This window comes from Vibrio sp. CJQ_6 (assembly GCF_043106745.1).
In the GTDB taxonomy this organism is placed as follows: domain Bacteria; phylum Pseudomonadota; class Gammaproteobacteria; order Enterobacterales; family Vibrionaceae; genus Vibrio; species Vibrio furnissii.
This window is the reverse complement of record NZ_JBICMV010000035.1, coordinates 114,423-172,093: the sequence shown is the minus strand read 5'-3', so window position 1 is coordinate 172,093 and position 57,671 is coordinate 114,423. Positions and strand designations below refer to the sequence as shown.

Below are 57,671 nucleotides of genomic sequence, written 5' to 3'. Positions count from 1 at the left end.
GGATGGTAATCCTGTCGACCTAATCGTCTGACAACAAGCTGGTTATCCATCATCAAAGTCCGTCAGTGATATATAAAGTGTTTGGATTATAAACGTCTTGAGCTATTTGAACTACTCATGGCGGTTAACTTTTTGTCCTTAAGTTTTGTGTCACTATTTTAACTTTTTGATAAATAAACAAAAAGCAGCACAAGGCTGCTTTCAAAAAATTTTGAATAAATCAAATATTTGTAGATAAACGAGACTTACAGCACCATGCGAACGATTTCGATATCGCCGAGTTCTTTGTAAAGGACTTCGACCTGGTCAATCGACGTTGCAGTAATGGTGATGGATACCGAGTGGTAGTTCCCTTTGCCACTAGGTTTCACGCGTGGGCTGTAGTCACCTGGAGCATGGCGCTGAATCACTTCCAACACAAGCTCTGGCAATTCCGGTTTCGCGTGGCCCATCACTTTGTAAGTGAACGAGCACGGGAACTCAAGCAGGTCTTTCAATTTTGCATCAGAGTTGATGGTTAACATATTGGAAACTCCAAGTTGGGCATTCGATCAAACGGTGACGAATAGTACAGTCAATCGAATGGGATCTCAAGTGAACAAAAAAGCCGCACAAGGCGGCTTTTTTTACTGATCGGATAGGGATCAGAATAAGCCTTTGAACAGTAGAACAATGTAGTCCCACAGACGGCTGAACATGCTGCCTTCTTCAACATCTTCTAATGCCATCAGCGGGTATTGAGCCACATCTTCGCCGTTCAGCTGGTAATACAGTTTACCAACCACATCACCTTTCTTAATTGGGGCTTTTAGCTCTTTTTCAAGGACAAAGCTTGCAGTTAGATCTTTGGCTTGGCCGCGAGGCAGTGTCACATAGGTGTCTTCGTCTACACCCAGAGCAACTGTTGACTTGTCGCCCATCCAGATTTTCTCATCAACGAAGGTTTCACCCGCTTTGTGTGGCGCCACGGTTTCAAAGAAACGGAAGCCGTAACTCAGCAGTTTTTTGCTTTCTGATTTACGCGCGTTCATGTCTTTGGTGCCCATCACAACCGCGATCAGACGCATCTTCCCTTCAGTGGCAGAGCTCACCAAGCTGTAACCAGCATTGCTGGTGTGACCGGTTTTGATGCCGTCCACGTTCATGCTTTTATCCCACAGCAGTCCGTTACGGTTGTATTGCGTAATGCCGTTGTAGGTGAATTTTTGTTGTGAGTAAATCTTATACTCGTCTGGCACGTCGCGGATCAGCGCTTGGCCCAGCAGTGCCATGTCGTATGGCGTTGAGTACAAGTTCGGGTCATCAAGCCCGTGGACGTTTGCAAAATGCGTTTCTTGCATGCCCAGCGTATCGGCCCATGCGTTCATTAGATCAACAAAGGCGTCTTCAGAACCGGCAATGTGTTCAGCCATGGCCACACACGCATCGTTACCGGATTGGACGATGATGCCTTGGTTCAGGTCACGCACTTTCACCGTGGTGCCCACTTCGATGAACATTTTTGAAGAATCAGGGAAGTTCTTCGCCCATGCGTTGCGGCTGATGGTCACGTCGTCATCGTTCGTGATGTTGCCGCGCTTCAGTTCTTGACCGATGACATAGCTGGTCATCATTTTGGTCAAGCTGGCTGGCGACAGTTTGGTGTGCATTTCTTTCTCGGCAAGAACTTTGCCTGAATGGTAGTCAATCAGTACAAAACCTTTCGCAGCGATCTGTGGCGCATCTGGAATTACGACAGGAGAAGCGAGGGCCGCGGTTGAGAAAGTAGCGGAAAGCGCAATGGAAGACGCTAAAACAGAATTTAGGATGCTTTTTTTCATGATGAATGCGAATAGTGTATTTAATTGTCCAATATCTTAACAGAAACGACTTCTCAAACCAGACCCGAATGCTTGGCTGGTCGGGTTTGAGTGGTCATCATTGCGTGACGGGGTGCTTTTTTATAAAAGCGGTGTCATATCCCATCGCTTTCACCTTTTCCAAGGTGTCCTGCGTCAGGGTGTAATCACTGAATGGCCCTAGAAAGAGCCGGTGACTACGGTTAACACTCTCAACAAAACTTTGCACCGATAAGCTTTGACCAAGGTTTTGCGCTAAAGTTCGAACTCTTTCTTCATGTTGCGAAGATGCCACCTGAATGATGTATTGAGGCGCGCCGGCTTTAGGCTTGACGTTGGTCGGTTGTGTGACCTGAATGGCTTCGATTTCAACGTTGGCCGTTCCGGTCTGAACGACGCCCAGTTTATACGCCGCTGCATAACTTAAATCAATGATACGCCCATCATGGAATGGCCCGCGGTCGTTAACGCGAACCACGGTTGATTTGCCATTATCCAAGTTGGTGACTTTGACGTAAGACGGCAGCGGCAATGTTTTGTGAGCGGCGGTCATCGAGTACATGTCGTAGATTTCGCCGTTAGACGTCTGATGGCCATGAAACTTCTTGCCATACCAAGACGCTTGACCACGCTCTTTGAAATCCGTGGTGTTTTTGACGATTTGGTAATTCTGGCCGCGTAACGTGTAATCTTTGTTTCCACCCAAACTATGAGGTTCGTACTGCGGATGCGCATCTTCAATGTGTTCGACCGAAATCGGAGCCTTCGGCGCCACATCATCTTTGATGTCATAGCGACCGGAAGACGAACTACACCCGGCCAGAATGGCAACGGTGCATACGCTGAATAGGAGCGTGGATTGCTTCATGAATTAGTTTGCCTTTGAAAACGCTTTTCTATGGGTGTGGATAGACATCAGAATGCCAAACCCGGCCATGAGGGTAACCATAGACGTACCGCCATAACTGATCAATGGAAGTGGCACACCCACTACCGGCAAAATACCGCTCACCATCCCAATGTTAACAAACACGTAAACAAAGAAACTCAGCACGATACTGCCCGCCATCATGCGGCCAAATGCAGTTTGTGCGTTGCTGGCGAGGTACAAGCCCCGGCCAATGATAAACAGATACACTGTCAGCAGTGCAAGAATGCCTATCATGCCCCATTCTTCCGCGATGACTGCAAAGATAAAGTCAGTATGTCGCTCTGGAAGAAATTCTAGGTTGGATTGCGTGCCGTGTAACCACCCTTTGCCGGCGATACCGCCTGAACCAATGGCAATTTTACTCTGAATGATGTGATACCCGGCGCCCAAGGGATCCGATTCCGGATTGAACAGGGTGCGCACACGCGTTTTTTGGTATTCGTGCATCAGGAAATACCACAGCACCGGAATAAAGGCGCCAACCGCCATGGCGGCGGCGATGATAATCTTCCAACTGATGCCGGCCAAGAAAATCACGAAAATCCCTGAGGCGGCAATCAGAATGGAGGTACCGAGGTCAGGCTGCTTGGCAATCAAAATAGTCGGGACGAACACCATCACCAAAGAAATAACCAAGGTTTGGAAACTCGGCGGCAGCGGGCGCTTACCAATGTAGCGTGCCACCATCAGCGGTACCGCCAGTTTCAACAGTTCCGATGGCTGAAAACGGACAAAGCCCAAGTTCAACCAGCGCTGCGCGCCTTTTGAGATTTCACCAAACAGCAGCACGCCCAGCAAAAGCGCGACACCGACGAAAAATAGGGCGGGCGCCAAGCGTTCATAAGTGCGTGGTGGTAACTGCGCCAAGCCAATCATGACCGCGAGCGCCAAAACCATGCGCATCGCTTGGCGATCCATCATCGCTAAACTTTGGCCACTGGCGCTGTACATCACCACCAGGCCAAAGCCCATCACAACCAATAAACCAAGCAGCAACGGCAGGTCGATGTGTAATCGTTCAAAGAACGCCCGGTTCTGACCGGTAGAGGGATCCATTTTCATTATTTGTCAGCCTCTTTTTTGCCCAGAATGACGCGGTCAAAGATTTGTCTGACCACGGGTGCGCCGTTGCTCGACCCACCACCGGCGTTTTCCAGCACGATGGTGACAATCGCTTGCGGATCATCCACCGGTGCAAACCCGGTAAACAGCGCGTGGTCACGTAGGTGTTCCGCCAGTTCTTCGGCGTTGTATTCCTGTCCTTCAGCCAAGCCAAACACCTGCGCTGTACCGGATTTACCGGCGCTTTTGTACTGCAGCCCTTGGAATGCGCGTCGCGCGGTGCCGCGTTTACCATGGTTCACCAGATACATCCCTTCGATCGCCATGTCCCAGTACTTGTCGGGCACGCCTGTGATCGGCGGGTACGTTACGTATTCGGTCTCTTTTTGGGTGGAGAATTCTTCACCGTTGTTAATGGTAGAGCGCAACAAGTGCGGCGCAATCACTTGGCCGTGATGCACCAGAACCGATGTTGCCTTGGCAAGCTGCATTGGCGTGGCCGTCCAGTACCCTTGGCCGATACCGACCGGAATGGTATCGCCCTGATACCAAGGGGTGCGGTGACGCGCCATTTTCCAGTCGCGGGTTGGCATGTTGGCTTTGCTCTCTTCCGAAATATCAATGCCGGTGTAATCTCCAAAGCCAAACTTCATCATCCATTCCGACAAGCGGTCGATGCCCATGTCATAAGCGATTTGATAGAAGAAGGTATCCACCGATTCTTCCAGCGCTTTGATGATGTCGACTCGGCCATGGCCCCAACGCAACCAGTCGCGGAATGGGCGGGTTTTGGAATTTGGAATGCGCCAGTAGCCCGGATCGTTACGCGTGGTATTGGGCGTAATGACGCCTTCTTCCAGTGCGGAAACCGCAATAAATGGTTTTACCGTTGAACCCGGAGGGTAAATACCCAGCGTGGTCCGGTTAACCAGTGGGCGATCTTTGTCGTTGAGCAGTGCATTGTAATCTTTGCCAGAAATACCGTGCACAAAGGCATTGGGATCGTAGCTTGGGCTCGATACCATCGCCAGTACGCCGTTATCTTTTGGATCGAGCACCACCGCCGAACCTCGGCGACCATTGAGTAGGTTGTGCACGTACAGCTGCAGGTTGATGTCGAGGTTGAGCACGATGTCTTTGCCCGGAGTAGGCGGCACATATTTCAGCGTACGGATCACGCGCCCGCGGCTGTTGACTTCCACTTCTTGGTAGCCAGCTTCACCGTGCAATAAATCTTCGTAGTAGCGTTCGATACCCAGTTTGCCGATGTCGCGTGTGGCTTGGTAATTGGCTTCTTTGCCTTCACGCACCAAGCGTTCGATATCGCGGTCATTGATGCGCGACACATAGCCGATCACGTGGGTCAACACCTCGCCATATGGGTAGTAGCGCTTGAGGTTGGCAGTGACCGATACGCCGGGAAACTTGTGTTGCTGAACGGAGAACTTGGCGACGTCTTCTTCATTCAACTGCGTGAGAATCGGCACAGAATTGAAGCGACGGGTTTGGCGGCGTTCTTTATCAAAGGCAGCAATTTGATCTGGCGTGATGGTTAAAATCTGTTGTAAACGGGCGATGGTCTCGTCCATGTTTTTAACTTTTTCTGGTGTGATTTCTAAGTTAAAAACCGGGCGGTTTTCGGCCAGAAGAATCCCGTTTCGATCATAGATGAGGCCGCGATTGGGCGCGATAGGGACGACTTTAATTCGGTTGTCGTTTGAACGAGTTTTGTAGTCTTGATACTGGTTCACCTGAATGTTGTACAGGTTGGCGAGCAGAATGCCCATCATCAAAACAATGGCGATAAAAGACACCACAGCGCGGTTACGGAATAACCGCGCTTCAGCCAAGTAGTCTCGAATGGGGCTACGCTTACGTAACATCAGGGTCTATTCTCGGTGATAAGGGTGATTGGCTGTAATGCTCCACGCTCGGTACAGGCTCTCTGCCATCACGACGCGCACCAACGGATGAGGCAGTGTCAGTGGTGACAGCGACCAGCTCTGTTCCGCGGCCGCTTTGCAAGCCGGTGCCAGACCTTCCGGTCCGCCAATCAAAATGGACACATCACGTGCATCCATTTTCCAGCTTTCCAGCTGTTCGGCAAGCTGTTCGGTATCCCAACGTTTGCCAGGAATATCGAGCGTCACAATTCGGTTGCCTTTGGGCACGGCAGCCAGCATGGCTTCGCCTTCTTTTTGCAGAATTCTTGCAATGTCGGCGTTTTTACCGCGTTTGCCGGCCGAAATTTCAATCAGCTCCAGTGGCATATCATGTGGAAAGCGGCGACGGTATTCCTGAAAACCTTCTTCCACCCACTTTGGCATTTTCGTGCCGACGGCAATCAGTTGAATTTTCACGCTTAGCCCCAGAGTTTTTCCAGCTGATACATCGCGCGATGTTCTTCCTGCATCACGTGCAGCATGGTGGTGCCGAGATCGACCACAACCCATTCACCTTCGTTTTCGCCATTCATGCCCAGTGGATCCACACCGGCTTTTTTCGCTTCACTCGCGACATGATCGGCAATCGATGAAACGTGTCGCTTGGACGTGCCAGTACAGATGATCATGTAATCGGTGACGCTGGATTTGCCTTGAACGTCTAGGGTGACGATGTCTACCGCTTTCATGTCGTCGGCTTTGTCTGCAAGAAAGTCTTTTAATTCTTCGCGTTGCAAGGGGATGTCCTCTGAGATATCTAATATAAAAATGATTGGGTCAAAGCGCGGCAGTATATCACGCTTTTAGGCTGGCAACGGTAAGTTTGCCTGTGCCACACAACATTCGAGGCTTAACTGCTGCAGCAATGGCCAAGGCGATTGCTCATACTGAGTTTTTGCCACAATTTCACTTTGAGCAAGCAATTGCACTAAGTGGTGTAAGCGCTGAATGGACAGGCGTTGTAACGCTGCGGAATAGAGTGGGCGTTTGTTCTGCCAGACGCGGTGTTTTTCAAAGATGGCGCCCAGCGGTTGATGATTCATTGCCACGCGCATATGTAGCAGTTGCACCAGCTCTTTTTGCGCGGTGCGCATCAGAATAATCGGTTCCACATCCTCGGCAGCCAGTTGACGTAAAATGCGTTGCGCGCGATTGGCTTTGCCTTCGAGTAGGGCATCGACCCAATGAAATGGCGTGTAGTGGTTGTTGCGACTCAGTGACTCTTCCAGTCGAATCAACGTCAGTTGACCATCGGGATAAAGCAGTGCGAGCTTTTCTAAGCTCTGGGCGAGGGCAAACAGGTTACCTTCATGCCACTGTGCCAGCATTTGAATCGCTTCGGCATCAGGGGAGAGTCCCAGCGCGCGGCAACGGGCGGCGACAAATTGTGGCAGGCGACTGATGTCGGGGGTTAAGCAGTTGACCAGACATCCTTCAGCCATCAGGGCTTTAAACCATGCGGTGTTTTCTTGCGCTTTGGTCAGTTTGGCACCAACGATCAGCAGCAAAATGTCCGGATTGAGGGTTTGCGCGAGCTTGGTCAGTTCTTTGCCGATAGCGGCATTGATGCCCGCTTCTGGAATTTCCAGCTCGATCACTTGGCGGCTGGAAAACAGGCTCATGGACTGGCAGCAGTCATAGACCTCATGCCAATCGAGGCTGGCATCCACATTGAAATGGTGTTTTTCTTCAAAGCCCTGTTCACGGGCTTTGCGCTCAATGGCGCTGCGTGATTCTTGGATCAGCAGGGGCTCATTACCAAACACCAGGTAAACGGGCAGCAGCGCTCGGTTGAGCGCTTCGACCAGTTTGTCAGCATAGAGTCTCATCGCAAGGCCTACTGCGTCTCGATACTGTTGGAGGAAGGTGCCACGCGCTCTTCAATGGTGTCGATTTTGTAGCCAGATTTCGTGTTGTTTGGCTGAAGAGCGTCGGCACTGTCCATGGTTCCTTCTTGAATGGAGGCTTTTAGACGGGCCATTTGACGAATGATTTGGCTTGCAGCCAGTTTGCGCATTTCGTCTTCAATCATGTCGCGTTCCACGGATTTTGCCAGTGCTGTCAGTGGGTTGTCCAAGTAACTGCGCGTCACGCTGGTGGAGAAAGTTTTATCGCCCAACTCGGGAATGGTCACTCGGTAAGACGCGCGGAATGTCAGTTCTTTTTCTGCGGCGCGCGCATTTTGATACAACGACAGGGTGCGTTCGCTGATACTTTCGCTCACCAGATGCAGGTTAGGTACATTTTCCGCAGGTTCAACCAATTTGATTTCGTTGAGGCGCAGTTGGCCTTTCACAAAACGGGTGAAGCTGCTGTATTGGTCGTAACTGGTGAGCGACATGGTGCTCAACTCTTCCGGGATATCATAATCACCACGGAGATGGAAACCGCAGGCACTAAGTAGGGTGGCGGTCAGGATAACCAGTGATAATTGGAACGTGGAAGGCAGTGTCAAACGCATGGGGCTCTGTTCTCATGAATTGGGTTTACTTATCTCAGTTCACCACAGCGATAAACTGAGATAAGTAAACAGGGCGCAAGGCCCTGTTTAATGACCGTAAAATACGGAATTAGTTCGCCACGATGTTAAGCAGTTTTCCTGGAACATAGATGACTTTGCGGATGGTGAGGCCATCGGTGAATTTCAGCACGTTTTCATCGTTCAGACCCAGCGCTTCAACCTGTTCTTTGGTTGCGTCCGCTGCGACAGTCAGTTTGCCACGTAGCTTGCCGTTCACTTGAAGGACGATCAGTTTCTCGTCTTCAACCAGTGCGGCTTCATCAAACATTGGCCAGCTTGCGCTGTCGATGTTGGCTTGACCCAGCGCGTTCCACATTTCAAAACAGATGTGTGGCGCGATTGGGTAGAGCATCACGGTGATCGCTTTCAGGGCTTCGTCCAAAATCGCACGATCTTGCGCATCGTCTTGTGGTGCTTTGCCCAGTTTGTTCATCAGTTCCATCACAGCCGCAATCGCGGTGTTGAAGGTTTGACGACGAGCAATGTCATCGGTCACTTTCGCGATGGTTTTGTGAACGTCACGACGTAGCGCTTTTTGATCACCAGTCAGTGCAGCAGTATCCACTGCAGTTGCTTCACCTTTTTCGGTATGTTCACGAACCAGTTTCCACACACGTTTCAGGAAGCGATTTGCTCCTTCCACGCCAGACTCTTGCCATTCCAGCGTCATATCGGCTGGTGATGCAAACATCATGAACAGACGGACGGTGTCGGCACCGTATTTGTCGACCATCTCTTGTGGGTCGATCCCGTTGTTTTTCGACTTAGACATTTTGATCATGCCTGAGTGTTCAACGCTGCGACCGTGTGAATCAACCGCTGTGGTGATACGGCCTTTACCGTCACGCTCAACTTTCACTTCGGTCGGAGATACCCACTCTTTCCCGCCTTTGTCGTTGGTGTAGTAGAAGGCGTCAGCCAGAACCATACCTTGACACAGCAGTTGTTTGAACGGTTCGTCAGACGTCACATAACCAGCATCACGCAGCAATTTGTGGAAGAAGCGTGAGTAAAGCAGGTGCATACACGCGTGCTCGATACCGCCGATGTATTGGTCTACGGGCAGCCAGTAGTTGGCTTTTTCTGGATCCAGAATGTCGTCTGCTTGTGGAGAACAGTAACGTGCGTAGTACCAAGACGATTCCATGAAGGTATCGAAAGTATCGGTTTCACGCAGTGCTGGTTCGCCATTAAAGGTGGTTTCTGCCCACGCTTTATCGGCTTTGATTGGGCTGGTCACGCCATCCATGACCACATCTTCTGGCAGAATCACTGGCAGTTGGTCGGCGGGTACTGGGTGCACAACGCCGTCTTCTGTGGTCACCATTGGAATTGGTGCGCCCCAGTAACGTTGACGAGACACGCCCCAGTCACGTAGACGGAAGTTGACGGTTTTCACGCCTTTGCCTTCGGCTTCCAGTTTCGCTGCAATGGCATCGAAAGCGGCTTGGAATTCCAGACCGTCGAATTCACCTGAATCGAACAGGACGCCTTTTTCGGTGTATGCCGCTTCTGAGATATCCAGTTCGCTGCCATCAAGTGGCTTGATGACCGGAATGATGTCGAGGTTGTATTTGGTGGCAAATTCGAAGTCACGTTGGTCGTGCGCAGGAACGGCCATCACCGCACCTGTGCCGTAATCCATCAGTACGAAGTTCGCGACAAAGATTGGCACTTCACGGCCATTCAATGGATGAATCGCGGTCAGGCCAGTGGCCATGCCTTTTTTCTCCATGGTCGCCAGTTCGGCTTCTGCCACTTTGGTGTTTTTACACTCGTCGATGAAAGCGGCCAGCGCAGGGTTTGATTTCGCGGCTTCGGTTGCCAGAGGGTGGCCTGCTGCGATCCCCACGTAAGTCACACCCATCAGGGTATCTGGACGTGTGGTGTACACTTCCAAGTCTTGCGCGTGGTCTTTCACGGCAAATTTCAGTTCCACACCTTCAGAACGGCCAATCCAGTTGCGCTGCATGGTTTTGACCATCTCAGGCCAGCCGTCAAGGCTGTCGAGGTCGTCGAGCAGTTCTTGTGCGTAAGCCGTGATCTTGATGAACCACTGCGGAATTTCTTTCTGCTCAACCGGCGTATCACAGCGCCAGCAGCAACCGTCTTCCACCTGTTCGTTGGCCAGAACGGTTTGGTCGTTCGGACACCAGTTCACAGAAGAGGTTTTCTTGTAAACCAGACCTTTCTCGTACAGTTTGGTGAAGAACTCTTGTTCCCAACGGTAGTATTCTGGACGGCAAGTTGCGAACTCACGATTCCAGTCGTAGCCAAAACCCAGCAGTTTCAGCTGGTTTTTCATGTATTCGATGTTTTCGTAAGTCCAAGGCGCCGGCGCGGTGTTATTTTTTACCGCGGCGTTTTCTGCCGGTAGACCGAATGCATCCCAGCCGATTGGCTGCATGACGTTTTTGCCTTGCAGACGCTGAAAGCGAGCAACCACATCACCGATGGTGTAGTTACGCACGTGACCCATGTGCAGTCGGCCGCTTGGGTACGGGAACATAGAAAGACAGTAGAATTTTTCTTTATTTGGGTCTTCACTTACAACGAAAGTCTTGTTGCTTTCCCAATGCTCTTGAACTTTTTGTTCAATGTCTTGCGGGTTGTATTGCTCTTGCATCGATATATCCGGTTATCTTGGAATTTGTGAGTTCAGTTTGAACAGATACTAATAGATCGTCATAGAATACCTAAAGCAAGGGAGCACAACAATAGCCAATCGGGTTTGAGAGAGGTGACTTATGCCAAAACAAAAAACGGGTTATGAAGCTTTACTCGAAGAGGTGGTCGAAACCCTCAAACAGAGTCCTGAAGAAGTGGACCATATTCTGGAAACATCGGGCAAGGTTGTGGCCGCTGCAAATGATCTGACCAAAGATGAACTGGCGCTGATTTCAGCTTACGTTAAATCGGATCTCAAAGAGTTTGCAGAGAGCTATGAAGAGGAAAAAAGCAGTCCGTTTTATGTGATGATTGCGAACTCCATTTGGCAAGGGCTGCTGGAGATCACGGACAAAACCAAAGTGGAGTGGGTGGAGCTGTTTCAGGATCTGGAACATCAAGGCTTGTACAAAGCGGGCGATATGATTGGTCTTGGAACGCTGGTGTGTGAAAACTGCGGCCATCGAGTCGATTACAACCATGCGACCGAAATTGTGCCGTGCATTCGTTGTGGCAAGACTGCTTTTAGTCGCTTACCGTTGAAACCGTAATGCTGAAACGGTAATCGAGGACCGGTTGAACAACCACAAAAAAAGAGTCCCAAGGGACTCTTTTTTCATCAGCATGGATGCGTTGACTCATGCCGATGCGGATTGACTCGGGGTGCGACGTTGAATCACCAGCGCGGCAACCAAACCAAACAGCGTCCAGAGATACAGCGGCCAACTGCCCAGTGTGTGATACGGCGTCTGACCTCGTGTTGGCACCATCTCGGCACGTAACACGCCGGTTTCAAACTGCGGTAACTGCGCGGTAATGCGGCCTTGGTAGTCGGTGACCGCCGTCAGGCCATTGTTGGTGGAACGAATCAGCGGTTTGCCTAACTCCAGCGCGCGCATCCGTGCGATTTCCATGTGTTGTAGCGGGCCAATCGAACGACCAAACCAAGCGTCATTTGACAAGGTGAGTAGAAAATCGGTTTCATCGGTGACGTTGGCGCGTACCTGTTCATTGAAGATGATTTCGTAGCACAGTGCCGGTGCCAATGCATGGCCGTTGGCCATGATGTTTGGCTGAACGTAATCCCCTTCGCTGAACGAAGACATGGGCAAGTTAAAGAACGGAGCCAATGGGCGCAGAATGCTTTCAAACGGCACAAATTCGCCAAACGGCAGCAGATGGTGCTTGTGGAAACGTTGCGCTAAATCGTAGTGATAATCGCCGTTTGGTGTTTCGCCGAGCGCCAAGATGCTGTTGAAGTAGCGTTTGTTGTCATCTTGATTGAGGATACCGGTCAGCAACGCGCTGTGGTTCATGCGCGCAGCGGAATCGAGATTACGTAAAAAGGCCGGAATTTCAAATTCAAACGCTGGAATCGCCGCTTCGGGCCAGATGACGATATCGGCATCCCAGTTTTCACGCGTTAGATCGGTGTACTTCATGATGGTGGGCCAGCGTTGGCTGGGTAACCACTTGAGCGCTTGATCGATGTTGCCTTGAATCAAGGCCACCTTGGTGGTGCGCTGTGGTTGAGGGGTCACCCATTGCGCGGCATTCAGGCCGTATCCCACTGCAAACAGCACCGCGGGAATCACCAGCAACAGCACGCTTTTTTTCTGCCACGCCAGCGCCAAACTGCCTGCGCACAGTAGGACGACCAGCGTCAGCAGTTCTACGCCACCAAGTGGTGCGAAGTTAGCCAGTGGGCTGTCGATTTGGCTGTAGCCCAGCCATAGCCACGGAAAGCCCGTCATGACCCAGCCGCGCAGCCAATCGCAAATCAGCCACAGCACCGGTGCCGCCAGCAACAGTTTGCTACGGTTTGAGGTGGGGAAAAATCGATTGAGTGACCAAGCAAACAGGGCTGAGTAAATGGCCAGATAACCAACCAGCAGCGCCATCAAAAACAGGCTGGCAATCTTGGGCATGCCGCCAAAAGTGTCGATGCTGACGTGGACCCAACTGATGCCAAACCCAAACTGACCCAAGCCCCAGGCATACCCGATCCAAGCCGACCGCTTGGCGGATTGACCATGTAACAACAGGAGTAACAGGCATGGGCTGAGAATGGCCAGTGGCCAGATCTGATAGGGAGCAAACGCTAGGGTGGTCAGCGCGCCAACAAAAGCGGCCGCAAGCGGCCGCATGAGGCGATGATTGAAAATATTCGTCATCTGCAACTTTTCTGATGCTCTTACGGCGTAAGAGGGGATTCGAACTACTCTTCGGCGATCTCCGGAAGAGCTTCCATATCGGGAATGGTGACTTGAAGTTGAACCACTCGACGGTTGTCCGCGGCAGTGACTTTAAAATTGTAACGATCAATTTCAACCACTTCACCCCGTGCTGGTAAGTGACCAAATGCGGTCATCACCAATCCGCCCACCGTATCCACTTCTTCATCACTAAAGCGTGTGCCGAAGGTGTTGTTAAACTCTTCGATGGTGGTCAGCGCTTTCACCGCGTAGGTGTGTTTGCTGAGTTTACGGATGTCGAGTTGTTCTTCGTCGTCGAATTCATCTTCGATATCGCCAACGATTTCTTCCAGAATGTCTTCAATGGTCACCAGACCAGAGACACCCCCGAACTCATCTACGACAATCGCCATGTGATATCGTTCCTCACGGAACTCTTTTAACAGGCGATCGACGCGTTTGCTTTCCGGAACCACCACGGCTGGGCGGATCACTTCTTCAATATCGAACGGGGAGCTGTTGGAACCCAAGTATTTAAGTAAGTCCTTCGCAAGCAGAATGCCTTCGACATGGTCTTTGTCTTCGCTGATCACCGGGTAGCGTGAATGCTGAGCATCGGTAATCAGTGCAACCAGCGCGTCCAGATTATCTGTACGTTCGATGGTGACCATCTGAGAGCGTGGGATCATGATATCCCGGACGCGCATCTCAGCAATTTCCATGACCCCTTCCAGCATGTCGCGGGTGTCGTGGTCAATCAGGTCATTGACTTCAGAGTCGCGGATCACATCAACCAGCTCTTGGCGATCCTTGGGTTCTCCCTGAAATAACTGACCTAGGCGTTCAAAGAAGGACTTTCTACTCGGACCGTCAGAATTCTGCGAATTATCTTCGTTCATTGTTTCTCTATTCAATAACGCTATCAGATGTGTGATAGCTCACATGTCAGTTCACGGCACGGTGGTGCGTGAACTAGATTTTCTCCGCTAAATAGGGGTCTTCAAACCCCATCGTTTGCATGATTTCGGTTTCGAGGGACTCCATTTCTTCAGCTTCGTCATCCTCGATATGGTCATAACCTAGCAGATGAAGACTACCATGTACAACCATATGCGCCCAGTGTGCTAGCAGCGGCTTATTTTGTTCAACGGCTTCTCGCTCAACCACTTGACGGCAAATTACCAAGTCGCCCAGCAGGTCCATCTCGATGCCCGGAGGCGCTTCAAATGGGAAAGACAGCACGTTGGTTGACTTGTCTTTGCCGCGATATTCGAGATTGAGTTGATGACTTTCTGGTTCATCAACAATGCGAATGGTCACTTCTGCCTGAGGCTGAAAAGGGACGATGGCCGTTTGCAGCCAAGTGGCAAATTGTTCGCGTGTTGGCAGACCGTCTTCGCTGGCGGCCGCCAGTTGTAAATCGAGTTCAATACTCATGATTCACCCGATTCCTCTAAGGCATTCGTTTGTGGTGCTGTGAATTCGGCTTTTTGCATTTCAAGCAGTTTGGATTCGCGTTCTTCACGGCGACGCTTCTCGTACTCTTTGCGCTCTTTCTGGTCTTGTGCTTCCCATTTTTCGTACGCATTGACGATGCGGGCAACCACAGGGTGGCGCACAACGTCGTCGGCTTGGAAGAAGTTGAAGCTGATTTCATCCACGTCGCTCAGCACTTCAATGGCATGACGCAGGCCTGATTTCGCGCCGCGTGGCAAGTCAATCTGAGTGACGTCACCCGTAATCACGGCACGCGAGTTAAAGCCAATACGCGTCAGGAACATTTTCATCTGTTCGACGGTGGTGTTTTGGCTTTCGTCGAGAATGATGAAAGCATCGTTTAACGTACGACCACGCATGTACGCCAGCGGAGCCACTTCAATCACGTTGCGCTCAATCAGTTTTTCCACACGTTCAAAACCGAGCATTTCAAACAGCGCGTCATACAACGGGCGCAAGTAAGGGTCCACTTTCTGGCTCAGATCTCCGGGCAGGAAGCCCAGTTTTTCACCGGCTTCGACCGCAGGACGAGTCAGCAGAATGCGGCGAATTTCTTGACGCTCCAATGCATCAACAGCTGCGGCAACGGCCAGATACGTTTTACCGGTCCCCGCAGGGCCAATCCCAAAGGTGATGTCGTGCGTCACCATGTTCACCAGGTATTGTGCTTGGTTCGGTGTCCGCGGTTTGATCACGCCTTTTTTGGTTTTGACGAATACTTCTTTGCCATGTGCGATGGCTGATTCGGTGTTCTGTTCCAGTACGCCCGTTTCTTTGATCGCCAAATGAATTTGATCGGGTTCAATATCCGGGATTTGACCGCGCACGGGCGCCGTATCGACGTACAGAGTTTTGATGATCTCAAGCGCAGCGGCGGCAGTATGGGCTTTGCCGACGATGGTAAAATAGTTGCTGCGATGGTTGATTTCAACGCCTAAACGACGTTCTAAATGCTTGATGTTGTCATCGAATGGGCCGCACAGACTGGCTAGACGGCGGTTATCTGAAGGTTCGAGATTGATCTCTAAAGTAACGATTTTATTGCTCAAATTAGCCTCTCAGTGTGTCATCCAGATGCCCGATTTCGACCGGGCATCCATGACAGTTTATACGAGCTTATGGAGTAAAAGTAGCGACTCCCAGCTCATCTTCGCGTCGCGTTTTGGCCATCATTTCCGTTGGGGAAGTGACCACACGTAGGTTCATCTCTTGTTCTGTTCGTACGAGTTCACCACGCAAAGAGTTCGGGAATACATCAACAATGTTCACATCGACGAACTGACCGATGAGTTCGGCCGGTCCTTCAAAGTTTACTACACGGTTGTTTTCTGTACGACCACGAAGTTCCATCAGGTTTTTCTTCGAAGGGCCTTCCACCAAAATACGTTGCTCGGTTCCCATCATCAAGCGCGAGAAACGCATCGCTTGAGCGTTGATTTGCTGTTGCAGTTCGTACAGGCGCTCTTTCTTGGTTTCCTCGGTCAGATCACATGGGTAATCAGCCGCCGGTGTTCCCGGGCGAGGAGAGAAGATAAAGCTAAAGCTCATGTCGAAATCCACATCGCGGATCAGCTTCATGGTGTCTTGGAAGTCTTTATCCGACTCGCCAGGGAAGCCAACGATGAAGTCAGAGCTGATCTGAATGTCTGGGCGCGCTTTACGCAGCTTACGGATGATCGACTTGTACTCGATGCCTGTGTGTGGACGCTTCATCATGGTCAGAATGCGGTCACTGCCGCTTTGAACTGGCAAGTGCAGGAAGCTCACCAATTCTGGCGTGTCTTCGTACACGGCGATGATGTCGTCAGTGAACTCCAGCGGGTGGCTGGTGGTAAAGCGAATGCGGTCGATGCCATCGATTGAGGCCACGAGGCGCAACAATTCTGCAAATGAGCAGATGGTACCATCGTGCATTGGACCCCGGTAAGCGTTCACGTTTTGACCCAGCAGGTTGACTTCACGGACGCCTTGTTCAGCCAGTTGTGCAATTTCAAACAGCACGTCATCCATTGGACGGCTGACTTCTTCACCACGTGTGTACGGCACGACGCAGTATGTGCAGTATTTTGAACAGCCTTCCATAATGGAGACAAAGGCTGTTGGACCTTCTGCGCGTGGTTCCGGCAGACGGTCGAATTTTTCGATTTCCGGGAAAGAAATATCCATCACCGGCGCATCGTCAGATTGTGATTGTTTAATCATTTCTGGCAGACGGTGTAGCGTCTGTGGGCCAAAGATGACGTCGACAAAAGGGGCACGATCACGAATGTGGTCACCTTCTTGAGTGGCCACACAGCCGCCTACGCCGATCACCACGCCTGGCTTTTTGTCTTTCAGTGTTTTCCAACGGCCAAGCTGGTGGAAGACTTTTTCTTGCGCTTTTTCGCGAATCGAACAGGTGTTCAGTAGTAGTACGTCTGCTTCCTCTGGCTCTTCAGTCAGCTCATAGCCGTTTGTAGCGTTAAGCAGGTCGGCCATTTTTGATGAATCGTATTCGTTCATCTGGCAGCCCCAGGTTTTGATTAGCAGTTTTTTACTCATGTTGTTCGCTCGATCGTTAGTTTAAATTAAGGGAGCAAATCGCCCAATGTTTCCAGAATGTCATCGGAAATGGGTTCCTGATGACTAAATTTTAGCCGCCCTCACGGCGGTAAGCGGCGTATTGTACTGCTTTCACTTATCAGTGACCAGTGATCGCACTAAATCTCTTGTAACCATTGTGGCTTCTGGATTTTTACCCTGCTTGGGCCAAGGTTTTTCAACAAAATCGTTCGCAAAAAAAGTCCCGCTACGTACAATAACTTGCGTGTAACTCAGCCAAAACAGAAGTAGTAATGATGAATGATTTTGACATCGTGGTAATTGGTGGCGGCATGGTCGGTGCTGCGGCCGCGATTGGATTTGCTAAACAAGGTCGCCGAGTGGCCGTGGTCGAAGGCTATGAGCCTCAGCCCTATGACCCATCACAACCGATGGATGTGCGTATTTCCGCCATCTCTCAAACGTCGGTGGATTTGTTGACCTCATTGGGCGCTTGGGATGCAATTGTCGCCAAGCGTGTCTGTCCGTATCGTGGTTTGGAAACGTGGGAGCACCCGGAGTGTCGCACACGATTTTCCAGTGAATCGCTGGGGTTGGCGCAATTGGGTTACATGGTGGAAAACCGCTTGATCCAACTGGGGTTGTGGGAACAGTTTGCGAATTACCCCAATGTGACACTGTTTTGTCCCGATACGCTCAAAGACATCACTTTGGGTGAAACCCATGCGGTGACGTTGCAATCGGGCGTGGTTTTGCATTGCGAATGGATTATTGGCGCCGATGGCGCGAATTCACGCGTGCGCGATGTGGCTGGTATTGGCGTCACGGCGTGGGATTATCGTCAGCATTGTATGCTGATTAACGTTGAGACCGAAAAGCCACAACAAGATGTCACTTGGCAGCAGTTCTTTCCTTCGGGTCCGCGTTCTTTCTTGCCGTTGAGCGGCCATCAGGCATCGCTGGTGTGGTATGACGCGCCGCAGCGTATCAAACAGTTGAGCCAAATGAATTCGGTGCAACTCAAACACGAGATTGTCACGCACTTTCCCGCAGAGCTGGGCGATGTCACCGTGCTGCAGCATGGCGCTTTTCCGCTCACACGCCGTCACGCGCAACGTTATGTGCAACATCGCTGTGTTTTGGTTGGCGATTCTGCGCACACCATTAATCCGCTGGCAGGGCAGGGCGTTAACTTGGGGTTCAAAGATGTGGCCGCTTTGTTGGATGTAACGCAAGGGCAAGACGCGCTGACTCTGGCGCAGTTCCAACGCTACGAGCGCTGTCGACGTCCGGACAATCTGTTGATGCAAACGGGGATGGATGTTTTCTATAAAGCGTTTAGCAATGATATGGCACCTTTGAAACTGGTGCGTAATGCAGCATTGAAACTTGCTGAACATGCGGGCCCTGTGAAAGAGCAGGTGCTGCGCTATGCGTTGGGACTATAGCTTGGCGCATCGAACACAAACAAAAAACGCTGCGATATCGCAGCGTTTTTTTATGAATGCAGACTAAATTATTTAGTTACACGCAGAACTGGAGTTTCACCCACTGTCACAGAACCAGACAGTTTGTTCAGCTCTTTGATTTCGTCCATGTTAGAAATAACAACAGGAGTCAGAGTTGATTTCGCTTTCTCTTCCAGCAGAGCCAGATCGAATTCAATGATAGTGTCGCCCACTTTCACTGATTGACCTTCTTCAGCGATACGTTTGAAGCCTTCGCCTTTCAGTTCAACGGTGTCGATACCGAAGTGAACAAAAAGCTCAACGCCATCGTCAGATTCGATTGAGAACGCGTGGTTCGTTTCGAAGATCTTACCGATAGTACCGTTTACAGGAGCTACCATTTTGTTGCCCGCTGGTTTGATAGCGATACCATCACCAACGATTTTCTCAGCAAACACGACATCTGGCACGTCTTCGATGTTTACAATTTCACCGGAAAGTGGTGCGATGATTTCAATTGCACCCGCGTCAGCGCTGTCGTCAGAGACTAGCTTCTTAAGTTTGTCAAACAGACCCATTGTGTCATGCTCCTAACGTTTAGATTTATTCTGTCGAAGTATAGTATACCAATCAAAAACAATAGACGACTACTTTTAGTCGTCTATGTCATTGGTATTCACAGATTATTAAGCTTTTGCTGCGATGAATTTTTCAACGCAAGCTTCAATTTCTGCTGCCGTCGGTAGAGAAAGTGCTTCTTCTGCCATCGCTTTCACTTCAGCGAAGTTAGAGTTACGGATGACTTTCTTCACTTTAGGGATAGAGATGCCGCTCATTGAGAACTCATCTAGGCCCATACCCAACAGGAGAAGGGTTGCGCGCTCATCACCTGCGAGTTCGCCACACATCCCTGTCCATTTGCCTTCTGCGTGTGACGCATCAATCACTTGTTTGATAACTGTCAGCACTGCTGGAGACAGTGGGTTGTACAGGTGCGAAATCATTTCGTTACCGCGGTCGACTGCCAGTGTGTACTGAGTCAAGTCGTTCGTACCGATGGAGAAGAATGACACTTCTTTCGCAAGGTGGTGAGCGATTGCAGCTGCTGCTGGCGTTTCAACCATCACACCGATTTCGATGTTTTCGTCGAATGCCAGACCTTCTGAACGCAGTTCTGCTTTGTACTCTTCGATGGCTGCTTTCAGCGCACGAATTTCTTCAACAGAGATAATCATTGGGAACATGATACGCAGTTTGCCGTGTGCTGATGCACGTAGGATACCACGCAGCTGATCACGTAGAATTTCACGACGATCCAAGCTGATACGTACAGCACGCCAGCCTAGGAACGGGTTCATTTCTTTTGGTAGGTCCATGTATGGCAGATCTTTGTCGCCGCCGATATCCATAGTACGGATAATCACTGCTTGATCGGCCATGGCTTCTGCGACTTCTTTGTACGCTTGGTACTGTTCTTCTTCAGTTGGTAGCGCGTCGCGATCCATGAACAGGAATTCTGTACGGTACAGACCAACGCCTTCACCGCCATTGCGAGTGATGCCGTCACAGTCTTTCACGGTACCGATGTTGCCGCAAACTTCTACACGGTGACCGTCTAGTGTTTCTGCGTGCAGATCTTTCAGTTTTGCCAGCTCTTCTTTTTCTGCAAGGAAAGCTGCTTTCACCGCTTTCGCTTCTTCCAGCGCTTCTGCAGTTGGGTTCACAATGATTTTGTTGTTCATTGCGTCAAGAATCAGCATATCGCCATTCTTCACTTTTGCAGTGATATCGTTGGTACCAACGATCGCTGGCAGTTCCAGAGAACGAGCCATGATTGAAGTGTGAGACGTACGACCGCCGATGTCACATGCAAAACCCAGAACGTAAGTCAGGTTGATTTGCGCTGTTTCAGATGGGGTCAAGTCGTTCGCAACTAGAATCACTTCTTCATTGATGTCGCTGAGAGACACAATGTTGATGCCAAGGGCATTTTTCACGAAACGAGAACCGATATCGCGGATATCTGTTGCACGTTCTTTAAGGTATTCATCGTCCAGAGACTCAAGAGCCATTGCTTGCTCTTCAATCACGGTGTGAATTGCGTTGTCTGCTGTCAGCTTTTCATCTTTGATGAGCGCTAAAATTTCTTCTTCTAGCTCTTCATCTTCAAGCAGCATGATGTGGCCTTCGAAGATGGCTTCTTTTTCTTCACCAAATGTTTCAAGTGCTTTTTGTTTGATCACTTCCAGTTGCGCTGCAGATTTGTTGCGCGCGTCGTAGAAGCGCTGAACTTCAGCGTCAACTTGAGCATCAGAAATGGTGTTAGTGTTTAGGACAATTTCATCTTCTTGAAGTAGTAGTGCTTTACCAATAGCAATACCAGGAGATGCTAGGATGCCTGAAATCATAGCCTTACCTTAAATTGGTCAACTGTAAACGGGAGATAAATGGACGTCGCTAACGATTATTTGTAGCGTATTCTTCGGGTTATTTCCAACAAAGCCACTTTGCAGGGCAAAATGGCTTTGACGAAGGAAGAACCGAATTAGTGAAGTTGGTCCATTAGAGCAACGAGGTGATCAACCGCTTCTTTCGCTTGCGCACCTTCTGCTGAGATAGTCACTACAGTGCCTTTAACTAGGCCTAGAGTTTGAAGTTTGAATAGGCTTTTTGCACTAGCGCTTTTACCGTTAGAAGTCACAGTGATGTCCGCGTCGAATGCTTTTGCTTCTTTAACGAACTGTGCAGCTGGACGAGTGTGAAGACCGTTTTCTGCAGTGATTTCTACTTGCTTCTCGTACATGTTTTATACCCCAATTAATTTATTTTTTGTAAGTTTGTTAACCAGAATTAGCTTAACCGCAACCGCTCGTTTCTGCTAGTTCAGTAACGGGCTTTTCGTGTCAGAACTGATACTGATCTAAAAATAATCAATCGCTTTCATACGCAACTGCGAACGTGAGCCATCGAATCTAATCTTGTCCGCTTCTTTATTTTGAAGCTAGAAATAAAACATGCCTGATATTACCAAAGGTGAGGCTAGGATCAACAAAAAAGCCCCTGTATGGGGCTTTTTTAAACGAAAAATTGATTTCACCACAGGTTACTGTTGGTTTTCTTTCTCAGTAAAAATGCCGGCAAACAGCGCGGTACTCAAGTAACGTTCACCTGAACTTGGCAGGATAGTTACGATAGTTTTTCCTTCAAATTCAGGAAGTTCTGCAAGACGGTTTGCGGCAACGACGGCAGCGCCAGATGAGATGCCAGCCAGGATGCCTTCTTCTTCCATCAGGCGACGAGCCATTTCAATTGCTTCATCGGACGTAACGGTTTCTACGCGGTCAATCAGCTCTAAATCAAGGTTGCCAGGGATGAAACCTGCACCGATGCCCTGAATTTTGTGTGGCGCCGGTTTAATTTCGTCGCCAGCCAGTGCTTGGCTGATGACTGGAGATTCTGCTGGTTCAACCGCCACAGAGACAATGGCTTTGCCTTTTTCGCCTTTGATGTAACGGCTTGTGCCCGTCAGCGTACCACCAGTACCGACACCGGCAACGAAAACGTCCACTTGGCCATCGGTAGCATCCCAAATTTCAGGACCGGTGGTTTTTTCGTGAATCGCTGGGTTGGCAGGGTTGTCGAACTGTTGAAGTAGTAGGTATTTTTCTGGGTTGCTTGCGACGATTTCTTCTGCTTTTGAAATGGCGCCCTTCATCCCTTTTGCCGCTTCTGTCAGCACAAGGTTCGCGCCCAGCGCTTTCAGCAGTTTACGACGTTCAAGGCTCATGGACTCCGGCATGGTTAGCGTGAGTTTGTAACCGCGCGCTGCAGCAACGAAGGCGAGTGCAATACCGGTGTTACCACTGGTTGGCTCAACAAGTTCGATACCTGGTTTTAGTTTGCCTTGTTTTTCAGCATCCCAAATCATGTTGGCGCCGATACGGCATTTCACGCTGAAGCTAGGGTTACGTGCTTCGATTTTTGCTAGGACTTTGCCTTTGCTGACTTTGTTCAGGCGAACCAGTGGTGTGTTACCAATGGTTAAAGAGTTGTCTTCGTAAATTTTGCTCATTGTGATGTTCCTTCATTACGCACGTTTTGGTATCGATAAAGCGATACATTAGTGGATACCGATAGAGCATATGTGCTCGGTGAAAAAGGTAAAAGGATTAAAAAGTTATAACTTATAGGTATTGAAATAGATTTCAGCAACTTGCGCTGCTGAAATGCCTATCGGCTCACATATTGCCCTCTGAATTCGTGGACCCACATGGCAGTTGCTCCACACACGGCAACAGGCATCACAAACAGGTTGATGATGGGAATGGTGGTCAACACAGACACCAACATGCCGAAGGTGTACGCTTTCCCCTGTTTTTGTTTCAAACTGTTACGCATGTCGTTGAAGCTGACTTTATGGTTGTCGAACGGGTAGTCACAATATTGAATGGCTAACATCCAAGCGGTGAAAATAAACCACAGAATCGGACCTAACGTTTGACCGAGCGCGGGGATCAGCAGCAGGATAAACAGACCAATGGCTTTTGGCAGTACGTAAACCAGCTTGCGCCATTCACGTGACATGATTCTTGGCACGTCTTTCACCACGGCCATTACGCCATCATCATTAACTTTTTGCCCGGTGAGTTTTTCTTCTACTTTTTCGGCGAGGAGGCCATTGAACGGCGCTGCAATGAAGTTAGCGAGGGTACTGAAAAAGTAGGAGAAAGTGGCCAAAATCGTGATGACCAACAAGGGCCATAAGAGATAACTGAGCCAAGATAGCCAGTCGGGAATCTGTCCCATCCAGTTGTTGATCCAGCTATCAAGGTGTGAAAACAGGTAGTAAAGCGCGCCACCAACCAACAGAATGTTGGCCAGTAAGGGCATCAGGACAAATCGGCGAATTCCGGGGGATACGGCGATATCGAACCCGTAAAAAAAGTAGCCTAAGCCTGAGCGTGGTTGAGCTTGCATAGTATATTCCGTGAGCAATGGGCTGATTGAACTTAAGTGATTGTCTATTGTATCGAAGCCATTGAGGAATAAAAGCGTGGTAAAAATCACATCATAAGCGCAACTTCTAACATTAAGTTGTTCTAAATAGGGTAAGACTTTTGGTAAAGTAGCCGGATAAGCCGATAAAACCTACCTTGGCAAACGTCACGACAAGCGTTGAAGCTCAGACATCAAAAATCGAGAAACTGAGAGTTTAAGATGCAGGAATTGCGATTCGTACTCATTATTGTTGGCGCGCTAGCGATAGCCGCTTTGCTATTTCATGGTCTGTGGACCAGTAAAAAAGAAGGGAAATCTAAGTTTGGTGATAAACCGCTGGGTCGAATAGACGTTGAACGGGAAGAGGATGAGGTCACGACTTCACGCGCATTTGCGCCAGAAGACGATTACGAAATTATTCGCAAAGATCGTAAAGAACCCGACTTCGGCCTGAACGAGTCTCCAGAAGTGGATCCGCTGATTGCCGGCTATGAAACGCCGGTTGCTGAAGAACCCGTCGTTCAAGTGGATGAACGCGAAGTGGATGATGTCCCTGCGTTTTCGGCGGTGAAAGATGAAGCACCGCAGCACGATGTTGTGGAAGAGGCGAACGTTGAGCCACCGCAAGCAGCGGTAGCACAAGAGCCAGCAGAAGATGAAATGCAGGTGATTGTGCTCAATGTACACTGTGCAGGCAATGAGCCGTTTGTGGGCACGAAGTTATTTGATAGCTTGCAACAAAACGGCTTGTTGTACGGTGAAATGGATATCTTCCATCGTCATTCGGATCTATCGGGCACTGGCAAAGTGTTGTTCAGTGTGGCGAATATGATGCATCCGGGGACGCTAAAGCACGACGATCCGGCAGACTTCACCACCAAAGGCATTTCTTTCTTTATGACTTTGCCATGTTTCGGTGAACCCGATCAGAACTTCAAGATGATGCTCAGAACCGCTCAGCAAGTGGCTGACGATTTAGGGGCCAATGTGCTGGATGATGCACGTAACTTGATGACGCCTGATCGCCTTGCGGCATACCGAAAGCAGATCACCGATTTTCGCGCCAAAAAAGCACACGCGTAATAAAATTGATTTAACAAAGGCTCCATGTCGGAGCCTTTTTTCTTGATTCGAGAGATACACCAACCATGCAAAACGTAGAGCAACGATTAACCGAACTCAAAGATACACTGCATTACCATGCGATACGTTACTACGTCGAAGACGACCCTACGATTCCTGATGCGGAATATGACCGTTTGATGCGTGAATTACTGGACTTAGAAGCGCAACATCCAGAGCTGGTGACGCCGGACTCACCAAGCCAGCGCGTCGGCGGTGCACCGCTGGCCGGTTTCGAACAAGTGACGCATGAAATCCCCATGTTATCGCTGGACAACGCGTTTGATGATGATGAATTGAACAGCTTCCATCGCCGCATGGGCGATCGCGTTTTGGCGGCGAAAACGGCTAAGTTTTGCTGTGAGCCGAAATTGGATGGTCTCGCGGTCAGCTTACTGTATGTGGATGGTGTCCTTGTGCAGGCGGCAACACGTGGCGATGGCACCACGGGTGAAAATATCACTGAGAACGTGCGTACCATCAAATCGATTCCGTTGCGGTTGCAAGGCACCGGTTGGCCGACGCGTATTGAAGTGCGTGGTGAAGTTTTCATGCCCAAAGCTGGGTTTGAGAAAATGAATGCGGAAGCGCTCAAAAAAGGCGAAAAAGTGTTTGTGAACCCACGAAATGCCGCGGCAGGCAGCCTGCGCCAGTTGGATTCTCGTATCACTGCGAAACGCCCGTTAGCGTTCTATGCCTACAGCGTGGGTGTGATTCAAGGCGGCACACTGGTCGGTAGCCATTATGAGCGTTTCTTACAGCTGAAAGGCTGGGGGCTTCCGATGAGCCCAGAGACAAAACGCGTTGAATCTCTAGACGAGGTAAAAGCGTATTACCAAGACATCATGACGCGTCGCAGCGAACTGCCGTATGAAATTGATGGCGTGGTGATCAAAGTGGATGACATTGCGCTGCAAGAACAACTGGGCTTTGTGGCGCGTGCGCCGCGTTGGGCGATCGCTTACAAATTCCCCGCACAAGAAGAGATGACGGTGCTCAATGATGTGGAATTTCAGGTGGGTCGTACTGGCGCCATCACGCCGGTGGCCAAACTCGAACCCGTGTTTGTTGGTGGGGTCACCGTCAGCAATGCGACACTGCACAATGCGGATGAAATTGAGCGTTTGGGCGTAAAAATCGGTGATACGGTGGTGATCCGCCGTGCTGGTGATGTCATTCCGCAGATCGTTTCTGTCGTCAATGAACTGCGCCCGGAGACCGCGCGTGAGATTCTTTTTCCAGCACAGTGTCCAGTTTGCCAATCGGATGTTGAACGGGTCGAAGGCGAAGCTGTCGCGCGTTGTAGTGGTGGATTGGTGTGTCAGGCGCAGCGCAAAGAAGCCCTGAAGCATTTTGTTTCTCGAAAAGCCCTGGATGTGGATGGGTTGGGAGACAAAGTGATTGAACAACTGGTGGACAAAGAGATGGTGTCGACGCCGGCGGATTTGTTCCGATTACGTGCTGGTGAGCTGACGGTTTTGGAGCGTATGGGGCCGAAATCGGCGCAGAATATTGTCAATGCGCTAAACACTGCAAAAGCCACCACATTGCCGCGCTTCTTATATTCTTTGGGGATTCGTGAGGTTGGGGAAGCCACGGCGATGAACTTAGCACACCATTTTCTAACGCTGGATGCCATTCGCGAAGCGACGATTGAACAACTGATAGAAGTGCCAGATGTGGGCACCATCGTGGCCAGTCATGTTCATGCTTTTTTTGCGCAAGAACGGAACCAAAAAGTTGTCGAAGAGCTGATCGCTCTGGGAATTCACTGGCAGGCGATAGCGCCTAAAACAGACGATGAACCACAACCACTGGCGGGGAAAGTCGTGGTGTTGACCGGAACGTTGTCTCAGCTTTCACGGAGTGATGCGAAGGCTGCGTTACAAGCACTGGGTGCCAAAGTGACTGGCAGCGTTTCCAAAAATACGGACATTTTGTTTGCGGGGGAAGCTGCTGGCTCGAAACTCGCTAAAGCGCAAGAGCTGGGGATTGAAATTCGCGATGAACAAGATTTGATTGCGATGATCCGCTGAACAATTTTACATCATTGTATGAACCCCAGGTCGTGAGGCTTGGGGTTTTTTATTAAGGAGAAATAACTAATCTATATCGAATGAATTTGATTCATTTTTCTCACGCCTGAATGCAGCAATATCTCATCTTGTCATCTTCATTGTCGCATCAATGCGACGCACTTCAATAAAATTAACTTTTCTGAAATTTTAAGTCATTGATTTAACTTGATTTATTTTGGTTCGTAAAAATAAAAATAAGATTTAGATCTTGATCACTTACTGGAGCAAAGTTTGTCGTGGCTCATATTTTTTTAGTCGAAAATTAAGTTCTCGTTGATGTTTTACTCGGTGAAGTTAGTCTTATCACCATGGATACACCCAGTGTATGCAGATACTTGAGAGACTCGGATTGAGACTCTGGTAAGGAAATTTGACTTCCCCTCGGCGGCCAACTTTGGGGGAGAAAATGACAAAACAGCTATATCTATTTTTTAGGAGTTTTCCATGGACAAAATGTTTAAACGCACTGTAATCGGTGCGGCAGTTGCTCTTGCTTCTACTGGTCTGATGGCTAAAGAAGTTGGTGTGAACTCTGACTTTAACGTTGATGTTTACGGTGTGGCAGCAATGTCGGTTGTGAACTACAACACAACAGACAATCGTGATGATAGTTCAGGTTATGTGTTAGAAAACGAATCTCGTATCGGTTTCCGTGCACACAAAGAGATGTTTGAAAACTTTACAGTAACCATGCAGATCGAATCTGGTTATGTTGATAGTACTGACTGGGGCCACGGCGGCGTATCTGGCGGTGTGCTAGGTTTCCGTGATACTTACATCGGCGCTTCAGGCGATTGGGGTAACGTTCGTGTTGGTCGTGTTCTGACTCCTTTATACGAAATCGTTGACTGGCCTTTCTCTAACCCAGGTCTGGGTGCAGCCTTTGACTGGGGCGGTATCAACGCTCACTACGATCGTCAATCAAACCAAATTCGCTACGATTCACCTAAATTTGGTGGCTTCTCATTTGCGGCATCGGTTGGTCGTGATGACAATGACAACGGCGGCGGTGCAGCAACTCGTGATGCAAACTTCTTTGGTGCCAATGCTCGTTACAGCTTCGAAAAAATCACGCTTTTGGGTGCAGTTGAATCCGGTACGCGTGTGGTTGCAGAGACAGGTGGTGACTGGGAACTTGATAATACAGGGACTGCCGTTCAAAACCCAGTTGTTGCCGGTTACGATGACGACACCTTTGCTTACCTAGTTGGTTTTGAAGCGAGCCTACCTGCAGGCTTTGGTCTGGCAGCGGCATTTAAAGGTGAAGAACTAGACAACGGCATTCGTAAGCACAAGCAAGATTCATTCTCTATCGTGGGTCAATACTGGAATGGTCCTCTTGGGATCAAAATCGGTTATGCCGCGAACCTAGATTCTAAAATCGATGGCGTAAAACAGGATGATGCAAACAACATTCTGTCTGGTCAGGTGATGGGTGTGATTAACGGTTTCGTTCCTTACGTACGTGTTGCCGCTCGCTCTGACTTCACTTCAGACAAAGACACTGATATCGTGACTCGCGTAGGTCTAGAGTACGGTTTCTAATTCGTATTTTGTCTCACACTGATAAAACGCTGGCTCATGCCAGCGTTTTCATCACAAAAATTTTAATTCAGTGCTGACTAAACATAAGGTTGTAGATAATTATGCGTAAATTATTACTTGTCGCTGCTCCATTCATTCTTTCGGCCTGTTCAGCTTTGGATTCCAGCAGCAATTTTGATGATGTCGTTGATTCGGTGAATCAGCGATACAATTTTGTTCAGGTTAAAAGTAAATCATACACACCAGCGACACAGGCGATTAAAGGACCGGATGTGGTTCAGGCGTCGGTCGCTATCGTGGCAAATTACCCACGTCTTGAGCAAAAGGCGCCTGAGACGTTTGTTTATGTCGAAGTCACGACGTTTGAATCATACGATGAATACGCGTCCGTATTGTTCAATGGCCAGACGCAAAAGCTGCGCGTGGACCAACCTTCCAAAAGTATGTGCTCTGAGCACTGCGTGGTGACACAATATATCAGCTTCCCTATTTCCAATGATGATCTTGCAACCAGCGCTGATCTGCAATTCGAACTGCGCTCAGGCGCCTCTCGCGTCGTGACGGGTTTTACGATCGCGTCTGGATATGTGAATGCCGTGCAGCGTGAAGCACAGCTACAAGGCTCGTTAAACCAAGTGGCGCCACAAGCGACCGTGCAAGTTGCTACACCAGCCCCTGTGGTCGTGGCAGCACCAGTCAGCAAGCCAGAAGAAATGGTGCAATACTGGTTCAATGAAGGCTCCGATGCAGAACGCAAGCAGTTTGCCGACTGGGCGTTTAGCAACCGTGCTGAAGTGAAGCAAGCCATGAATAGCGAAAGCAAAGCGTTGGAGATGATGGCTTATTGGTACGAAAAAGCAGATAAAACCCAGAAAGCGGGTATTTTGTCTTGGTTGATCAGCCAAGAATAATTGCCAACGAAGTCAAGAAGAGGCATGGTGTTGACCATGCCTTTTTTATTGTCGAGAGAAAGCAATGATGAACATTAGTGAAGTGGCCAAACGCACTGGATTGACAGCGAAATCGGTCCGTCTTTATGAAGAGAAGGGATTGATACAACCGCCGCTGCGTTCAGAGAATGGTTACCGCAACTATGGTCAGAGTCATGTCGATGATTTGTTATTGATTGCCCGCTGCAAGCGTGTCGGTTTTACGCTCGATGAGTGCAAAGCGATGTTGGCATTGGCCAATGATCCGGAGCGCAGTAGCTCGGCTGTCAAAGAGCGAGCGCAGGTGAAATTGAAGCAAGTGACACTCAAATTGCAGGAATTAACGCTGATTAAAGAGCAACTGGAAGCGTGGATTCGAGAATGCCCTGGTGATGAAAATAGTGAATGTCCGATCATTGATGATTTGAAAGGGCACTGTTGCCACCATTCATGACAAAAGGCCCAGTGGGCCTTTTGTTTTTTTGCGTGTTGACTCGTCTCTGTACAACGTCGAGCACTGGTGCTTCTATTTCGGTTTGACCTTAAGAATCGTGCCATCCACATCGACCACCACCACACGCTGGCCGGCTTCAAGGGCCTGTTCACATTCAGCAATCCACGTGGTATCGCCCAATGGCAGGCGAAATTGACCGGCTGGCACAGCATCGGAGACGGTTGCACTTTGACCGATCAGTTGCTTTTGCTTTTGATTTAGGTTTCGCTGCGCATCTCCTTGTGTATCACGGCTGAGTTGACGGCGCCACCAAAGCCAAGTGGTGACCAGCGAGAATGCGGCAAACGCCGACCATTGCAGCTGCCAACTGATCGGAATCCAAATTAAAAGTGCACTCACCAGCAGGGCGGAAAGCCCAAGCCATAAGCAGTAACCTGCCGTGCCCAGTAGCTCTGCGGCAAGCAGTGCGAGCCCAAGCGCGAGCCAATGCCAGTGGTTCAATGCCAATATCCAGTCGATCAATGGTCCACCTTCTTCGTGTTGGTTTGTTTAAACATTTCTGCAATCCCGGCCACCGATCCCATTAATCCGGTGGCTTCTAGCGGGAGCATGATGATTTTTCCATTTTCTGCCTGCCCGATGGACTTCAACGCATCGGTGTAACCTTGAGCAATAAAGTAATTCACGGCTTGCATGTCACCTTTGGCGATGGCATTGGACACCATCTCTGTCGCTTTTGCTTCCGCTTCGGCGGCACGTTCGCGCGCTTCAGCTTGCAAAATCGCGGCTTGTTTTTCACCTTCAGCACGCAGGATTTCTGACTGCTTTTGTCCCTCGGCACGGAGAATTTCTGCTTGGCGAACCCCTTCTGCGGCCAAAATTGAGGCGCGTTTTTCACGTTCGGCTTTCATTTGGGCATTCATGGCGGAGGTGAGGTCTGCGGGGGGCTGTACATCTTTGATTTCAATCCGAGTGACTTTGACCCCCCAAGGATTGGTCGCTTGGTCGACAATCGATAGAAGCTTGGTATTGATCATGTCACGTTGGCTGAGCATCTCATCAAGCTCCATGGACCCCAAAACGGTCCGCATGTTGGTCAAGGTCAGATTACGAATGGCGTTTTCCAAATCGTTCACTTCATATGCTGCTTTGGCGGCATCAATCACTTGCACAAAACAGACTGCATCGATGACCACATTGGCATTGTCTTTACTGATGACTTCTTGAGCGGGAATGTCGAGGACACGTTCCATCATGTTGATCTTTTTACCGACGCGATCGATAAACGGCATGATGACATTCAGGCCCGGCTTGAGTGAGTGGGTGTAGCGTCCAAATCGCTCCACGGTCCAGTTGTTCCCTTGGGGGACGGTCTTCACGGCGGAGGCGATGAACGCGATCACCACGAAGACAAAAATACCGATTGCGACGAATGAATCTACGGCCATGACGTTTCCTTTCTGAGTGTTGATGAATGGCTAAAGTGTGAATGATAACCGCAAGACTCACAACGTATTGTGATGAATGATTGGAGTTGTCGCAAAAATAAGGCAGGAAATACCTGCCTTAAGAATATGATGTTTAAGATAAAATTATCAGTAGAGGAGTGAATACAATTGGCGGCGGTAGCGGCTCGCGATGCTGTTGCCTTGGCCAAGCGCATTGAGAATATCCATGAAGATTTTTTTCATGTCGCCATCGAGTGTATTCAGGTCGCGTTTAAGGAACGACCACAGCAGCTCCAGTGCTTCTTCATCGCGCTGGACTTGATGATATTGTGTGGCGAGTTCCACTGCCACTTTCGCGTCACTGCCGTTTTGGGCAAATGCGGTTTCTAAGGCTTGAATTTCAGGGCTGTCCGCCGCTTGTTCATGCAGTTCCAGTTTCGCCATCAGGCTCTTGTAGTAGCCATCTTGGTATTCCATTGGAATGGCAGACAGTTCCACTTTGGCGGCATCAAACTGCTGCGTGGCAAGGAAGCAATCGGCCAGCGCCAGTTTGGCATCCCCTTTTCGTTTCCACTCCTCACTGAGCGATAACAGCAGCGGCAAGGCTTCTGCGTGTTGCTGGTTTTGAACCAGCATTAAGGCGTGTTGCAATGTGCGCTCATCTTGACTGGGCAAATGACGATCCAGCATGGCCTGAATGGCAGCAATGGGTTGTGGGCCGCCCAAACCGTCGACCGGCTGACCGTTGATGAACAGGGCGATGGTGGGCAGTGCTTGAATACCAAATTGACCCGCAATGGCTTGTTCTTCTTGGCAATTCAATTGTGCCAACTGAAACGCCCCCTCATATTGCTGAGTGAGTTGTTGCAGTGCTGGGATCATTTGAGCACTTTCTTCACTCATGGGAGCCCAGAAATAGAACAGGATCGGTGTGGATGCCGAACGTTCAAGAACTTCGCGAAAGTTGTGTTGGGTGACGTCAGTCATATGAGGTGATTGCATGATGATTCCTTTTACGCTTGCGCTTTTCCTCATAAATGGGGGCATGATTTCAAAACACAAGGCGTGGACGCCCGTCAAAGCCAGAAAACCCAAAAGCCGCCTAGTGGCGGCTTTTGGGTGCTCCGAAGAGCCAGCAAGCAAAGATGCTATAAAAGGATCAAGAGCGTCAGCGTTACGCTAACACTGAGCCAATTCCATTGGTTTAATGTCATAACGGTGGTACCCAATGCAATGCCAAAGTCGTTCGTCGTGAATGGTTTCACTGTGAGTTGAAGCATGACATCGAATTGTTACGCATTAATGACAAGATTATAAATTTATGCTGCTTTGTTGAGCAGTTTGTCCAAGGTTCGACCCGGAAGGAGCCGCTTGAGCACCGCAAACACTTTGGTCGGCGTTGTGACGCGATAGCGTAGTCGAGGCCGTGGTGATTCCAGTGCATGCAGCAGGGGAGCGAGGCAGGCTTCTGCCGGTAACACAAATGCGTTACCGGATTTCTCGTTGCCCAATCGCGCCAGTTGCGCGCGATACTGCGCACTATGCACGGAATGTTCAATGGGGATCCAGCGCTGAAATGCAGCCAGCGCATTGGCGCGAAATCGTGTTTCGATGGGGCCGGGTTCAATCAAACTGATGTGTATGCCGCTGTCTTTGAGTTCGAGGCGCACGGTGTCCGTCCAACCTTCAAGCGCGAACTTGGATGCATTATACGCACCGCGGTATTTCATGGCAGCAAATCCTAAGATGGAACTGTTTTGGATGATGCGACCATGACCTTGCTGGCGAAAATGCGGCAAGAGGGCGGTTGTTAAGGTGTGCCAGCCAAAGAAGTTGGTTTCAAACTGCGCTCGTAATGCATCGGTGGGTAAATCTTCCAAGGCGCCCGGTTGCCCATAAGCGCCATTATTGAATACGGCGTAGAGTTGATGATGAGAGAGTTCTAGCGCCTGTTGAACACCTTCACGAATGCTGTGTTCATCGTTTAAATCGAGTTGAATGCACGTCAGCCCTTGCGCTTGAAGGCGAGCAACGTCTTCTGCTTTGCGGCAAGAGGCGATGACCTGATAGCCGCGTTGGTGCAACTCGGTGGCCGCCATATAACCAATGCCGGAAGAGCAGCCGGTGATCAAAATTGAGTGCGTCATCATATATCCAAGTGAACAGCGTTAAGCCTGATGTTGTAGTAAGTGCCGGAGGGCGGGTTCGATGCGTGAATAAGAGAATTGAAAACCCAATTCGGTCAGCTTTTTGGGTTTGGCGCGCATGCTGTCAAACAGCAGTTCACTGGCTTCCCCCATCAATAGCGTGATGGCCCACTTCGGCGTGGTCAATAGGTGTGGTTTTTTGAGCGTTGCCGCCAAGCTGCGGCTGAAAACTTGATTGGTCACGGGGTGCGGCGCACACAGATTAAATGGCCCTTGCGCATGTTCCGTTTCCAACACATAGACAATGCCTTTCACCATGTCGTTCATGTGTATCCAAGGCATGTATTGATCGCCGGTTCCGATAGGCCCCCCCAAACCTAGGCGGTAGGGCGGTAACATCTTTTTCAATGCGCCACCTTCTGGCGCAAGTACCACCCCTGTGCGCAATAAGCACACGCGCGTGCGATCGGATTGGGCTCGCAGGGCGATTTGCTCCCAAGTTTCACAGACGTGATGAGAAAATCGGCTCGATTTCACCTGCAAGCTTTCATCAAATGGGTGGTCTTGCTGATCGCCGTAATAACCGACCGCGGAACCGCTGATCAACACGTGAGGCGGTTTAGTGCTGGCGTGAATCAGTTCTACCAGTCGTTCGGTGAGGATCCAGCGGCTATCACAGATGCGTTGCTTTTGACGTGACGTCCAGCGTTTGTCGGCAATGGGTTCGCCCGCCAAGTTAATCACCGCATCATAAGGGTTGAGATCATGCAGATCATCCAGCGTGTCGATAAACGCCAACTTCTCATTGTGCACATGTGCCAGCGTTGCCTTGGCTTGAGCGCGATTGCGAGTCAAGACGACCAAATCATGCGTCATCAGTAACTTGATCAGCTCACGCCCGATAAAGCCAGTTCCACCCGTGATCAATATTTTCATGCCGCCTCCTTACTTGGCTTAAGTATAGCCGCCGTGGTCTGCCGTTCAGCTTAAGGGAATCTACGACAACTGCCAACATTCTGTTTTTTAACCTTTGATGACTTTTTGCCCACCTCGTAAACCACGTCACATCACGCCTGATTATCCTTTGCCATGATAAGTGTAAGGAAATGTATCGGAGCGACTATGACCGGAGCGTTAGCGTTACTCAAAGCGATGTTGAACAGTTTGCGCGATTTGATGCCGATCGTGTTGGTCATTGCATTCTTTCAGTTGTGTGTTCTGCAAGAACCTTTGCCCCATCTGCTGAACGTGTTGAGCGGATTAGTACTGGTGGTCTTGGGGTTGACGTTTTTTATTTTTGGTTTGGAAATGGGGCTGTTCCCGATTGGGGAATCCATGGCGCAGGCGTTTGCTCGCAAAGGCAGCCTGTTTTGGTTGTTGGTGTTTGCGTTTTGCCTCGGCTTTGGAACCACCATTGCCGAGCCTGCACTCACTGCTGTGGCAGAGGAAGCGGCCAATGTGGCGGCACAAGGCGGCATGATTGCCGATTCCCTCAACGCTCGGCACGATTATGCGCAGGGGTTACGCCTGACGGTGGCGTTGTCGGTCGGGTTCGCGATTGTCATTGGCGTGCTGCGCATTCTGCGCGGCTGGCCAATGCATTACATGATCGCGTTTGGGTACGTGGGCGTTGTGATCCTGACGGCGTTTGCGCCAGCTTCGATTATTGGCATCGCTTACGATTCGGGGGGCGTCACAACGTCCACCATCACCGTGCCATTGGTCACGGCTTTGGGGGTGGGGTTGGCCTCGTCGATTAAAGGGCGCAATCCGATGTTGGATGGGTTTGGCTTGATCGCCTTTGCTTCGTTGTTACCGATGATGTTTGTCATGGTCTTTGGCATGGTGGTGGCATGATCAGCGGCGTTGATTTTTTCAATACCCTCGTGTCGACGGTTCTGGATGTGTTTCCGATCGCTGTCATCATCTTCGGTTTTCAGTTCGCGGTATTGCGAAAACCGCTGACGCATCCCGTCAAGATCGTGATGGGGTTCGGGTATGTGATTCTGGGTTTATCGCTATTTCTACTTGGGTTGGAATTGGCGCTGTTTCCGCTGGGGAAAACCATGGCGCGTCAATTGACGGATCCGCAATTTTTAGCGGAATTTCGTTTGAGCGTCGGCCAAAGCCTCGAATGGATAGATTATTACTGGGTCTACTTGTTCGCGTTTCTGATCGGATTTAGCACCACGGTGGCAGAACCCTCCTTGATTGCGGTGGCGATCAAAGCCAATCAGGTGTCCGGGGGAAGTATTAGCGTGCATGGTCTGCGCATTGCGGTCGCCTTGGGCGTGGCTTGTGGCATCGCGTTGGGCAGTTATCGCATTGTGGTGGGTGACCCGATTCATTACTACATCATTGTTGGGTACGTGGTGGTGGTGATTCAAACATTCTACACGCCCAAATTCATTGTGCCGCTGGCCTATGATTCCGGCGGCGTCACCACATCCACCGTGACGGTGCCCATCGTTGCAGCGCTGGGGCTGGGTTTGGCCTCGACGGTACCGGGTCGAAATCCGATGATCGATGGCTTTGGTTTAATTGCCTTTGCCAGCTTGTTTCCCATGATGTCGGTCATGGGGTATGCACAAATCACTCACTGGCTGACTCAAAAAGCCAATCTGAAGGAGCAAGATGATGAGGTTTAAACTGATACTCGCGTTTGTGGAAGACAGCAAAACCGATCTCGTACTCGATGCCGCGCGTGATGCCGGGGCAACGGGCGCGACCGTGATCAACAATGCTCGTGGGGAAGGGTTGAATAAAAAACGCACGTTTTTCGGCTTGACACTCGATGTGCAAAAAGACGTGGTGTTGCTGATGGTGGAAGAGCATTTGTCTCGGCATATTTTAGAAACCATTTGTGAGGTGGGTGAATTTGATCAGGAATCCGGGCAGGGGATTGCGATTCAGATTGATATTGAAGATGCGGTAGGCGTGGCTCATCAAGTGGCGACGTTAACCAAAGTGGTGGAGGACAATCTATGAACCGAGATGACAAAATCCACGTGCGCGATGTGATGGCCAACACTTACGTCATGGTTGATGGGTTAACCACGGTGCATGAAGGCATTTGCTTGGCGAAAAAACACGACGTCAAAGCATTGATTGTGAACAAACGGCACGAGGACGATGAATTTGGCATCGTCCTCATGAATGACATCGCCAAAAAAGTACTGGCCAAGAACCGGTCGCCCAAACGCACCAACATCTACGAGATCATGACCAAGCCTGCATTGACCGTGTCGCCGGAGATGAATGTCAAATACTGTGCCCGCCTGTTTGAGCGTTTTGGCATCAGCCGCGCTCCGGTCATTGAAGCGGGCAACGTGATTGGCATGGTGAGCTACAACAACATCGTGATTAACGGCATGGCAAGAGATGACGATTAACGGCAGAAACCGTACAATCTGAGGGTTTAATTCAAGAGGTGTGCAATGGAATTATTTTTTGCTTCAGATTTACACGGTTCACTGCCAGCCACCGAACGCGTTTTGCAGGCGTATCAGCAATCGGGTGCTGAGACGCTGGTGTTACTTGGTGACATCTTGAATCATGGGCCGAGAAACCCGATTCCTGAAGGGTACAATCCGCCGGCGGTTGCGGCGCGACTCAATGAATTCGCCGATCGCATCATTGCGGTGCGAGGCAACTGTGACAGTGAAGTGGATCAGATGTTGTTGTCATTTCCGATGATGGCTGATTACGCTTGGGTGTTACTGGAATCCGGCCAACGCATGTTTCTGACGCATGGGCATCTGTATCATCAAAATCAGCAACCACCGCTGCGTGAAGGGGATGTGTTGGTCCATGGGCATACGCATATTCCGGTGGCGGAAAAACACACGCACAATTATCTATTTAATCCGGGCTCAGTGACGTTCCCGCGCGATGGATTTGTTGCCAGTTTTGGTCGTTTTCATCAAGGGAAACTTGAAGTCTGCAGTTTTGCTGGGGATGTGATTGCTGGCGTGGCGATCCACGAGTAACGTCGTGTTCGAGCATCGAAAAGAGACGCAAAAGGGCACTTGACGGTGCCCTTTTGTTTGGTCGTGATTAACGGTCGACATGACCCAGATCGCGCTCAGGGTCAATCAGATCACGCACGCGCTGTTTGAGTTCTTTGGCCTCCGGAAAACCGCCATCGTGTTTGCGTTCCCAAATTTGTATGCCATTGCACCAGATCTCAAAGCGTCCACCGGTGTCCGGGTGCAACGTGACGGTCTCGATCTCTTCGCTGAACGTATGCAGTAGTTCTTGCGTCAGCCAAGTTGAACGCAGCATCCAATTGCATTGACGACAGTAGTAGATGTCAATTTGCGCTTTTTCCATGGATTCATTTCCCTATGTTACGGTTTGGCTAAAGAAAGAGGCTGTCAGTTCATCGCGAGAACCAGACCCCTTTATTTAGCCATTTCCAAACAGGACTGTTGAACCGTGATTCAAACTGGTCAGCAGCAATGTCTTGTCGTTGACGATGTCGACACGGCGGCTCTGCTCGGAGTCCATCTTAAACAGTTGTGTAATCAAATCGAGCTGCTCTTGCGTAAAATCTTTGCTCTGCGCAGAAGAGACATCTTTAAATTCGGTTGGCGAGACCAGCAGGTAATTCGCACTCACGTCCCAGTCTCCAGACTCGGAAATGTTGATGACATTTTCGGGGACGGTTTTATCCACCGCGTACAGCTTGACGACGGAAACACGCAGGTAAGTGCCGTTGGGCAAATACTTGACGTTTGACGCCACATCAACACGGCGCAATGGGCCGACCGATTGGTTCTGATGTTTGCTTTCAATCAGCGTGACCATCTTGGATTGCCATTCTCGTGACGAGAGAACTTGTTCCAGTTTGATGTCGCTGCCCCAGTAGAACCAAGCGCTGAAGGCAACAGAAATGAGCAACAAAATGCTGGCAAATTTACGGGTCATGGTTGAGTTCCTCATTGACAGATCTTAGCGATGTCTTCTTGGTTAGCAAAGATTCTCAATGTGATGTTTTCACCCGAGAATTGAGGAGCATGAATGTAATTCAGCACCAATTGGGCGTTGTGGCCACCGGTGGCGATGACTTCCTTGGGAGCCAGTTCGCCCGTGTGCATTTCGCCATATTTCTTCACGCAGCTTTCAATGAGCGGCAACCAAGACGTTAAGTCTGGGTGATTAATGGGGGTGCTGACCACCACATTGTCAAAGACCGCCAGACGACGAAATGTCGATTGCGATGGCGTGGTAAACAAAATGACACAAATGGGGAGTATAACCGCAACCAGTAAAATCAATTTGGTGTACAAATCGAACTTGGTTTTGGGAGCCTCCGGTGTTGCTTCTGGCGCTGCGACGGTCGCGGTCGGTTGAATGATGAAATCCGACATCATGGCGCTTTGGTCTCCTGACGGGGTAGTTACCGTGTTTGCGTCCGCCAGCTGTGGTTCGAGATCAGCGTCTTTGCTGATGTCCGGCTGTACAACTTCCACTTTGGCGATCAATTGATAGCCGCGTTTTGGCACCGTTTTCACGAACTGAGGCGACTTGGTGGAATCTTTTAGCATTTTACGCAGGGTGGAAATGGCTTGAGTGAGGCTGGAATCATCCACTTCAAAGCCTTGTTCACGCCACACGAAATCGTGAAGTTCATTGCGAGTAATGACTTCATTTGGACGTTGAGAAAGCATTAATAGAATGCGGCTTTCATTACTTCCAAGACGAACGTTCTCGTTATCAGCGTCTTTGTCTACTAGCGAATTGCTCGTTGGGTCGAAAGTAAATCTATCAGCAAGAATAAACTTTGTGCCTGTGTTACTCATCGATATCTTCTTTTTTAATTAGTATTAGCGCTTGGACTATCAACTACCCAGATTATCTTCCTTGTTGACAAATTAAAAAACGATTCGAACTGACGGGCTTTTATCTTCCTTGATAAAAATACGGATAGAGGATAATCAAAAAAAACACAAAAAACAGTGTTTTTATGGTTTTTGACCTTGAATTTACATTCATGAACCTCATGTTAATACCAAATCGATATTCCTCAAACCCCTTTTGTTGTTTGACATGGGGAACTGAATTGATGTTATGGAGCTAATATGAGCGAAACTGCAATGACAAACAAAGAAACGCGTGGTTTTCAATCTGAAGTTAAGCAACTACTTCATCTGATGATTCACTCGCTGTATTCCAACAAAGAAATCTTTCTGCGCGAGTTGATATCTAACGCCTCAGACGCGGCGGACAAGCTGCGTTTTCAAGCGTTGTCGGCCCCTGAATTGTATGACGGTGATGCCGATTTGGGCGTGAAACTGTCGTTTGATGCCGAAGCCAACACCCTCACCATTTCTGACAACGGTATCGGAATGAGCCGAGACGATGTTATTGAGCATCTGGGGACGATTGCGAAGTCGGGGACGGCTGAATTTTTCTCAAAATTGTCCGAAGAACAGTCTAAAGATTCGCAACTGATTGGTCAGTTCGGGGTGGGTTTCTACTCGGCATTCATCGTGGCGGATGCCGTCACCGTGCGCACGCGTGCCGCAGGTTTAGCAACCGATGAAGCCGTGCAATGGTTCTCTCAAGGTGAAGGGGAGTACACGATTGAGACCATTTCTAAGGCATCACGCGGGACCGATATCATTTTGCACCTGCGTGAAGAAGGCAAAGAATTCCTGTCCGAATGGCGTTTACGTGATGTGATTTCAAAGTACTCCGATCACATCGGGATCCCGGTTTACATTCAATCCAACGTATTGGATGACGAAGGGAAAGAGACCGGTGAGACCCGATGGGAGCAGATCAACAAAGCACAGGCATTGTGGACGCGTTCGAAATCTGACATCACCGATGAAGAGTACCAAGAGTTCTACAAACACGTGTCGCATGACTTTGCAGAGCCACTGGCGTGGAGCCACAACAAAGTTGAAGGTAAAAACGATTACACCAGCTTGTTGTACATTCCAGCCAAAGCGCCGTGGGACATGTACAACCGCGATCATAAACATGGTTTGAAACTGTATGTGCAACGTGTGTTCATCATGGATGACGCGGAACAGTTTATGCCGTCTTACCTGCGTTTCGTGCGTGGCTTGATCGATTCGAACGATTTGCCGCTCAACGTGTCACGTGAAATTCTGCAAGACAACAAGATCACGCAATCGCTGCGCAATGCGTGCACCAAGCGCGTATTGACCATGCTTGAACGCATGGCCTCGAACGATGCCGAGAAATATCTGGGCTTTTGGAAAGAGTTCGGCATGGTGCTAAAAGAAGGCCCGGCGGAAGATTTTGCCAATCGTGAGAAAGTCGCAGGTTTGCTGCGTTTTGCGTCAACCCACAACGATGCTGCCGAACAAAATGTGAGCTTGAGTGCGTATATTGAGCGCATGAAAGAAGACCAAGAGAAAATTTACTATCTCACTGCCGACAGCTACAACGCGGCGAAAAACAGCCCGCACTTGGAGCAGTTTAAAGCCAAAGGCATTGAAGTGATCCTGATGTACGATCGCATTGATGAGTGGTTGATGAACTACCTGACCGAGTTTGATGGCAAACAGTTCCAGTCCATCACCAAAGCGGGCTTGGATCTGAGCAAGTTTGAAGACGAAGCGGAAAAAGAGAAACACAAAGAAACCGAACAGGAATTTGAATCCGTTGTTGAACGCGTGAAAGAGTATCTCGGCGAGCGGGTTAAAGATGTGCGCACCACATTCAAGTTGGCTTCAACGCCGGCCGTTGTGGTCACCGATGATTTTGAAATGGGGACGCAAATGGCCAAACTGCTGGCGGCAGCGGGTCAGGCGGTACCGGAAGTGAAGTACATTCTGGAAATTAACCCAGAACACGCGATGGTCAAACACATGGCTGATGAGCCGGATCAAGCGGCGTTTGGTCGTTGGGTTGAAGTTTTACTCGGTCAGGCAATGTTGGCGGAACGCGGCTCGATGGAAGATCCATCGCAGTTTGTTACTGCCATCAACCAGCTTTTGACGAAGGTGGAATAACACGATGAAAAAGCTCGCATCATGCGAGCTTTTTTCTTGGGCTTTGTTTTGCACGATGTGAACTGACGCGTTCTTTCGTGCAAATGCTGAGAAATTTCGCTCAGGTGGGCATTCTTTAGTCTTAGTTTCGTCGGAACGGCGATTTTCTATGATAGAATCGCAAACTTGAATGTCACTACCAACCCGTGTATTTTTGCACGCCAGTTTGCCGGCGCAAACTGTATTGGTCTCCTTATACCGAAACTTACCGTCTCGAAGCAGAGGGAAACTGTGAGCTTCGGTATAAATATCATTTCTAAAGAGGATTAAACATGCGCATCATTCTTCTAGGTGCTCCAGGTGCAGGTAAAGGCACACAAGCTCAATTCATCATGGAGAAATACGGTATTCCGCAAATCTCTACTGGTGACATGCTGCGTGCGGCGATCAAAGCGGGTACAGAACTAGGCAAACAAGCTAAAGCTGTTATCGACGCGGGTCAGCTTGTTTCAGATGAAATCATTCTGGGCCTGATCAAAGAGCGTATTGCTGAAGAAGATTGCAAACAGGGTTTCCTATTGGATGGTTTCCCTCGCACAATCCCACAAGCGGATGGCCTGAAAGAAATGGGTGTCAACGTGGACTACGTGATCGAATTCGATGTGGCTGACGATGTGATCGTTGAGCGCATGGCTGGCCGTCGTGCTCACCTAGCTTCAGGTCGTACTTACCACGTGGTTTACAACCCGCCAAAAGTGGAAGGTAAAGACGATATCACGGGTGAAGACCTTGTGGTTCGTGATGACGACAAAGAAGAAACAGTTCGTGCTCGTCTGGACGTTTACCACACTCAAACTGCACCGCTGATCGAATACTACGGTAAAGAAGCGGCAGCAGGTCACACGACTTACCTGAAATTTGACGGCACCAAACAGGTGGCTGAAGTGAGTGCTGATATCGAGAAGGCATTAGCATAATAGACAATACCTATTATCAAAATTTTCAATAATTTTGTTATAGTGAAGCGACCGTAAGGTCGCTTTTTTTATGAACTTTTTTCGTGATGTTCGCGTAAAAGAACCATCCTTTGATGATGAGGTGACGCGCGGCCTGAGTCAGCCGCGCGCCTCTTTGCTGCATGCTCTCGCAGCCGATGACAACAATCCGACAGGAAACTATGCAAAAAAACAAAAAATACGGTGTCTTGTTAGCCAACCTCGGCACCCCAGACGCGCCGACGGCGCCAGCGGTTAAACGCTTTCTTGGTGAATTTCTTCACGACCCGCGTGTGGTCGACATGAGCCGTTGGTTATGGTGTCCAATTCTGCATGGCATCATTCTGCCCATTCGTTCGCCCAAAGTCGCCAAACTGTACCAAAGCATTTGGATGGATGAGGGATCGCCGTTGATGGTTTATTCCAAACGGCAACAGGCCGGATTGGCGCAACTGCTCAATCAGCCGGTTGAATTGGGGATGACTTATGGTGAGCCGAGCCTGCAACAGGGCATTGAACGGCTGCAACAACAGGGCGTGGAATCGATCATTGTATTACCGCTCTATCCGCAGTATTCCGGCACCACGACCGCGGCGGTGTTTGATGGTTTGGCCAAAGCAATGAAGCGCGTTGCTTTGGTGCCTGAATTGCATTTTGTGCGTGATTACCATAATCATCCACTGTACATCCAAGCGTTGGCAGAAAAAGTTCGTCATTCATGGCAGCAAAACGGGCAGGGCGACTTGTTAGTGTGTTCTTATCACGGCATTCCCCAACGTTACGCTGAGAATGGCGATGTGTATCCGCAGCACTGTGCAGAGACCACACGCCTGCTGGCCGCAGAGTTGGGGCTGAGTGACGAACAGTTGATGATGACCTATCAATCTCAATTTGGGAAAGAAGAGTGGTTACAGCCGTACACAGACAAAACCATGGCGGCCTTACCGGCGAAAGGGATCAAAAAACTCGATATTCTCTGCCCGGCATTCTCTGTCGATTGTTTAGAAACGCTCGAGGAAATTTCGGAACAAAATCAGGAGATCTTCCTGCATGCTGGGGGGGAAGCGTTTCATTACATCGAATGCCTGAACGACTCTGCAAGCCACATTCAGATGATGGCGGCGCTGGTGGAAGAGATGCTTTAGCATCGCATCACGCGGTTCTCGACCCATAAAAAAAGCCTCAGCGATTGCTGAGGCTTTTTCGTCATGTCTTATTGCCAATTACGCTTGCGCTGTTTCCAGTACCGCGTCACTGTTTTCACCGCGACAAATCTTGGTCAGTTTTGGCGCAATGATGAAGGTCAGCACGGTAATGATCGCTGTTGCGTAACCAATCTTACCAAACACGTCACTGTAAATGGCCAGTGACTCTGTTGATGAAGCAATGTGTGACGGTACGGACGTCAAACTTGCAACCCAGCCTGCGATAACCGCTGCAGTGGCTGAAGTCAGGAACCACATCCCCATCGCGAAGCCCATCATGCGTTGTGGAACCAGTTGAGCAACCATGGCTAGGCCCAAACCAGAAACCAGCAGCTCGCCGATAGATTGGAAAGCGTAGCACAGGATCAGCCAGTTTGAACTGATGATGCCTTCGGCATTGGCAAAGTTAGCGCCCCAAGACAGAATCAGGAATGACAGCGCACACAGGCCCATACCGATGGCGAACTTGAACGGCATTGCTAGGCGTTCGCCCAATCGGCCGTACACCATCGCCAATACTGGGCTGGCCAGCATGATCCAGAATGGGTTCAACGCTTGGAACTGCTCAGGTTCGACGTTGATGCTGAAAATGTCATGGCTCACGTTGTGAATCGCAAAGAAGTTCAGTGAGGTTGGCATTTGGAAGTACAGGACGAAGAACACAATCCCTTGCAGCATCAGGATAAAGGCCACCAACATCTTCTGACGTTCGATGCCGCTAATCGAGAACGCTTCTTTAAAGTAGAAGCTCACAATGATAAGACCTGCCACAACCAGAATGGCGTGTGCCAGCATCAAGTTTTGTAGTAGGTAGCTGCAGACAAAGCTTACAATCACGGAACCCACTGCAACCGCCAGCAGGTAACCTTTGTTGACTGGTTTCAGGTCAGCCGGTGAGCCGACATTTTTTAACATGCGTTGGCAGATCATGAAGTTCACCACAGTAATGGCGAGACCAATCGCACTGACGCCAAACGCCAAACCGTAACCCGCACGCTCAGCCACAATCGGGGTGATGATCATCGAGAAGAATGAGCCGAGGTTGACGGCCATGTAGTACATGGTGAAGGCACCATCAAGGCGAGGGTCGTTCTCAGGGTAAACTTTAGCCAGTAAGCTCGATGGGTTTGCTTTAAATAAGCCGTTACCCACGGTGATAAAGCCCATTGCGACATAAATCAGCGTTTTTCCGCCCAGATGCGCCCCAGAGGTGGAAATGCCCAGTAGCACGTAGCCAACCATCAGGATAATGGCGCCTAAGGTAATGGCACGCTTGGTCCCAATGACTTTGTCACCAATCCAGCCGCCTGCTGCAACGAAGCCATACACAAGCGCAGAAAAAGCACCAAACAGCACAAACGATGACGATTCATCCATTCCCAAGATTTTTACGAGGTAAACGGTCAGAATGGCTTGCATCCCGTAAAAACCGAAACGTTCCCAGAATTCGATAGAGAAAATCAGATAGAATGATTTAGGTTGCTTGAATATATTCAAGTCTGACATAAAGAGCTTCCTGTAATCTAACCCGTGTCGGCGTGACGTTCGGATCTGTTGACCGCGATTGAATACGATGTGCCTGACGAGGCCGGGTTGTATGTTATAAATTCTCGTTAAGAGTATTATTTTGGTTAATGCAATGCATTAAGGTTTTTTATTCGGCAGTTACGTATACATCCAAGGTGATAAGCCTGCAATAGGACGATTTGGTTGTTTATTAAACTTGTTGCTATAACTGATTGAAAAACAAGGCATTGACCAAGTGAAAGTGCGTTAATTGTTTGTGAAATCTAATTTTTCATAATTGGTTACAATTTGCATTATGCATGTTACAGATCTCAAAGTGGATTTTATGCAGCTCATTTTGCCCAAGAATGGCTGCTGGATTAGAAAAGAGTTGATGGAAAATGAAACGTTGGTATTTGCTGTATTGTAAACGAGGAGAACAACGCAGAGCGAAAGCACACCTTGAAAATCAAGGGGTTGAATGCTTTTATCCTGAAGTTGAGGTGGAAAAGATATTGCGCGGAAAACGCCAAATGGTCAAAGAACCGTTGTTTCCCTCTTATATGTTTGTGCGTTTTGATTTTAATCAGGGGCCGACTTTTACTACGGTGCGCTCGACACGAGGTGTGACCGACTTCATCCGTTTTGGTGCCGAGCCGAAGGAGTTGCAAGGGGATTTGATTTACGAGCTGAAACAGCTCAGTACACATCTTGATGACGTCTCTGATGCGAAAATGCCGGTTCGCGGCCAGGAAGTCGAAGTCAAGAGTGGTCAGTTTTGTGGTTTGAAGGCTATTTATCAACAGCCTGATGGCGAAACGCGTTCGATTATGCTGGTGAAAATGCTCAGCCAATCTGTTCCGATGAGTATTGAGAATAAGCACTTGGATCTCAATGATTGAAACGTAGGCTCAGTGAGCTTCCTGCGCACGATCATGGCAGATGAAAAATATGAAAAAAGGCGCTTGATGCGCCTTTTTCGTGATGGTTTTGTGTTCAGTTAGTAAGCTTCGTTGTGAACCGCTTTGACTGCGCGGCCTGATGGGTCGATGCAGTTTTTGAATGATTCATCCCACTCAATGGCTTTTGCGGACGAACAAGCCACTGAAGGGCCGCCAGGTACACAGCGCGCTGCAGATTCCAGCGGGAATAGTTCTTCAAAAATCTCACGGTACACGTAACCTTCTTTGGTGGTTGGCGTGTTGTAAGGGAAACGGAATTTCGCCGTTTCCATTTGTTGGTCAGTGACTTTCGCTTCTGCGGTTGCTTTTAGTGTGTCAATCCAGTTGTAGCCAACGCCGTCAGAGAACTGCTCTTTTTGACGCCATGCGATGGAGTCTGGCAGGTAGTGTTGGAAGCATTCACGCAGCACGTGTTTTTCCATCTTCCCGTTACCGCACATTTTGTCTGCTGGGTTGAGACGCATTGCGACATCAATGAACTCTTTGTCTAGGAATGGGACGCGGCCTTCAACGCCCCAAGCTGCGAGAGATTTGTTCGCACGAGCACAGTCGAACATGTTCAAAGCCAACAGTTTACGTACTGTCTCTTCGTGGAACTCTTTTGCGTTTGGTGCTTTGTGGAAGTACAGGTAACCCCCGAAGATTTCATCCGCGCCTTCGCCAGAGAGAACCATTTTGATCCCCATCGCTTTGATCTTACGCCCCATCAGGAACATCGGCGTCGATGCGCGAATCGTGGTCACGTCGTACGTTTCGATGTGGTAAATCACGTCGCGAATCGCATCCAGACCTTCTTGCACGGTGTAGGTCATCTCGTGGTGAACTGTGCCCAGTTTGTCTGCGACTTCACGTGCCGCTTTCAGATCGGGTGCGCCTTCTAAGCCAATGGCAAACGAGTGCAATTGTGGCCACCAGGCCGCTGATTTCTCGTCATCTTCAATACGCATCGCCGCAAAGCGTTTTGCAATCGCAGAGGTAATGGATGAGTCCAAGCCACCTGACAACAAAACACCGTAAGGTACGTCGGTCATCAATTGACGCTTCACCGCATCTTCCAATGCTTTGGTCAGTTCTTCTTTGCTGGTGACGTTGTCTTTCACCGCATCGAATTCGTACCAATCACGGGTGTAGTAACGCGTTGGTTCTGCATCTTTCGAACTGAATGAACAACCTGGAGGAAATTCGCTGATGGTTTTACAAACCGGAACCAGTGCTTTCATCTCGGATGCGACGTAGTAGTTGCCGTGCTCGTCGTGGCCTTGGTACAGCGGAATAATCCCAATGTGGTCGCGGCCGATCAGATACTCGTCTTTCTCTTCATCGTAGAGAACGAAAGCGAAAATACCGTTCAACTCTTCTAAAAGGTCAGCACCTTTATCTTGATACAGGGCCAGAATCACTTCACAGTCTGAATCGGTTTGGAACTCGTATTTGCCCGCGTAACGTGCACGAATCTCTTTGTGGTTGTAAATCTCGCCATTCACAGCAAGGATGAGTTTTCTATCTGGGCTGTACAGAGGCTGCGCGCCGCTATTCAGGCCTACGATAGCCAGACGTTCGTGAGCAAGAATCGCGCGGTCTGATGTGTAGATACCTGACCAGTCCGGGCCACGGTGACGAAGTTTTTTAGACATTTCCAAAGCCACAGGGCGAAGTGCGGCGGCGTCACTTTTAATGTCTAAAATGCCAAAGATAGAACACATACAACTTTCCTTAATTAGACGAGTTTTAATCAGATGACTCCAATTTGCCATTTTGATTAAAAAAGGCAACCCATAACTATTAAAAAATTTAAAGAAATCGTTATGTGTTAAATATTATTTAAAAATAACTACAAATGAGTGAATGTTTTCTAGTTTCTGGCGTAAATATAAGCGAAAGACAAAGAAGAACAGGGGCCGAAGCCCCTGTTTGTGTTTGATTAATAGCGAATAAAGGTGGGTTTGAGCTGTTCACAGACGTGGCGTGCAAAGCCCGTGCCCGCCTCACTATAAATGTTGAACGCGGCATGAGCGCCTTCTTCAATTAAGTTGTCCATTTGATCTGGATATTCAGCAATGGCTGCAATTTGGCCTTTAAACTGGCGCTTTTTCACCAAGGACAAGGCGATCTGGTTGGCTTGGTGGTGCGGCATGGCGAGCAGAATCATTTTGACCTGTCCGGTATCTAAAATGCGTTCCCAGAAATCTGGATCTGTGGCATCGCCGCTGATCACGTTGCGGCCTTCATCGCGATGGCCGCTGGCAGCCTCTTCTCGCAGTTCAATGCCAAGACAAATATGACCATAGCGATGACGTAGTTCTTCATAGGCGCCCGTCCCGATACGCCCCATGCCTAAAATCAACACTTGGGCGTTGCCTGGATTGATCAGTTTGTCGCGCTGATTGAGTTCTTCCGGCAGCTGTTCTTGGAACCATTGAGAGGAGTGCTGATAAATCGCGTGGCCTTTACGGCCCAGCGGGGCGGCCAAAATAAACGACAGGGGTACGGAAATCGCCAAAGCAACCAATATGTCTCCGGGGATCCAACCCATCTTAAATGCCAGCCCACCGACGATGAGGCCAAATTCGCTGAAGTTAAACAGTGACAGAGATGCAAGTAGCGAGGTGCGTACGCGAAAATGGAATTTGTTGATCACCCAGAAATAGATCGCGCCCTTGATGGGGAGCAAAATCAGCAGCAACAGCGCCAGCATGAACCCAGTTGCGGTCGGCTCTTCGGACAGGCCAATATTGAGGAAAAAGCACACCAGAAAGAGTTCTTTGAGATTGAAGAGTGCTTTTGATAGCTCAGAAGACTTGCGATGCTTCGCCAGCATCATGCCAAGGATCAAGGCGCCTAGATCTGGTTTCATTCCGACCAGTTCAAAGGAGCCTGCGCCGACGACCAACGCGAGGAAAATGCCAAACAGAATCAGCATTTCGCCATGGCCAACCCAATCAAGCAATTCAAACAACAGTGGGCGCAAAAATGGCAGGATAAACAAGCCAATCGCGTACCATTCAGGAAGCTTGCCAGTTGAAGCGGTTAAGAAAACCACCGCAAAGATGTCCTGCATCACCAAAATACCGATGGCCAACGTGCCGTAGGTGGAGTTCATTTCACCCTTTTCTTGCAATGACTTCACGGCAAACACGGTACTGGAGAAGGAGAGCGCAAACCCCAGGAGCAATAAACTGCTTAATGGTACGGATGCCAAGCTATCCAAGCCCAGGAACTTGAAGGCGAGTAACGCCAGCGTAAAGATAGCGGTTGAGACGATGTTGTGCAGGGTGGCGCCAGCCCAAATCTCTTTCTCAAGCAGAGTTTTTACATCCAATTTCAGGCCGATGGTAAACAGCATCAGGGTGACGCCGAGATCGGCCAGCAGGGCGATGGTCTCGTTGGATTCGAAGCCATACAGGTTTAGTCCAAAACCTGCGATGAGGAAACCGACGAGGGGTGGGAGGTGGCATTTCAGCGCCACAAAGCCGACGATGAACGCTGCAGAGATAAGAATCAAATCCATAATATTTCTTATAATTGATGTAATAAAAAAGGGCCGTATCATCAGTGAGATACGGCCCAATATTATAGAACATTCGCTTGGTTAATCTTCAAGCAATTTTTGCAACAGTACGCCATTTAGCATCGCCCGCTTGATCATCGCAAACGCACCAAGGGTCGGTTGCTTGTCGATTTGAGAGGTCACAATAGGCAATTGACGATGGAATGTTTTGAGCGATTGGTTTTCCACGTTACGCAAAATTGCCGGGAAAATGATGTCTGGTGATTCGGTGACTTCACCAGCAATCACGACTTTCTGTGGGTTAAACAGGTTAATGGTGATGGCAATGGCTTTACCGAGTTGGTTGCCCACACGCACTAAGGCTTGTTTCGCCAGCTCATCGCCGGCATTGGCGTGCTGGCAAATGTCGTCGATGGTGATGGTCTTTAAATCAGCAAGGCTGGATTCATATCCTTGGGCGATCAGCTTTTTGACGCGCGCAACGATGGCGGGGTTGGTAGCGACTGTTTCTAAACAGCCAAAGTTACCGCATTGACATTGTTCGCCCAGTGGATCGATTTGAATGTGGCCGATTTCACCAACGTTGCGGTTGGAGCCGAGAAACACTTGGCCATTGACGATGATCCCAGCCCCCGTCCCGCGGTGGACGCTGACCAAAATGGAGTCTTGGCAGTCTTGGCTAGCGCCAAAATAGTGTTCAGCGAGTGCCATGCCGCGCACGTCGTTGCCGACGAAACATTCTACATGGAAGTGATCGCGAATGATGTCACCCAGTGCCAAGGCATCGACGTCGACGTTTGGAATGTATTCCACCACGCCATTTTCTGGGTTGACCAGACCGGGCAGCGCAACACCAATGGCGATCAGTTGATCGATCAGTTGGCTTTGCTGCTCAATGAAATCTTTTAGGTGAGTGACCAGCCCTTCAATCAGTTGCGGCTGGTGGGTGTAATGAAATTCGTGTGACGCTGAAGCCAGCTCTTTGCCACCCAAATTGTAGAGGCTGAGCTGAATGTAATCGCGCCCTAAACGTACGGCGACGGAGTGAAAGGGTTCCACTTCCGTCGTCAGGGAGATCGCACGGCGTCCTCCCGTAGAAGCTTGTTGCGCGACCTCTTTAATGAGGCCGCGTTCCAGAAGTTGGCGGGTAATTTTGGTCACGCTGGCTGGCGCAAGCTGACTCACATCGGCAACTTGGATTCGAGAAATTGGCCCTTGTTGGTCAATTAATCGATAAACCGCTGCGCTATTTAGCTGTTTAACTAGATCTACGTTACCTATTTGTCCGCCATTCATTCTTACTTTTGCTCGTATTGTCCGTTAACCACAGTCGCTTTCACGTTGAAGTCACGGTCAAAAACAGTCAGGTTGGCGACCATGCCTTGTTTGACACGACCGAGTTTGTGATCAACCCCAATTGCTTTCGCTGGATACAGAGTAGCCATCCGTAGAGCTTCATCTAAAGCGATGCCGACATGCTCAACCGTGTTTTGAACTGCTTCAATCATGGTAAGGGCTGAGCCGCCAAGTGTGCCATTTTCGTCGACACATTTGCCATCTCGGTAATATACTTTCTTACCGACAAAAATAAAGTAATCCATTTCAGCACCTGCAGGAGCTGTGGCATCGGTCACTAATACGAGCTTTTCACCCTTAATTTTGTGCGCGATTCGAATGTTGGCGTAATCCACGTGGAAGCCATCAGCAATCACACCGGTGTAGACATCTTGTGTATCGTAAATAGCACCCACGACGCCCGGCTCACGGCCAACCATTGGGGTCATTGCGTTGAAGAGATGCGTTGCGAAGGTGATGCCCGCTTCGAAACCTTGACGCGCTTCGGCGTAGGTCGCATTAGTGTGGCCGATCGAGACAATGATGCCAGCCTTCGCCAATTTCGCGATGTGTTCTGCTTTGTTGTTCTCTGGTGCCAGTGTCACTTTGGTGACCACATCACTGTTGTCACAAATGAAATCGATCATGGCATCGTCAGAAGTGCGGATGAAGTCGACACAATGGATGCCCTTTTTCATCACGTTCAGATAAGGACCTTCCAGGTGCAGACCCAAGGATTGGTTGTTGTATTTTTGCTGATATTCACGTTGGGCAGCGATCGCTTGACGCATGTTTTCGTCAGATGAGGTGATCAGCGTTGGAAGGAAGCTGGTGCAGCCTGATTTAAGGTTCGCTTCATGCATGATTTGAATCGTGTCTGCGGTAATTTCATCATTAAACATGACGCCACCACAACCATTCAATTGCACGTCGATAAAACCTGGGCTCACGTTCGCGCCATTCAGGTCAACGGTTTTCACATTTTCCGGCAGTTGCTCGACGGGGCACACAGCTTGAATCAAGTCGCTATCCACAATGACAGCATGTCCACTTAACACGTCGTTACCTGTGTAGATTTTGCAGTTAGTTAGCGCGTACATATCAGCGAATCCTTATCTATCGAGATTTTATCAATTTACTTGGCGACGGTTTGGCAGCGAAGCAGTGATTGGGCAGAACTTACTTTGCTGACTTCAATTAGGTCGCGAATTATCTTTCGGGCCAACGTCCACAAATGTCGTGGCTAAAAATAAGTGTTAAACAGCATTATTACTCAATGGCTTTCAACTGCGAGCACGTTCAAAATGACAACTGAGCATCGATTGAGCGTTTCGATCTTTAGAGTAACAATGCTGAAGATAGTATCGTTAAATTTTCGTTTTTTTATATTGTAAAATAAGTTTTATGATCTCGCTAGCAAAATAGTCGTTTTTTGGCCGTTTCTGGTGATTATGATCACAATTGATAAGCTTTTAATTTGCGGAGCAAAATTAATATCATAAACTGAGCCTGACTAAATTGAGCGACTAAAATAAGTCGTCCAGTCCAATAATACCAAAATCCTATAGGGGGAACTTAAGGTGAATATTCTTGGATATTTTCAAAAAGTAGGTAAGGCCCTGATGGTGCCTGTTGCTACTTTGCCTGCCGCGGCCATTCTTATGGGTGTCGGCTACTGGATTGACCCGAATGGTTGGGGTGCAAACTCTGCATTAGCAGGCTTCCTGATTAAAGCGGGTGCAGCAATTATCGACAACATGTCATGGTTGTTTGCAGTGGGTGTCGCGTACGGTATGTCGAAAGACAAAGACGGCGCAGCGGCACTGGCTGGTCTCGTATGTATGTATGTTGTGACAACGCTACTGTCACCTGGCGCGGTTGCTCAGATTCAAGGTATCGCCGCCTCTGAAGTTCCAGCAGCATTTAGCAAAATTCAAAACCAGTTTGTTGGTATCCTTGTCGGTATCATCTCTGCTGAAATTTACAACCGTTACTCTGCCGTCGAACTGCACAAAGCGTTGGCGTTCTTCTCGGGTAAACGTTTGGTTCCGATTTTGACATCATTCGTCGGTATCGTGCTGTCTTTTGTACTGATGTACATCTGGCCAGCAATCTACGGTGGTCTGGTGCACTTTGGTGAATCAATTCAAGGCATGGGCGCAACCGGTGCAGGTATCTACGCATTCTTTAACCGCCTATTGATTCCTGTTGGCCTACACCACGCACTGAACTCAGTATTCTGGTTCGACGTTGCGGGCATTAACGATATTCCGAACTTCCTCGGTGGTGCTAAATCTATCGCAGAAGGTACTGGTATTGTCGGTGTGACGGGGATGTACCAAGCGGGCTTCTTCCCAATCATGATGTTTGGTCTGCCAGGCGCTGCGCTAGCGATGTACCACACATCAACAGCGAAGAACAAAGAGAAAGTTGCTGGTATCATGATCGCTGCTGCATTCGCTGCGTTCTTTACCGGTGTGACTGAACCGCTAGAATTCTCATTCATGTTCCTAGCACCAATGCTTTACGTTCTGCACGCATTGCTGACTGGTATCTCTGTATTCATCGCTGCATCAATGCACTGGATTGCAGGTTTCGGTTTCTCAGCTGGTCTTGTGGATATGGTACTGTCATCACGTAACCCACTGGCGGTGAACTGGTACATGCTGATTGTTCAAGGTCTGGTGTTCTTTACGCTGTACTACGTGATTTTCCGTACCGTTATCGTGAAATTCGGTCTGAAAACACCGGGTCGTGAAGATGATGAAGAAACAACGTCTGCGACAAAAGGTTCTACTGAGTCGTCTGAACTGGCTAAACAATACCTGCAAGTTCTGGGTGGTCACGACAACCTGTCTAACATCGACGCGTGTATCACTCGTCTTCGTCTGACCGTGAAAGACATGTCTATCATCGATGAGAAAGAGCTGAAAGCGCTGGGCGCAATGGGTGTTGTGAAACTGGGTTCAAACAACCTTCAAGTTATCCTTGGCCCACTAGCCGAAATCATCGCTGGGCAAATGAAGAACATTCGCACTGAAGAGCACGTGACAGAAGCAAAACAGTCATAAGCCGCTTTAAACGCGAGTCCTTACCAAAGCCTTCGCCTAGTGCGAAGGCTTTTTCGTCTGATCGGTTTGGCGATATATCCGCCGTACACCAGAAATAATCACAAGAAAACGGCAGTTTTTATTGTGAATTCGTTCAGAATTGTGGATCATGGCCGACAATAATTTCTGCTCTGCCGGGCTTTTGTAGCTTTTAAATGCAGAAAAACTTTTCTGACAATACTAAATAAACTTGAGGTGCTATAGATGAGTGAAGCTGAGGCTCGTCCATCGAACTTCATTCGCCAAATCATTGATAAAGATTTAGCGGATGGTAAACACACTAGCGTGCATACTCGTTTCCCACCAGAACCCAACGGTTATCTGCATATCGGGCACGCGAAGTCGATCTGTTTGAACTTTGGTATTGCTCAGGACTATCAGGGTCAGTGTAACTTACGTTTTGACGACACAAACCCAGAAAAAGAAGATCTCGAATACGTTGAGTCGATTAAGAAAGATGTGAACTGGTTAGGCTTCGAATGGTCTGGCGACGTATGTTACTCATCTGATTACTTCGACAAGCTTTATGAATATGCGGTGGAACTGATCAATAAAGGCTTAGCGTACGTTGAAGAGCTAAGTCCTGAGCAGATCCGCGAATACCGTGGTACGTTGACTGAGCCGGGCAAACACAGCCCGTACCGTGATCGTAGCGTAGAAGAGAACTTGGCGCTGTTTGAAAAAATGCGTGCTGGTGAGTTCAAAGAAGGCACTGCGTGCTTGCGCGCGAAGATCGACATGGCATCGTCGTTCATTGTGTTGCGCGATCCTGTGCTATACCGCGTGCGTTTTGCTGAGCACCATCAAACGGGTGACAAGTGGTGCATTTACCCAATGTACGACTTCACGCACTGCATTTCAGATGCGCTGGAAGGCATTACACACTCACTGTGTACACTGGAATTCCAAGACAACCGCCGTCTGTACGACTGGGTTCTGGACAACATCACCATTGCGTGTCACCCACGTCAGTACGAATTCAGTCGCCTGAATCTTGAATACACCGTGATGTCTAAGCGTAAGCTGAACCAACTGGTGACTGAAAAATTGGTAGAAGGCTGGGACGACCCACGCATGCCAACCATTTCGGGCCTGCGTCGCCGCGGCTTTACACCCGGTTCTATCCGCGAATTCTGCAAACGCATCGGTGTCACCAAGCAAGATAACTTGATCGAATTTGGTGTGCTGGAATCTTGTATTCGCGACGATTTGAACGAAAACGCACCGCGTGCGATGGCCGTTCTGGATCCTGTGAAAGTTGTGATCGAAAACTTTGCGGCAGACAGCGTGGAGCTGTTGAACGTGGCAAATCATCCGAACAAACCAGAAATGGGCGAACGCGAAGTGCCATTTACGCGTGAGCTATGGATTGAACGTGAAGACTTCCGTGAAGAAGGCAACAAAAAGTATAAGCGTCTTGTTTTGGGTAAAGAAGTGCGTCTGCGTGGCGCGTACGTGATCAAAGCCGAGCGCATCGAAAAAGATGAGCAAGGCAATATCACCACCATTTACTGTACTTACGATGCGGACACACTGGGCAAGAACCCTGCCGATGGCCGTAAAGTCAAAGGCGTGATTCACTGGGTTTCAGCAGACAAAGGCGTGCCTGCGGAATTCCGTTTGTACGATCGTCTGTTCACTGTGCCAAACCCAGCGGCGGCGGAAAATTTCGCTGCAACCATCAACCCAGATTCGCTGGTGAAGCTCAACGGCTTTATCGAACCAAGTTTGGTGTCTGCTGAGGCTGAATTTGGTTACCAGTTCGAGCGCATGGGCTACTTCTGTGCCGACGGTAAAGATTCTAAGCCTGAATCATTGGTATTCAACCGCACGGTTGGCCTACGTGATACTTGGGCAAAAATCGAAGCTGAATAAGCGTTTCGCCTTGTCGAACGAAGAAATAGAGCCAGCATTCAGCTGGCTTTATTTTTATCAATGATACCCAATGACATGAGCGGACTTGCGTTAGGTGGCAAATTTTGTGTGAGATTCCTGCGATTATTGTGGTCGAGACACATTTTTTGCCTTATAGCCTATAGTTTTGCTCATCTGATCCGATATATTTAACAGATCATCGTATTCCTTTAGATAAAGCATTCAGCTGAGCCTTTTATGCGTCAATTTTTCAAGCGATTGCTGTTGCCTCTGGCAGTGGCCGCCGTGTCTCAGACTTCTATCGTTCATGCAGAGGGCATTCGCCTTATCGGCCCTGGCGGAGAAGTACAATCATCACCGCAGTTTAGCAGTGAGGTTGTACGCAACACGCCAACCCCTTCTGTCAATAGCGAGCCTTCCACATTCTTCGGTCCGACAACCGAGCAAGATACCTTATGGTCGATTGCAACGCGCCTTAAGCCTTCCGCGAATGTCTCTGTTCAACAAACCTTGCTTGCCATTTATCGCCTGAATCCGCAGGCTTTTGAAAACCAAAATATTCACAGTTTGATGCCGGGTAGTACGCTGCGGGTGCCGTCACTGGCACAAGTGAGCCGTGTCTCTACTCAAGAAGCGGTGAATGTCATGGCAGCGCATCAAGCGCGCCTCAATCAAACCCCAGTCACAACCCCAAGTCAGCCCGCGAAGCCACAACCTGTTGTTGAGGTGAAAAAGCCAGCACCAAGCGTGGTCGAAGAAGCCGCTCCGCCCGCGCCTGTGGTTGTGCCAGTTCAAGCGGATGTGGCCAAAGTTGAGAAACAACTGACAGCATCCGATACCGAACTGGACGCGTTGGAAGAGAAAAACCACCGTTTGCGCCTGATGGTTGCGCAGATGCAGTCTGAAGTCGATAGCCTCAAGCACGAACTGGGTGATGAGAATCGTATTCGCTCAGAAGTTGAAAAGCTGCTGCAAGAAGAGCGCGTGAAACGCGAAGAAGCAGCGAAAATGGCGCCGGCTGACGATTGGCTATCCAACGGTTGGATGGTCGGATTGTTAGCGCTGATCCCGGGATTACTCATTGGTGCGCTGGTCTTGATGTTGCTCAACCGTCGTTCCAAAGCGTCTGATGCGCAGCAAGCTGAATCACAAACCCAGACGGCCACGCCAGAAACCACCGTGGCACCGATCACGGTGGGTGAGCCAGAAATTGATGGTCTGGACGATGAATTGCTGCTCGACGATGACTTGTTTGGCGATAGCGATGACAGTGAGAAACTGTTCAGCGATGAAATGGACAGTAAGGATGAAGCCGACATCTTCGCCGACTTGGACGAAAGCGATCTCGATTTCAACCTCGAAGGGGAAGATGGTCAAGATCCGTTTGCTGGCATTGATGACGACGGCGATCTCGATACTGACTTTGGCAGCAATAGTGGCATCAGCGTCAGCGGCGATGAAAAAGCGCTGGGTCTGGAAGAGATGGAACGCGCGTTGGACGAAGCAACGCATGACTCTGACGATGATGACGAAACGGCGTTTGATCTGTCTGATGATGGTGACATGTCGCAGGAAGAGATCGAGTCCCTGCTTGCTAGTGATGGTGAAGCGGAAGATCTGGAATCCGAGGCCATCGATCAATCCATGCTAGACGAGCTATTAGGCGGTTTGGATGACGACGAGACGGATGATCTCGACTTTGATACGTTGTTGGACGACAACCTCGATGAGTTGATGTCAAACACGGGAGAACAGGCAGCATCTGACGTTAAAATGACGTCCGACGAAGATCTTGAAAACCTGTTTAACTCGATTGAATCTCAAGCCGATTTGGACCAGCT

General features: G+C 49.4%; 53 protein-coding genes (2 of these 53 cut by a window edge). 19 read left to right on the top strand and 34 right to left on the bottom strand.

The annotated features are described in order from the left end of the window. From lipB to leuS, 11 genes are all read right to left on the bottom strand, one after another. Positions 1–50 carry the beginning of a lipoyl(octanoyl) transferase LipB gene (gene lipB, locus ACF8PK_RS18775; protein WP_055467007.1) on the bottom strand. 607 nt of this gene lie to the left of the window's left edge, so the window shows 50 of its 657 coding nt (coding positions 1–50); its start codon is at positions 48–50; its stop codon lies beyond the left edge, outside the window. Between the two features lie 195 nt (positions 51–245). Further along, positions 246–524: a DUF493 family protein YbeD gene (gene ybeD / locus ACF8PK_RS18770; protein ID WP_004723930.1), complete on the bottom strand. Its 279-nt coding sequence runs from the start codon at positions 522–524 to the stop codon at positions 246–248. A 120-nt stretch (positions 525–644) separates the two neighbouring features. Further along, the gene (locus ACF8PK_RS18765) at positions 645–1,820 is read right to left on the bottom strand and encodes a serine hydrolase (RefSeq protein ID WP_014205567.1); all 1,176 of its coding nucleotides are present in this window, start codon (positions 1,818–1,820) and stop codon (positions 645–647) included. 97 nt (positions 1,821–1,917) lie between these two features. After that, a complete protein-coding gene (locus tag ACF8PK_RS18760) occupies positions 1,918–2,706 on the bottom strand; it encodes a septal ring lytic transglycosylase RlpA family protein (protein WP_392442997.1) in 789 nt (262 codons plus the stop codon). A 3-nt stretch (positions 2,707–2,709) separates the two neighbouring features. Then, positions 2,710–3,831, bottom strand: coding sequence for a rod shape-determining protein RodA (gene rodA / locus ACF8PK_RS18755; protein ID WP_154180859.1), 1,122 nt, complete (start codon positions 3,829–3,831; stop codon positions 2,710–2,712). Next, the gene (gene mrdA, locus ACF8PK_RS18750; protein WP_014205566.1) at positions 3,831–5,714 is read right to left on the bottom strand and encodes a penicillin-binding protein 2; all 1,884 of its coding nucleotides are present in this window, start codon (positions 5,712–5,714) and stop codon (positions 3,831–3,833) included. The genes rodA and mrdA overlap by 1 nt, the downstream gene beginning before the upstream one ends. 6 nt (positions 5,715–5,720) lie before the next feature. Further along, positions 5,721–6,191 (bottom strand): 23S rRNA (pseudouridine(1915)-N(3))-methyltransferase RlmH, encoded by a 471-nt coding sequence (rlmH, locus tag ACF8PK_RS18745; protein ID WP_004723921.1) that lies wholly within the window; start codon positions 6,189–6,191, stop codon positions 5,721–5,723. A 2-nt stretch (positions 6,192–6,193) separates the two neighbouring features. Beyond that, positions 6,194–6,511, bottom strand: a complete 318-nt coding sequence (gene rsfS, locus ACF8PK_RS18740) for a ribosome silencing factor (protein ID WP_004723920.1) — start codon at positions 6,509–6,511, stop codon at positions 6,194–6,196. Between the two features lie 66 nt (positions 6,512–6,577). After that, the gene (holA, locus tag ACF8PK_RS18735; protein WP_392442993.1) at positions 6,578–7,603 is read right to left on the bottom strand and encodes a DNA polymerase III subunit delta; all 1,026 of its coding nucleotides are present in this window, start codon (positions 7,601–7,603) and stop codon (positions 6,578–6,580) included. 8 nt (positions 7,604–7,611) lie between these two features. Continuing rightward, complete coding sequence (lptE, locus tag ACF8PK_RS18730) at positions 7,612–8,235, bottom strand: LPS assembly lipoprotein LptE (RefSeq protein WP_014205564.1); 624 nt, start codon at positions 8,233–8,235, stop codon at positions 7,612–7,614. A 109-nt stretch (positions 8,236–8,344) separates the two neighbouring features. Beyond that, a complete protein-coding gene (gene leuS / locus ACF8PK_RS18725) occupies positions 8,345–10,921 on the bottom strand; it encodes a leucine--tRNA ligase (protein WP_392442990.1) in 2,577 nt (858 codons plus the stop codon). Positions 10,922–11,042: 121 nt separating this feature from the next. Between leuS and ACF8PK_RS18720 the strand changes: the two genes are divergently transcribed. Beyond that, complete coding sequence (locus tag ACF8PK_RS18720) at positions 11,043–11,513, top strand: zinc ribbon-containing protein (RefSeq protein WP_004723914.1); 471 nt, start codon at positions 11,043–11,045, stop codon at positions 11,511–11,513. Between the two features lie 87 nt (positions 11,514–11,600). On the opposite strand, the gene lnt is transcribed toward ACF8PK_RS18720, so the two are convergent. From lnt to miaB, 5 genes are all read right to left on the bottom strand, one after another. After that, positions 11,601–13,136, bottom strand: a complete 1,536-nt coding sequence (lnt, locus tag ACF8PK_RS18715) for an apolipoprotein N-acyltransferase (protein ID WP_055467011.1) — start codon at positions 13,134–13,136, stop codon at positions 11,601–11,603. A 44-nt stretch (positions 13,137–13,180) separates the two neighbouring features. Further along, on the bottom strand, positions 13,181–14,056 hold the full coding sequence (corC, locus tag ACF8PK_RS18710) for a CNNM family magnesium/cobalt transport protein CorC (protein WP_004723910.1): 876 nt from the start codon (positions 14,054–14,056) through the stop codon (positions 13,181–13,183). Between the two features lie 73 nt (positions 14,057–14,129). Next, positions 14,130–14,594, bottom strand: a complete 465-nt coding sequence (ybeY, locus tag ACF8PK_RS18705) for an rRNA maturation RNase YbeY (protein WP_004723908.1) — start codon at positions 14,592–14,594, stop codon at positions 14,130–14,132. After that, a complete protein-coding gene (locus tag ACF8PK_RS18700; protein ID WP_014205561.1) occupies positions 14,591–15,703 on the bottom strand; it encodes a PhoH family protein in 1,113 nt (370 codons plus the stop codon). Before ACF8PK_RS18700 ends, ybeY begins: the two co-directional genes overlap by 4 nt. Positions 15,704–15,770: 67 nt before the next feature. Continuing rightward, positions 15,771–17,195, bottom strand: a complete 1,425-nt coding sequence (gene miaB, locus ACF8PK_RS18695; RefSeq protein ID WP_004723902.1) for a tRNA (N6-isopentenyl adenosine(37)-C2)-methylthiotransferase MiaB — start codon at positions 17,193–17,195, stop codon at positions 15,771–15,773. Between the two features lie 296 nt (positions 17,196–17,491). On the opposite strand from miaB, the gene ACF8PK_RS18690 reads away from it, so the two are divergent. Next, entirely contained in the window at positions 17,492–18,643 is a 1,152-nt protein-coding gene (locus ACF8PK_RS18690) for a 2-octaprenyl-3-methyl-6-methoxy-1,4-benzoquinol hydroxylase (protein ID WP_392443299.1), read from the top strand. Positions 18,644–18,711: 68 nt separating this feature from the next. Here the strand turns inward: ACF8PK_RS18690 and crr are convergent, their stop codons facing one another. The 5 genes from crr to cysZ form a co-directional block, all read right to left on the bottom strand. Then, a complete protein-coding gene (gene crr / locus ACF8PK_RS18685) occupies positions 18,712–19,221 on the bottom strand; it encodes a PTS glucose transporter subunit IIA (RefSeq protein WP_014205560.1) in 510 nt (169 codons plus the stop codon). 108 nt (positions 19,222–19,329) lie between these two features. Continuing rightward, complete coding sequence (gene ptsI, locus ACF8PK_RS18680) at positions 19,330–21,051, bottom strand: phosphoenolpyruvate-protein phosphotransferase PtsI (RefSeq protein ID WP_014205559.1); 1,722 nt, start codon at positions 21,049–21,051, stop codon at positions 19,330–19,332. 137 nt (positions 21,052–21,188) lie between these two features. Next, complete coding sequence (locus ACF8PK_RS18675) at positions 21,189–21,446, bottom strand: HPr family phosphocarrier protein (protein WP_014205558.1); 258 nt, start codon at positions 21,444–21,446, stop codon at positions 21,189–21,191. A 300-nt stretch (positions 21,447–21,746) separates the two neighbouring features. After that, positions 21,747–22,715, bottom strand: coding sequence for a cysteine synthase A (gene cysK / locus ACF8PK_RS18670; RefSeq protein WP_055467013.1), 969 nt, complete (start codon positions 22,713–22,715; stop codon positions 21,747–21,749). Positions 22,716–22,873: 158 nt separating this feature from the next. After that, a complete protein-coding gene (cysZ, locus tag ACF8PK_RS18665; RefSeq protein WP_154180865.1) occupies positions 22,874–23,620 on the bottom strand; it encodes a sulfate transporter CysZ in 747 nt (248 codons plus the stop codon). Between the two features lie 240 nt (positions 23,621–23,860). Between cysZ and zipA the strand changes: the two genes are divergently transcribed. The 5 genes from zipA to cueR all read left to right on the top strand — a co-directional run bounded on the left by zipA (position 23,861) and on the right by cueR (position 29,769). Further along, complete coding sequence (zipA, locus tag ACF8PK_RS18660; RefSeq protein ID WP_208549481.1) at positions 23,861–24,724, top strand: cell division protein ZipA; 864 nt, start codon at positions 23,861–23,863, stop codon at positions 24,722–24,724. Positions 24,725–24,789: 65 nt separating this feature from the next. Beyond that, positions 24,790–26,799: an NAD-dependent DNA ligase LigA gene (ligA, locus tag ACF8PK_RS18655; RefSeq protein ID WP_392442981.1), complete on the top strand. Its 2,010-nt coding sequence runs from the start codon at positions 24,790–24,792 to the stop codon at positions 26,797–26,799. Positions 26,800–27,285: 486 nt separating this feature from the next. Then, positions 27,286–28,386 carry a chitoporin gene (chiP, locus tag ACF8PK_RS18650; RefSeq protein WP_004726690.1) on the top strand — a complete coding sequence of 367 codons (1,101 nt, stop codon included), beginning with the start codon at positions 27,286–27,288 and terminating at the stop codon, positions 28,384–28,386. 101 nt (positions 28,387–28,487) lie between these two features. Then, positions 28,488–29,297: a DUF2057 family protein gene (locus ACF8PK_RS18645; protein WP_158165041.1), complete on the top strand. Its 810-nt coding sequence runs from the start codon at positions 28,488–28,490 to the stop codon at positions 29,295–29,297. A gap of 67 nt (positions 29,298–29,364) precedes the next feature. Beyond that, positions 29,365–29,769 (top strand): Cu(I)-responsive transcriptional regulator, encoded by a 405-nt coding sequence (gene cueR / locus ACF8PK_RS18640; RefSeq protein WP_038151384.1) that lies wholly within the window; start codon positions 29,365–29,367, stop codon positions 29,767–29,769. Between the two features lie 72 nt (positions 29,770–29,841). Here the strand turns inward: cueR and ACF8PK_RS18635 are convergent, their stop codons facing one another. The 5 genes from ACF8PK_RS18635 to ACF8PK_RS18615 form a co-directional block, all read right to left on the bottom strand. Next, a complete protein-coding gene (locus ACF8PK_RS18635) occupies positions 29,842–30,291 on the bottom strand; it encodes an NfeD family protein (protein ID WP_143679286.1) in 450 nt (149 codons plus the stop codon). Beyond that, positions 30,288–31,217 carry an SPFH domain-containing protein gene (locus tag ACF8PK_RS18630; RefSeq protein WP_004726686.1) on the bottom strand — a complete coding sequence of 310 codons (930 nt, stop codon included), beginning with the start codon at positions 31,215–31,217 and terminating at the stop codon, positions 30,288–30,290. Before ACF8PK_RS18630 ends, ACF8PK_RS18635 begins: the two co-directional genes overlap by 4 nt. Positions 31,218–31,364: 147 nt before the next feature. Then, positions 31,365–32,219 (bottom strand): co-chaperone YbbN, encoded by an 855-nt coding sequence (locus ACF8PK_RS18625; protein WP_392442976.1) that lies wholly within the window; start codon positions 32,217–32,219, stop codon positions 31,365–31,367. Positions 32,220–32,536: 317 nt separating this feature from the next. After that, positions 32,537–33,364 (bottom strand): SDR family oxidoreductase, encoded by an 828-nt coding sequence (locus ACF8PK_RS18620; protein ID WP_014205549.1) that lies wholly within the window; start codon positions 33,362–33,364, stop codon positions 32,537–32,539. A 21-nt stretch (positions 33,365–33,385) separates the two neighbouring features. Beyond that, complete coding sequence (locus ACF8PK_RS18615) at positions 33,386–34,300, bottom strand: TIGR01777 family oxidoreductase (protein WP_143679283.1); 915 nt, start codon at positions 34,298–34,300, stop codon at positions 33,386–33,388. 186 nt (positions 34,301–34,486) lie between these two features. On the opposite strand from ACF8PK_RS18615, the gene ACF8PK_RS18610 reads away from it, so the two are divergent. Genes ACF8PK_RS18610 through yfcE form a run of 5 tightly spaced genes read left to right on the top strand, consistent with a single transcriptional unit; the run spans position 34,487 to position 37,353 of the window. Continuing rightward, complete coding sequence (locus ACF8PK_RS18610; protein ID WP_055467020.1) at positions 34,487–35,221, top strand: DUF1538 domain-containing protein; 735 nt, start codon at positions 34,487–34,489, stop codon at positions 35,219–35,221. Further along, complete coding sequence (locus ACF8PK_RS18605; protein ID WP_143679281.1) at positions 35,218–36,012, top strand: DUF1538 domain-containing protein; 795 nt, start codon at positions 35,218–35,220, stop codon at positions 36,010–36,012. The genes ACF8PK_RS18610 and ACF8PK_RS18605 overlap by 4 nt, the downstream gene beginning before the upstream one ends. After that, a complete protein-coding gene (locus tag ACF8PK_RS18600; protein ID WP_038151374.1) occupies positions 36,002–36,352 on the top strand; it encodes a P-II family nitrogen regulator in 351 nt (116 codons plus the stop codon). Before ACF8PK_RS18605 ends, ACF8PK_RS18600 begins: the two co-directional genes overlap by 11 nt. Further along, positions 36,349–36,756: a CBS domain-containing protein gene (locus ACF8PK_RS18595; protein ID WP_004726681.1), complete on the top strand. Its 408-nt coding sequence runs from the start codon at positions 36,349–36,351 to the stop codon at positions 36,754–36,756. Before ACF8PK_RS18600 ends, ACF8PK_RS18595 begins: the two co-directional genes overlap by 4 nt. A 45-nt stretch (positions 36,757–36,801) precedes the next feature. Then, the gene (gene yfcE, locus ACF8PK_RS18590) at positions 36,802–37,353 is read left to right on the top strand and encodes a phosphodiesterase (protein WP_004726680.1); all 552 of its coding nucleotides are present in this window, start codon (positions 36,802–36,804) and stop codon (positions 37,351–37,353) included. Positions 37,354–37,420: 67 nt separating this feature from the next. Here yfcE and ACF8PK_RS18585 read toward each other — a convergent pair whose 3' ends face one another. The 3 genes from ACF8PK_RS18585 to ACF8PK_RS18575 form a co-directional block, all read right to left on the bottom strand. Continuing rightward, positions 37,421–37,696 carry a SelT/SelW/SelH family protein gene (locus ACF8PK_RS18585; RefSeq protein ID WP_055467022.1) on the bottom strand — a complete coding sequence of 92 codons (276 nt, stop codon included), beginning with the start codon at positions 37,694–37,696 and terminating at the stop codon, positions 37,421–37,423. Between the two features lie 75 nt (positions 37,697–37,771). Continuing rightward, positions 37,772–38,293 carry a regulatory protein ToxS gene (locus ACF8PK_RS18580; RefSeq protein WP_004726678.1) on the bottom strand — a complete coding sequence of 174 codons (522 nt, stop codon included), beginning with the start codon at positions 38,291–38,293 and terminating at the stop codon, positions 37,772–37,774. 11 nt (positions 38,294–38,304) lie between these two features. Next, positions 38,305–39,168, bottom strand: coding sequence for a transcriptional regulator (locus ACF8PK_RS18575; RefSeq protein WP_004726677.1), 864 nt, complete (start codon positions 39,166–39,168; stop codon positions 38,305–38,307). A 279-nt stretch (positions 39,169–39,447) separates the two neighbouring features. On the opposite strand from ACF8PK_RS18575, the gene htpG reads away from it, so the two are divergent. From htpG to hemH, 3 genes are all read left to right on the top strand, one after another. Next, on the top strand, positions 39,448–41,355 hold the full coding sequence (gene htpG / locus ACF8PK_RS18570) for a molecular chaperone HtpG (RefSeq protein WP_392442968.1): 1,908 nt from the start codon (positions 39,448–39,450) through the stop codon (positions 41,353–41,355). 311 nt (positions 41,356–41,666) lie between these two features. Beyond that, on the top strand, positions 41,667–42,311 hold the full coding sequence (gene adk / locus ACF8PK_RS18565; protein WP_004726675.1) for an adenylate kinase: 645 nt from the start codon (positions 41,667–41,669) through the stop codon (positions 42,309–42,311). 200 nt (positions 42,312–42,511) lie between these two features. Then, positions 42,512–43,474: a ferrochelatase gene (gene hemH, locus ACF8PK_RS18560; RefSeq protein WP_392442965.1), complete on the top strand. Its 963-nt coding sequence runs from the start codon at positions 42,512–42,514 to the stop codon at positions 43,472–43,474. A gap of 78 nt (positions 43,475–43,552) precedes the next feature. Here hemH and dtpA read toward each other — a convergent pair whose 3' ends face one another. Then, positions 43,553–45,040 (bottom strand): dipeptide/tripeptide permease DtpA, encoded by a 1,488-nt coding sequence (gene dtpA, locus ACF8PK_RS18555; RefSeq protein WP_392442963.1) that lies wholly within the window; start codon positions 45,038–45,040, stop codon positions 43,553–43,555. A 401-nt stretch (positions 45,041–45,441) separates the two neighbouring features. On the opposite strand from dtpA, the gene rfaH reads away from it, so the two are divergent. After that, on the top strand, positions 45,442–45,942 hold the full coding sequence (rfaH, locus tag ACF8PK_RS18550) for a transcription/translation regulatory transformer protein RfaH (protein WP_392442961.1): 501 nt from the start codon (positions 45,442–45,444) through the stop codon (positions 45,940–45,942). Between the two features lie 98 nt (positions 45,943–46,040). Here rfaH and asnB read toward each other — a convergent pair whose 3' ends face one another. From asnB to nagA, 4 genes are all read right to left on the bottom strand, one after another. Then, positions 46,041–47,705 (bottom strand): asparagine synthase B, encoded by a 1,665-nt coding sequence (asnB, locus tag ACF8PK_RS18545; protein WP_154180876.1) that lies wholly within the window; start codon positions 47,703–47,705, stop codon positions 46,041–46,043. 218 nt (positions 47,706–47,923) lie between these two features. Then, on the bottom strand, positions 47,924–49,510 hold the full coding sequence (locus ACF8PK_RS18540; protein ID WP_143679275.1) for a cation:proton antiporter family protein: 1,587 nt from the start codon (positions 49,508–49,510) through the stop codon (positions 47,924–47,926). Positions 49,511–49,591: 81 nt separating this feature from the next. Beyond that, positions 49,592–50,806, bottom strand: coding sequence for an ROK family protein (locus ACF8PK_RS18535; RefSeq protein WP_004726668.1), 1,215 nt, complete (start codon positions 50,804–50,806; stop codon positions 49,592–49,594). 2 nt (positions 50,807–50,808) lie between these two features. Then, positions 50,809–51,945 carry an N-acetylglucosamine-6-phosphate deacetylase gene (nagA, locus tag ACF8PK_RS18530; RefSeq protein WP_392442958.1) on the bottom strand — a complete coding sequence of 379 codons (1,137 nt, stop codon included), beginning with the start codon at positions 51,943–51,945 and terminating at the stop codon, positions 50,809–50,811. A gap of 480 nt (positions 51,946–52,425) precedes the next feature. On the opposite strand from nagA, the gene nagE reads away from it, so the two are divergent. The 3 genes from nagE to ACF8PK_RS18515 form a co-directional block, all read left to right on the top strand. After that, positions 52,426–53,916: an N-acetylglucosamine-specific PTS transporter subunit IIBC gene (gene nagE / locus ACF8PK_RS18525; protein ID WP_014205536.1), complete on the top strand. Its 1,491-nt coding sequence runs from the start codon at positions 52,426–52,428 to the stop codon at positions 53,914–53,916. Between the two features lie 243 nt (positions 53,917–54,159). Next, positions 54,160–55,830, top strand: coding sequence for a glutamine--tRNA ligase (gene glnS / locus ACF8PK_RS18520; protein ID WP_055467027.1), 1,671 nt, complete (start codon positions 54,160–54,162; stop codon positions 55,828–55,830). Between the two features lie 237 nt (positions 55,831–56,067). Further along, positions 56,068–57,671: the start of a FimV/HubP family polar landmark protein gene (locus ACF8PK_RS18515; RefSeq protein WP_392442955.1), read on the top strand. It continues 3,073 nt past the right edge of the window; 1,604 of the gene's 4,677 nt are visible here — the first part of the coding sequence; the start codon lies at positions 56,068–56,070; the stop codon falls past the right edge of the window.

Bases quoted from the DNA above. Each gene is read 5' to 3' on its own strand.
- crr (WP_014205560.1), bottom strand. From the start codon at position 19,221: ATGGGTCTGTTTGACAAACTTAAGAAGCTAGTCTCTGACGACAGCGCT.
- ACF8PK_RS18765 (WP_014205567.1), bottom strand. From the start codon at position 1,820: ATGAAAAAAAGCATCCTAAATTCTGTTTTAGCGTCTTCCATTGCGCTT.
- ACF8PK_RS18595 (WP_004726681.1), top strand. From the start codon at position 36,349: ATGAACCGAGATGACAAAATCCACGTGCGCGATGTGATGGCCAACACT.
- adk (WP_004726675.1), top strand. From the start codon at position 41,667: ATGCGCATCATTCTTCTAGGTGCTCCAGGTGCAGGTAAAGGCACACAA.
- lptE (WP_014205564.1), bottom strand. From the start codon at position 8,235: ATGCGTTTGACACTGCCTTCCACGTTCCAATTATCACTGGTTATCCTG.
- leuS (WP_392442990.1), bottom strand. From the start codon at position 10,921: ATGCAAGAGCAATACAACCCGCAAGACATTGAACAAAAAGTTCAAGAG.
- zipA (WP_208549481.1), top strand. From the start codon at position 23,861: ATGCAGGAATTGCGATTCGTACTCATTATTGTTGGCGCGCTAGCGATA.
- rodA (WP_154180859.1), bottom strand. From the start codon at position 3,831: ATGAAAATGGATCCCTCTACCGGTCAGAACCGGGCGTTCTTTGAACGA.
- miaB (WP_004723902.1), bottom strand. From the start codon at position 17,195: ATGAGTAAAAAACTGCTAATCAAAACCTGGGGCTGCCAGATGAACGAA.
- lnt (WP_055467011.1), bottom strand. From the start codon at position 13,136: ATGACGAATATTTTCAATCATCGCCTCATGCGGCCGCTTGCGGCCGCT.
- glnS (WP_055467027.1), top strand. From the start codon at position 54,160: ATGAGTGAAGCTGAGGCTCGTCCATCGAACTTCATTCGCCAAATCATT.
- holA (WP_392442993.1), bottom strand. From the start codon at position 7,603: ATGAGACTCTATGCTGACAAACTGGTCGAAGCGCTCAACCGAGCGCTG.
- cysZ (WP_154180865.1), bottom strand. From the start codon at position 23,620: ATGCAAGCTCAACCACGCTCAGGCTTAGGCTACTTTTTTTACGGGTTC.
- yfcE (WP_004726680.1), top strand. From the start codon at position 36,802: ATGGAATTATTTTTTGCTTCAGATTTACACGGTTCACTGCCAGCCACC.
- ACF8PK_RS18605 (WP_143679281.1), top strand. From the start codon at position 35,218: ATGATCAGCGGCGTTGATTTTTTCAATACCCTCGTGTCGACGGTTCTG.
- ACF8PK_RS18620 (WP_014205549.1), bottom strand. From the start codon at position 33,364: ATGACGCACTCAATTTTGATCACCGGCTGCTCTTCCGGCATTGGTTAT.
- ligA (WP_392442981.1), top strand. From the start codon at position 24,790: ATGCAAAACGTAGAGCAACGATTAACCGAACTCAAAGATACACTGCAT.
- htpG (WP_392442968.1), top strand. From the start codon at position 39,448: ATGAGCGAAACTGCAATGACAAACAAAGAAACGCGTGGTTTTCAATCT.
- ACF8PK_RS18585 (WP_055467022.1), bottom strand. From the start codon at position 37,696: ATGGAAAAAGCGCAAATTGACATCTACTACTGTCGTCAATGCAATTGG.
- rfaH (WP_392442961.1), top strand. From the start codon at position 45,442: ATGAAACGTTGGTATTTGCTGTATTGTAAACGAGGAGAACAACGCAGA.
- ACF8PK_RS18540 (WP_143679275.1), bottom strand. From the start codon at position 49,510: ATGGATTTGATTCTTATCTCTGCAGCGTTCATCGTCGGCTTTGTGGCG.
- ACF8PK_RS18630 (WP_004726686.1), bottom strand. From the start codon at position 31,217: ATGGCCGTAGATTCATTCGTCGCAATCGGTATTTTTGTCTTCGTGGTG.
- ACF8PK_RS18760 (WP_392442997.1), bottom strand. From the start codon at position 2,706: ATGAAGCAATCCACGCTCCTATTCAGCGTATGCACCGTTGCCATTCTG.
- ACF8PK_RS18645 (WP_158165041.1), top strand. From the start codon at position 28,488: ATGCGTAAATTATTACTTGTCGCTGCTCCATTCATTCTTTCGGCCTGT.
- ACF8PK_RS18615 (WP_143679283.1), bottom strand. From the start codon at position 34,300: ATGAAAATATTGATCACGGGTGGAACTGGCTTTATCGGGCGTGAGCTG.
- ACF8PK_RS18575 (WP_004726677.1), bottom strand. From the start codon at position 39,168: ATGAGTAACACAGGCACAAAGTTTATTCTTGCTGATAGATTTACTTTC.
- cysK (WP_055467013.1), bottom strand. From the start codon at position 22,715: ATGAGCAAAATTTACGAAGACAACTCTTTAACCATTGGTAACACACCA.
- ACF8PK_RS18610 (WP_055467020.1), top strand. From the start codon at position 34,487: ATGACCGGAGCGTTAGCGTTACTCAAAGCGATGTTGAACAGTTTGCGC.
- ACF8PK_RS18675 (WP_014205558.1), bottom strand. From the start codon at position 21,446: ATGTACGAGAAGCAAGTAGAAATCACTGCAGAAAACGGTCTTCACACT.
- ACF8PK_RS18535 (WP_004726668.1), bottom strand. From the start codon at position 50,806: ATGAATGGCGGACAAATAGGTAACGTAGATCTAGTTAAACAGCTAAAT.
- corC (WP_004723910.1), bottom strand. From the start codon at position 14,056: ATGAACGAAGATAATTCGCAGAATTCTGACGGTCCGAGTAGAAAGTCC.
- mrdA (WP_014205566.1), bottom strand. From the start codon at position 5,714: ATGTTACGTAAGCGTAGCCCCATTCGAGACTACTTGGCTGAAGCGCGG.
- ybeD (WP_004723930.1), bottom strand. From the start codon at position 524: ATGTTAACCATCAACTCTGATGCAAAATTGAAAGACCTGCTTGAGTTC.
- ptsI (WP_014205559.1), bottom strand. From the start codon at position 21,051: ATGATTTCAGGCATCCTAGCATCTCCTGGTATTGCTATTGGTAAAGCA.
- nagA (WP_392442958.1), bottom strand. From the start codon at position 51,945: ATGTACGCGCTAACTAACTGCAAAATCTACACAGGTAACGACGTGTTA.
- ACF8PK_RS18690 (WP_392443299.1), top strand. From the start codon at position 17,492: ATGAATGATTTTGACATCGTGGTAATTGGTGGCGGCATGGTCGGTGCT.
- cueR (WP_038151384.1), top strand. From the start codon at position 29,365: ATGAACATTAGTGAAGTGGCCAAACGCACTGGATTGACAGCGAAATCG.
- chiP (WP_004726690.1), top strand. From the start codon at position 27,286: ATGGACAAAATGTTTAAACGCACTGTAATCGGTGCGGCAGTTGCTCTT.
- ACF8PK_RS18720 (WP_004723914.1), top strand. From the start codon at position 11,043: ATGCCAAAACAAAAAACGGGTTATGAAGCTTTACTCGAAGAGGTGGTC.
- dtpA (WP_392442963.1), bottom strand. From the start codon at position 45,040: ATGTCAGACTTGAATATATTCAAGCAACCTAAATCATTCTATCTGATT.
- asnB (WP_154180876.1), bottom strand. From the start codon at position 47,705: ATGTGTTCTATCTTTGGCATTTTAGACATTAAAAGTGACGCCGCCGCA.
- hemH (WP_392442965.1), top strand. From the start codon at position 42,512: ATGCAAAAAAACAAAAAATACGGTGTCTTGTTAGCCAACCTCGGCACC.
- ACF8PK_RS18625 (WP_392442976.1), bottom strand. From the start codon at position 32,219: ATGCAATCACCTCATATGACTGACGTCACCCAACACAACTTTCGCGAA.
- ACF8PK_RS18600 (WP_038151374.1), top strand. From the start codon at position 36,002: ATGAGGTTTAAACTGATACTCGCGTTTGTGGAAGACAGCAAAACCGAT.
- ybeY (WP_004723908.1), bottom strand. From the start codon at position 14,594: ATGAGTATTGAACTCGATTTACAACTGGCGGCCGCCAGCGAAGACGGT.
- ACF8PK_RS18580 (WP_004726678.1), bottom strand. From the start codon at position 38,293: ATGACCCGTAAATTTGCCAGCATTTTGTTGCTCATTTCTGTTGCCTTC.